General features: G+C 70.4%; 59 protein-coding genes and 1 pseudogene (2 of these 60 only partly in view). 33 read left to right on the top strand and 27 right to left on the bottom strand.

The window, feature by feature from the left end:
• From HNQ70_RS16395 to HNQ70_RS16385, 3 genes are all read right to left on the bottom strand, one after another.
• Positions 1-1015, bottom strand: partial view of an NAD(P)/FAD-dependent oxidoreductase gene (locus HNQ70_RS16395; RefSeq protein WP_183969678.1) — the 5' portion only. It extends 221 nt beyond the left edge of the window; the window shows 1015 of its 1236 coding nt (coding positions 1-1015); its start codon is at positions 1013-1015; its stop codon lies beyond the left edge, outside the window.
• A 209-nt stretch (positions 1016-1224) separates the two neighbouring features.
• Positions 1225-2010 (bottom strand): phosphatase PAP2 family protein, encoded by a 786-nt coding sequence (locus tag HNQ70_RS16390; protein WP_246435013.1) that lies wholly within the window; start codon positions 2008-2010, stop codon positions 1225-1227.
• Positions 2011-2018: 8 nt separating this feature from the next.
• The gene (locus HNQ70_RS16385) at positions 2019-3755 is read right to left on the bottom strand and encodes a phosphoethanolamine transferase (protein ID WP_246435012.1); all 1737 of its coding nucleotides are present in this window, start codon (positions 3753-3755) and stop codon (positions 2019-2021) included.
• Between the two features lie 85 nt (positions 3756-3840).
• Here HNQ70_RS16385 and HNQ70_RS16380 point away from each other — a divergent pair, with 85 nt between their 5' ends.
• The 3 genes from HNQ70_RS16380 (at position 3841) to HNQ70_RS16370 (ending at position 7444) form a co-directional block, all read left to right on the top strand.
• Positions 3841-4497, top strand: a complete 657-nt coding sequence (locus HNQ70_RS16380; protein ID WP_183969674.1) for a response regulator transcription factor — start codon at positions 3841-3843, stop codon at positions 4495-4497.
• Complete coding sequence (locus HNQ70_RS16375) at positions 4494-5825, top strand: sensor histidine kinase (protein WP_246435011.1); 1332 nt, start codon at positions 4494-4496, stop codon at positions 5823-5825. Before HNQ70_RS16380 ends, HNQ70_RS16375 begins: the two co-directional genes overlap by 4 nt.
• 176 nt (positions 5826-6001) lie before the next feature.
• Positions 6002-7444 carry an aldehyde dehydrogenase family protein gene (locus HNQ70_RS16370; protein ID WP_183969962.1) on the top strand — a complete coding sequence of 481 codons (1443 nt, stop codon included), beginning with the start codon at positions 6002-6004 and terminating at the stop codon, positions 7442-7444.
• A 138-nt stretch (positions 7445-7582) separates the two neighbouring features.
• Here the strand turns inward: HNQ70_RS16370 and HNQ70_RS16365 are convergent, their stop codons facing one another.
• From HNQ70_RS16365 to HNQ70_RS16355, 3 genes are all read right to left on the bottom strand, one after another.
• Positions 7583-8692 (bottom strand): transglutaminase-like domain-containing protein, encoded by a 1110-nt coding sequence (locus HNQ70_RS16365; RefSeq protein ID WP_183969672.1) that lies wholly within the window; start codon positions 8690-8692, stop codon positions 7583-7585.
• 98 nt (positions 8693-8790) lie between these two features.
• Positions 8791-9336 carry a TlpA family protein disulfide reductase gene (locus HNQ70_RS16360; RefSeq protein WP_183969670.1) on the bottom strand — a complete coding sequence of 182 codons (546 nt, stop codon included), beginning with the start codon at positions 9334-9336 and terminating at the stop codon, positions 8791-8793.
• A 128-nt stretch (positions 9337-9464) separates the two neighbouring features.
• Positions 9465-9875 carry a hypothetical protein gene (locus HNQ70_RS16355; RefSeq protein WP_183969668.1) on the bottom strand — a complete coding sequence of 137 codons (411 nt, stop codon included), beginning with the start codon at positions 9873-9875 and terminating at the stop codon, positions 9465-9467.
• Between the two features lie 193 nt (positions 9876-10068).
• Between HNQ70_RS16355 and HNQ70_RS16350 the strand changes: the two genes are divergently transcribed.
• The gene (locus HNQ70_RS16350) at positions 10069-11004 is read left to right on the top strand and encodes a LysR family transcriptional regulator (protein WP_183969666.1); all 936 of its coding nucleotides are present in this window, start codon (positions 10069-10071) and stop codon (positions 11002-11004) included.
• On the opposite strand, the gene HNQ70_RS20695 is transcribed toward HNQ70_RS16350, so the two are convergent.
• The 5 genes from HNQ70_RS20695 to HNQ70_RS16325 form a co-directional block, all read right to left on the bottom strand.
• On the bottom strand, positions 10907-11110 hold the full coding sequence (locus HNQ70_RS20695; RefSeq protein ID WP_484573263.1) for a PEP-CTERM sorting domain-containing protein: 204 nt from the start codon (positions 11108-11110) through the stop codon (positions 10907-10909). The two genes, HNQ70_RS16350 and HNQ70_RS20695, sit on opposite strands and share 98 nt — an antisense overlap.
• A gap of 102 nt (positions 11111-11212) precedes the next feature.
• Entirely contained in the window at positions 11213-13441 is a 2229-nt protein-coding gene (locus HNQ70_RS16340) for a DUF6600 domain-containing protein (protein ID WP_183969662.1), read from the bottom strand.
• Between the two features lie 125 nt (positions 13442-13566).
• The gene (locus HNQ70_RS16335) at positions 13567-14931 is read right to left on the bottom strand and encodes an MATE family efflux transporter (protein WP_343060809.1); all 1365 of its coding nucleotides are present in this window, start codon (positions 14929-14931) and stop codon (positions 13567-13569) included.
• A 4-nt stretch (positions 14932-14935) separates the two neighbouring features.
• Positions 14936-15805, bottom strand: coding sequence for an acyl-CoA thioesterase (locus HNQ70_RS16330; protein WP_246435009.1), 870 nt, complete (start codon positions 15803-15805; stop codon positions 14936-14938).
• Positions 15802-16518 carry a TetR/AcrR family transcriptional regulator gene (locus HNQ70_RS16325; protein WP_183969660.1) on the bottom strand — a complete coding sequence of 239 codons (717 nt, stop codon included), beginning with the start codon at positions 16516-16518 and terminating at the stop codon, positions 15802-15804. The genes HNQ70_RS16330 and HNQ70_RS16325 overlap by 4 nt, the downstream gene beginning before the upstream one ends.
• 149 nt (positions 16519-16667) lie before the next feature.
• On the opposite strand from HNQ70_RS16325, the gene HNQ70_RS16320 reads away from it, so the two are divergent.
• From HNQ70_RS16320 to HNQ70_RS16305, 4 genes are all read left to right on the top strand, one after another.
• Positions 16668-17396 carry an SDR family NAD(P)-dependent oxidoreductase gene (locus tag HNQ70_RS16320; RefSeq protein ID WP_183969658.1) on the top strand — a complete coding sequence of 243 codons (729 nt, stop codon included), beginning with the start codon at positions 16668-16670 and terminating at the stop codon, positions 17394-17396.
• Positions 17397-17463: 67 nt separating this feature from the next.
• Positions 17464-18081: a 2-hydroxychromene-2-carboxylate isomerase gene (locus tag HNQ70_RS16315; protein WP_183969656.1), complete on the top strand. Its 618-nt coding sequence runs from the start codon at positions 17464-17466 to the stop codon at positions 18079-18081.
• Positions 18082-18130: 49 nt separating this feature from the next.
• Positions 18131-18973 carry a VOC family protein gene (locus tag HNQ70_RS16310; protein WP_183969654.1) on the top strand — a complete coding sequence of 281 codons (843 nt, stop codon included), beginning with the start codon at positions 18131-18133 and terminating at the stop codon, positions 18971-18973.
• A 53-nt stretch (positions 18974-19026) separates the two neighbouring features.
• Complete coding sequence (locus HNQ70_RS16305) at positions 19027-19320, top strand: type II toxin-antitoxin system HicA family toxin (RefSeq protein WP_183969652.1); 294 nt, start codon at positions 19027-19029, stop codon at positions 19318-19320.
• 67 nt (positions 19321-19387) lie between these two features.
• Here HNQ70_RS16305 and HNQ70_RS16300 read toward each other — a convergent pair whose 3' ends face one another.
• On the bottom strand, positions 19388-20263 hold the full coding sequence (locus HNQ70_RS16300; protein WP_183969650.1) for a hypothetical protein: 876 nt from the start codon (positions 20261-20263) through the stop codon (positions 19388-19390).
• Positions 20264-20519: 256 nt separating this feature from the next.
• Between HNQ70_RS16300 and HNQ70_RS16295 the strand changes: the two genes are divergently transcribed.
• Positions 20520-20933, top strand: coding sequence for a DoxX family protein (locus HNQ70_RS16295; RefSeq protein ID WP_183969648.1), 414 nt, complete (start codon positions 20520-20522; stop codon positions 20931-20933).
• 73 nt (positions 20934-21006) lie between these two features.
• Positions 21007-21978 (top strand): glutathione S-transferase family protein, encoded by a 972-nt coding sequence (locus tag HNQ70_RS16290; RefSeq protein WP_183969646.1) that lies wholly within the window; start codon positions 21007-21009, stop codon positions 21976-21978.
• 42 nt (positions 21979-22020) lie between these two features.
• On the opposite strand, the gene HNQ70_RS16285 is transcribed toward HNQ70_RS16290, so the two are convergent.
• Positions 22021-22335 carry a BON domain-containing protein gene (locus HNQ70_RS16285; RefSeq protein ID WP_183969644.1) on the bottom strand — a complete coding sequence of 105 codons (315 nt, stop codon included), beginning with the start codon at positions 22333-22335 and terminating at the stop codon, positions 22021-22023.
• Between the two features lie 309 nt (positions 22336-22644).
• Between HNQ70_RS16285 and HNQ70_RS16280 the strand changes: the two genes are divergently transcribed.
• Positions 22645-22791 (top strand): lmo0937 family membrane protein, encoded by a 147-nt coding sequence (locus tag HNQ70_RS16280; RefSeq protein ID WP_183969642.1) that lies wholly within the window; start codon positions 22645-22647, stop codon positions 22789-22791.
• A 25-nt stretch (positions 22792-22816) separates the two neighbouring features.
• Here HNQ70_RS16280 and HNQ70_RS16275 read toward each other — a convergent pair whose 3' ends face one another.
• Genes HNQ70_RS16275 through HNQ70_RS16260 form a run of 4 tightly spaced genes read right to left on the bottom strand, consistent with a single transcriptional unit; the run spans position 22817 to position 25060 of the window.
• Entirely contained in the window at positions 22817-23581 is a 765-nt protein-coding gene (locus tag HNQ70_RS16275; RefSeq protein ID WP_183969640.1) for a glutathione S-transferase family protein, read from the bottom strand.
• Positions 23582-23626: 45 nt separating this feature from the next.
• Positions 23627-23995 (bottom strand): PIN domain-containing protein, encoded by a 369-nt coding sequence (locus HNQ70_RS16270; protein WP_183969638.1) that lies wholly within the window; start codon positions 23993-23995, stop codon positions 23627-23629.
• The gene (locus HNQ70_RS16265; protein ID WP_183969636.1) at positions 23992-24198 is read right to left on the bottom strand and encodes a type II toxin-antitoxin system VapB family antitoxin; all 207 of its coding nucleotides are present in this window, start codon (positions 24196-24198) and stop codon (positions 23992-23994) included. Before HNQ70_RS16265 ends, HNQ70_RS16270 begins: the two co-directional genes overlap by 4 nt.
• A 40-nt stretch (positions 24199-24238) precedes the next feature.
• The gene (locus HNQ70_RS16260; RefSeq protein WP_183969634.1) at positions 24239-25060 is read right to left on the bottom strand and encodes an enoyl-CoA hydratase/isomerase family protein; all 822 of its coding nucleotides are present in this window, start codon (positions 25058-25060) and stop codon (positions 24239-24241) included.
• A gap of 100 nt (positions 25061-25160) precedes the next feature.
• On the opposite strand from HNQ70_RS16260, the gene HNQ70_RS16255 reads away from it, so the two are divergent.
• On the top strand, positions 25161-26087 hold the full coding sequence (locus HNQ70_RS16255) for a glutathione S-transferase family protein (protein WP_183969632.1): 927 nt from the start codon (positions 25161-25163) through the stop codon (positions 26085-26087).
• Between the two features lie 68 nt (positions 26088-26155).
• Positions 26156-27283 (top strand): MFS transporter, encoded by a 1128-nt coding sequence (locus tag HNQ70_RS16250; RefSeq protein ID WP_183969956.1) that lies wholly within the window; start codon positions 26156-26158, stop codon positions 27281-27283.
• Between the two features lie 7 nt (positions 27284-27290).
• Here HNQ70_RS16250 and HNQ70_RS16245 read toward each other — a convergent pair whose 3' ends face one another.
• A complete protein-coding gene (locus tag HNQ70_RS16245; RefSeq protein ID WP_183969630.1) occupies positions 27291-28454 on the bottom strand; it encodes an NADH:flavin oxidoreductase/NADH oxidase in 1164 nt (387 codons plus the stop codon).
• Between the two features lie 285 nt (positions 28455-28739).
• On the opposite strand from HNQ70_RS16245, the gene HNQ70_RS16240 reads away from it, so the two are divergent.
• From HNQ70_RS16240 to HNQ70_RS16230, 3 genes are all read left to right on the top strand, one after another.
• Positions 28740-29939 (top strand): acyl-CoA dehydrogenase family protein, encoded by a 1200-nt coding sequence (locus tag HNQ70_RS16240; protein WP_221302863.1) that lies wholly within the window; start codon positions 28740-28742, stop codon positions 29937-29939.
• A gap of 177 nt (positions 29940-30116) precedes the next feature.
• A complete protein-coding gene (locus HNQ70_RS16235) occupies positions 30117-30365 on the top strand; it encodes a type II toxin-antitoxin system TacA family antitoxin (protein WP_183969626.1) in 249 nt (82 codons plus the stop codon).
• Positions 30362-30676, top strand: a complete 315-nt coding sequence (locus tag HNQ70_RS16230) for a type II toxin-antitoxin system VapC family toxin (protein WP_183969624.1) — start codon at positions 30362-30364, stop codon at positions 30674-30676. Before HNQ70_RS16235 ends, HNQ70_RS16230 begins: the two co-directional genes overlap by 4 nt.
• 24 nt (positions 30677-30700) lie before the next feature.
• Here the strand turns inward: HNQ70_RS16230 and HNQ70_RS16225 are convergent, their stop codons facing one another.
• On the bottom strand, positions 30701-31309 hold the full coding sequence (locus HNQ70_RS16225) for a DUF2239 family protein (RefSeq protein ID WP_425504382.1): 609 nt from the start codon (positions 31307-31309) through the stop codon (positions 30701-30703).
• A 94-nt stretch (positions 31310-31403) separates the two neighbouring features.
• Between HNQ70_RS16225 and HNQ70_RS16220 the strand changes: the two genes are divergently transcribed.
• The 4 genes from HNQ70_RS16220 (at position 31404) to HNQ70_RS16205 (ending at position 33853) form a co-directional block, all read left to right on the top strand.
• Positions 31404-31760: a GIY-YIG nuclease family protein gene (locus tag HNQ70_RS16220; RefSeq protein ID WP_183969620.1), complete on the top strand. Its 357-nt coding sequence runs from the start codon at positions 31404-31406 to the stop codon at positions 31758-31760.
• A 118-nt stretch (positions 31761-31878) separates the two neighbouring features.
• Entirely contained in the window at positions 31879-32274 is a 396-nt protein-coding gene (gene mntA / locus HNQ70_RS16215) for a type VII toxin-antitoxin system MntA family adenylyltransferase antitoxin (protein WP_183969618.1), read from the top strand.
• The gene (hepT, locus tag HNQ70_RS16210; protein WP_183969616.1) at positions 32264-32695 is read left to right on the top strand and encodes a type VII toxin-antitoxin system HepT family RNase toxin; all 432 of its coding nucleotides are present in this window, start codon (positions 32264-32266) and stop codon (positions 32693-32695) included. Before mntA ends, hepT begins: the two co-directional genes overlap by 11 nt.
• An 84-nt stretch (positions 32696-32779) precedes the next feature.
• Positions 32780-33853 (top strand): amidohydrolase family protein, encoded by a 1074-nt coding sequence (locus HNQ70_RS16205; RefSeq protein ID WP_183969614.1) that lies wholly within the window; start codon positions 32780-32782, stop codon positions 33851-33853.
• On the opposite strand, the gene HNQ70_RS16200 is transcribed toward HNQ70_RS16205, so the two are convergent.
• Entirely contained in the window at positions 33804-34790 is a 987-nt protein-coding gene (locus HNQ70_RS16200) for a LysR family transcriptional regulator (protein ID WP_183969612.1), read from the bottom strand. The genes HNQ70_RS16205 and HNQ70_RS16200 overlap by 50 nt on opposite strands.
• A gap of 95 nt (positions 34791-34885) precedes the next feature.
• On the opposite strand from HNQ70_RS16200, the gene HNQ70_RS16195 reads away from it, so the two are divergent.
• Genes HNQ70_RS16195 through HNQ70_RS20445 form a run of 6 tightly spaced genes read left to right on the top strand, consistent with a single transcriptional unit; the run spans position 34886 to position 40016 of the window.
• Positions 34886-36493: an NADH-quinone oxidoreductase subunit L gene (locus tag HNQ70_RS16195; RefSeq protein ID WP_183969610.1), complete on the top strand. Its 1608-nt coding sequence runs from the start codon at positions 34886-34888 to the stop codon at positions 36491-36493.
• 21 nt (positions 36494-36514) lie between these two features.
• On the top strand, positions 36515-39064 hold the full coding sequence (locus HNQ70_RS16190; protein ID WP_183969954.1) for a YbcC family protein: 2550 nt from the start codon (positions 36515-36517) through the stop codon (positions 39062-39064).
• Complete coding sequence (locus tag HNQ70_RS16185; protein WP_246435008.1) at positions 39061-39315, top strand: type II toxin-antitoxin system ParD family antitoxin; 255 nt, start codon at positions 39061-39063, stop codon at positions 39313-39315. The genes HNQ70_RS16190 and HNQ70_RS16185 overlap by 4 nt, the downstream gene beginning before the upstream one ends.
• Complete coding sequence (locus HNQ70_RS16180) at positions 39312-39629, top strand: type II toxin-antitoxin system RelE/ParE family toxin (protein ID WP_183969607.1); 318 nt, start codon at positions 39312-39314, stop codon at positions 39627-39629. The genes HNQ70_RS16185 and HNQ70_RS16180 overlap by 4 nt, the downstream gene beginning before the upstream one ends.
• Positions 39568-39882 (top strand): hypothetical protein, encoded by a 315-nt coding sequence (locus HNQ70_RS16175; protein WP_183970003.1) that lies wholly within the window; start codon positions 39568-39570, stop codon positions 39880-39882. Before HNQ70_RS16180 ends, HNQ70_RS16175 begins: the two co-directional genes overlap by 62 nt.
• Entirely contained in the window at positions 39882-40016 is a 135-nt protein-coding gene (locus tag HNQ70_RS20445; protein WP_281381680.1) for a hypothetical protein, read from the top strand. The genes HNQ70_RS16175 and HNQ70_RS20445 overlap by 1 nt, the downstream gene beginning before the upstream one ends.
• A 66-nt stretch (positions 40017-40082) precedes the next feature.
• Here the strand turns inward: HNQ70_RS20445 and HNQ70_RS16170 are convergent, their stop codons facing one another.
• Positions 40083-40916, bottom strand: a complete 834-nt coding sequence (locus tag HNQ70_RS16170; protein ID WP_221302846.1) for a thioesterase family protein — start codon at positions 40914-40916, stop codon at positions 40083-40085.
• Positions 40913-41533 carry a TetR/AcrR family transcriptional regulator gene (locus HNQ70_RS16165; protein WP_183969605.1) on the bottom strand — a complete coding sequence of 207 codons (621 nt, stop codon included), beginning with the start codon at positions 41531-41533 and terminating at the stop codon, positions 40913-40915. Before HNQ70_RS16165 ends, HNQ70_RS16170 begins: the two co-directional genes overlap by 4 nt.
• Before the next feature lie 208 nt (positions 41534-41741).
• Between HNQ70_RS16165 and HNQ70_RS16160 the strand changes: the two are divergent.
• Positions 41742-42023: pseudogene (locus tag HNQ70_RS16160) on the top strand (SDR family NAD(P)-dependent oxidoreductase); the annotation flags it as partial.
• Between the two features lie 56 nt (positions 42024-42079).
• On the top strand, positions 42080-43081 hold the full coding sequence (locus HNQ70_RS16155) for an NADP-dependent oxidoreductase (protein WP_183969602.1): 1002 nt from the start codon (positions 42080-42082) through the stop codon (positions 43079-43081).
• Between the two features lie 114 nt (positions 43082-43195).
• Here HNQ70_RS16155 and HNQ70_RS16150 read toward each other — a convergent pair whose 3' ends face one another.
• On the bottom strand, positions 43196-43624 hold the full coding sequence (locus HNQ70_RS16150) for a hypothetical protein (protein ID WP_183969600.1): 429 nt from the start codon (positions 43622-43624) through the stop codon (positions 43196-43198).
• Positions 43625-43737: 113 nt separating this feature from the next.
• Between HNQ70_RS16150 and HNQ70_RS16145 the strand changes: the two genes are divergently transcribed.
• Positions 43738-44925 (top strand): CaiB/BaiF CoA transferase family protein, encoded by a 1188-nt coding sequence (locus HNQ70_RS16145; RefSeq protein ID WP_183969598.1) that lies wholly within the window; start codon positions 43738-43740, stop codon positions 44923-44925.
• A gap of 132 nt (positions 44926-45057) precedes the next feature.
• Positions 45058-45837, top strand: a complete 780-nt coding sequence (locus tag HNQ70_RS16140) for an alpha/beta fold hydrolase (RefSeq protein WP_183969595.1) — start codon at positions 45058-45060, stop codon at positions 45835-45837.
• A gap of 38 nt (positions 45838-45875) precedes the next feature.
• Here HNQ70_RS16140 and HNQ70_RS20545 read toward each other — a convergent pair whose 3' ends face one another.
• Positions 45876-46664 (bottom strand): AraC family transcriptional regulator, encoded by a 789-nt coding sequence (locus HNQ70_RS20545; RefSeq protein WP_343060818.1) that lies wholly within the window; start codon positions 46662-46664, stop codon positions 45876-45878.
• A gap of 159 nt (positions 46665-46823) precedes the next feature.
• Between HNQ70_RS20545 and HNQ70_RS16130 the strand changes: the two genes are divergently transcribed.
• Entirely contained in the window at positions 46824-47303 is a 480-nt protein-coding gene (locus HNQ70_RS16130; RefSeq protein WP_183969591.1) for a cupin domain-containing protein, read from the top strand.
• Between the two features lie 102 nt (positions 47304-47405).
• Positions 47406-47717: a cupin domain-containing protein gene (locus HNQ70_RS16125; RefSeq protein ID WP_183969589.1), complete on the top strand. Its 312-nt coding sequence runs from the start codon at positions 47406-47408 to the stop codon at positions 47715-47717.
• Between the two features lie 38 nt (positions 47718-47755).
• Here the strand turns inward: HNQ70_RS16125 and glmS are convergent, their stop codons facing one another.
• A complete protein-coding gene (glmS, locus tag HNQ70_RS16120) occupies positions 47756-49609 on the bottom strand; it encodes a glutamine--fructose-6-phosphate transaminase (isomerizing) (RefSeq protein WP_183969587.1) in 1854 nt (617 codons plus the stop codon).
• A gap of 37 nt (positions 49610-49646) precedes the next feature.
• Positions 49647-51005: a bifunctional UDP-N-acetylglucosamine diphosphorylase/glucosamine-1-phosphate N-acetyltransferase GlmU gene (gene glmU, locus HNQ70_RS16115; RefSeq protein ID WP_183969585.1), complete on the bottom strand. Its 1359-nt coding sequence runs from the start codon at positions 51003-51005 to the stop codon at positions 49647-49649.
• A 59-nt stretch (positions 51006-51064) separates the two neighbouring features.
• Between glmU and HNQ70_RS16110 the strand changes: the two genes are divergently transcribed.
• Positions 51065-51982 carry a DUF6279 family lipoprotein gene (locus tag HNQ70_RS16110; RefSeq protein WP_183969583.1) on the top strand — a complete coding sequence of 306 codons (918 nt, stop codon included), beginning with the start codon at positions 51065-51067 and terminating at the stop codon, positions 51980-51982.
• 22 nt (positions 51983-52004) lie between these two features.
• Here HNQ70_RS16110 and HNQ70_RS16105 read toward each other — a convergent pair whose 3' ends face one another.
• Positions 52005-52559: the 3' end of a high affinity choline transporter 1 gene (locus HNQ70_RS16105; RefSeq protein WP_183969581.1), read on the bottom strand. 873 nt of this gene lie beyond the right edge of the window; the window shows 555 of its 1428 coding nt (coding positions 874-1428); its start codon lies off the right edge, out of view — the gene reads right to left on this strand; it ends in the stop codon at positions 52005-52007.

Genomic DNA, 52559 nt, shown 5'->3' with positions numbered 1-52559 from the left:
CGAAGGCCAGGCCGGCGATCTGCAGCCGGCAGTCGTACTGGTCCGACCAGAACCAGGGCGCCTCGGGGCGCGGCTCCGGCTTGCCGCACAGGTGCGCGGCGGCCTGCCTGGCCTGTTCGAGCGCGTTGGGCACGCTCTCGAGCCGCAGTGAGCGGCCGTAGCGCGGCACCGGACGGCGCGTACAGTCGCCGATCGCGTGGATGCCCTCGTGCGAGGTGTGCGCGCACTCGTCGACCAGGATGCCGTCCTGACAGGCGATGCCGGCCGCGGCGGCGAGCGAGTCCTCGGCCTGCGCGCCGACGCCGACGAGGATCACATCGCAGTCGAAACGCCGACCGTCGCGCAGCCGCACCGCGCCGGCCCGGCCGTCGCGCGCGTCGATCGCGTCCAGCTCGGCGCCCAGTTCGATGCGCACGCCGTGGCCGCGATGCAGACGCTCGAAGTGCTCCGAAAGCTCGACGCTGGCGACCCTGGCGAGCAGCCGGGCTTCGCGCTCGAACACGGCCACCTCCGCGCCCAGCGCCCGCGCCGAGGCGGCGACCTCGAGCCCGATGTAGCCGCCGCCGATCACCGCGAGCCGGGCGCCGGGGGCGAGCGCCGCACGGATCAGCTCGGCGTCGGCCGCGGTGCGCAGCATGAGCACGCCGGGCAGGCCGACGCCCGGGACATCGAGCCGGCGCAGGCGGGAGCCGGTGGCGAGGATCAGCCGGTCGTAGGGAATGATGGCGCCGCCGTCCAGCGCCGCCTGCCGCGCCGCCGGGTCGATCGAGCGTACGCGCGCGCCCAGCCGCAGCACGATGCGCTTGTCCTCGTAGAAGGCGGCGGGGCGCAGCAGGAGCGCGTCCGCTGCCATCTCTCCCTTGAGCCAGGCCTTCGACAGCGGCGGGCGCTGGTAGGGCGGCAGGGCCTCGGCGCCGGCCAGCGTGATCGGGCCTTCATGGCCGTGCTGGCGCAGCAGGGCCGCGGCGGTGCCGCCGGCGTGGCCTGCACCGACGATCAGGATGGCGTCATCCATGGAATCTCCAGGTAGGCGCACAGCGCGCGCGCCAGTTCGAGTGCGAGCCGCGGATCGTCGAGTCGGATCGGTCCGGGGTCGTTGAGCACTGGCGACGAAGGCCTGGCCGGCGGACCTGAATGGCGTCCAGCTCGAAAACTCTACTGGGCGGCTCGACGCCCGGTCAAGCCGACCGGCGCCGGGGGATTACCCGCAGGCGCCGATGCGGGTCAGCGTCCGGAGGGTGGCGCCAGCGCGCCGCGAAGGCCGCCCAGCGGCGCCGAAGCCGCCGCGTCAGTCGGGGCCAGCGCGCCCGCCGGGGCCAGCGCGCCCGCCGGGGCCAGCGCGCCCGTACCGGTCGACGATCGGGACGTGCGCGGCGCTCCGAGCTGGGCGGCCACGGCGATGCTCCAGCACAGCCAGGCGGACCACAGCGAGTGGCTTGCGAAGTGGGCGCCGCGCGCCATCTGGGCCCAGGAGAATGCAGCGCCCAGCAGGAGGACGCCGGCCAGCAGCGCGCGGCCCAGCCTCGGGCGGTGATCCCGCCAGAGGAAGAAGGTGCCGAAGAAGGCGAACGCCGCCACCGCGTGGCCGGAAGGAAAGCAGTGGCCGGGCCCGCCATCGGTCAGCGTCGGAAGCCAGTGCGGCACATAGGGAACGTGCCCGCCGAACTCGGCGACATCCCACGGGCAGCTGGTGGTGCTGAAGCGCTTGGCCAGGGGCACCGCGATCATGGCGAGGGAGACCACTGCCAGCCAGTAGATCCGCTCGCTGCGGGCCGGGCCGCGCAGGACCGGCCGCCAGGCATCCAGCGCCAGCGCAGCCAGCAGCAGTCCCGACAGCCAGCGTCCGCCGTCGTGCAGCAGCGAGCGCACCAGCACGTGTTCGCGCAGCGGGAAGCCTCCAGCACCGCCGAGCAGCCTTGCCAGCGGCAGATCCAGCCCGGAGATCTCCCAGGCGACCAGCGCGAGCAGTGCGGCGAAGCTGATCGCCAGGTCGGTGCGCCGAAGGCTCATCGCCACGCTCAGGGCTTCGGGGAGGCCGCCCTGGCCAGCGGCGCGCCGCCCCCGCGGCAGCCCTCCACCAGGTCCAGCGTCGGCTCGCGCAGCGAGGTCCGTACGTCCAGCAGTCCCAGCACCGTGTGGAAGAGATGGTCGTGGCTCAGCGGCCGGGCAGCTGCGCTCCGCAGCGCCGGCTGGAGGCAGCCGGGCTCGAGGCCCGCGCCGCGTTCGAAGCCGCCGCTGGCCCAGAACACCATCGGCACGCGGGTCTGCACGTCGGGTGCGATCGGATACGGCGCGCCGTGCAGGTACAGGCCGTGCTCGCCCAGTGATTCGCCGTGGTCGGAGACGTACAGCATCGCCGAGTCCACTTTGTCCGCGCTGGCCTGCAGCCGGGCGATCGCCGTCGACAGCACATGGTCGGTGTAGAGCAGAGCGTTGTCGTAGGCGTTGACGATCTCCTCTCGAGAGCAGCTGGCCAGGTCGTCGCTGCGGCACTCGGGAAGGAAGCGGGCGAACTCCGGCGGGTGCCGGCGGAAGTAGGAGGGGCCGTGGTTGCCGAGCATGTGCAGCACCCAGACCTGGGTGCCCTTCGCAGCGCGCAGCCGCGTGTCCAGGTCATGCACCAGCCCTTCGTCCGGGCAGCGATCACCCTCGCAGGCGAAGCCAGAGGTCTCGACGCGATCGTTCGGCAGGCCCTCGCAGTTGCCCTTGCAGCCGCTCTGGTTGTCGCGCCAGTGCACCGACGCGCCCGCACGGGCCAGCACGTGCAGCAGCGACTCCTGGCCGCGGATGCGGTCCTCGTCGTAGTCGCGCCGCCCAATCGGCGCGAACATGCAGGGCAGCGACACCTCGGTGTTGGTGCCGCAGGCGACCACCTCCGGGAAGTTCACCACTGGCAGGCGCGCCAGTTCAGGCGTGGTCTGGCGGGCGTGGCCGGACAGGCCCCAGTTGGCGGCGCGCGCGGTTTCGCCGACGACCAGCACCAGCACCAGCGGCTTGTCGCGCCCGCGCCAGGACGCGCCCTGGGCGGCGTCCAGGCCGATCGGTTCGCGCGGCCGCGCGGCGCCGCGCGCCTCCGAGCCGGCCACGCTGGCCAGCGACCAGGCGAGGTTGGCCGGCGTGATCCGGTAGCGCAGCGCCCTGTCGTTGCGCATCCTGGAAGCAAGCGGCTGGAACTCCGCGAGCGTCGCACCCGCCAGCAGCAGCACGGCCAGCGCCAGCAGGCCCGCGCGGTGCGCGGCCGAGCGCAGCGCACCGCGCCGGACCAGCCGCACCCGGGACAGCAGCAGCAGGGGCAGGCCGGCATACAGCGCGAGATGCAGCAGCAACCCCGCGGAGATGAGCTCACGCGCTTCGGCGGGATCGGTGAACAGCACGTTGCGCAGCATCGTGGGATCGATCACCACGCCGAAGGTGCTCATGAAGTGGGTTGCCGCCGCCGCGGCGACCGTGAGGATCGCGATCAAGGGCTTGGCGGTGTGGCGGCTCGACAGCAGACCGAGCAGCAGCACATGCGCGCAGAGCGCGATGACGAAGAAGGCCGCGACCAGCCCCGCACCCGCAGACCCGCCGGGCGGCGTCTGGCCCGAGAGCGCGGCGCCGAGGAAGCTGCGATTGGCCGATAGGGTCCAGAACAGCGCCGCCCCGACGATCAGCTGCTCGGCGGTGACGGGGATCTCGAAGCGCTGCGCTGCATCCCCGGAATCCCTGCGCTGGCCCCTGGCGTTTTCCGGGGTGCCGACCATGTGTTCGTTCATGGATGCGATTGCATCCCACCAGCCTGAAGCCAGCCTGAAGCGCAACGGTGGTAGGTTTGCGTGCCGATGCATCGGGGGCGAACGGATGCGATTGCTGTTGCTGGAAGACGATCCCCTGCTGGGGGAGGGGCTGCGCGACTACCTGCGCGCCGAGGGTCATGTGGTCGACTGGTGCAGGTCGCTCGCCGAAGCCGGCAGGCTCGGGCCGGAGCCGGTGGACGTCCTGCTGCTGGACTGGCAGCTGCCCGACGGCTCCGGGCTCGACTGGCTGCGCCTGCGCCGCGGGCGCGGCGACCTCACGCCCGCGCTGATGATGACCGCCCGCGACCTGCTCGAGCATCGCGTCGAGGGCCTCGACGCGGGCGCGGACGACTACCTGGTCAAGCCCTTCGCGCCCGAGGAGCTCGCCGCGCGGTTGCGGGCGATGGGGCGGCGCGTGGCCGGGGGGGCGACCCGGGGGCTTCGTTTCGGCGAGGTCGAGGTCGACCTGGCGGCGAAGGCGGCGCGTCGCAGCGGCCAGCGGGTGGAGCTCACCGCCAGGGAGTGGGCAGTGCTCGAGGCGCTCGCCCTGCGCGCCGGGCGGATCGTGTCGCGCAGCGACCTCGAGCGGCTGGTGCTGGGCCTCGAAGCCGACGTGGCGAGCAACGCGCTGGAGGTCCACGTCTCTGCCCTCAGGCGCAAGCTCGGTCATGCGCTGGTCGAGACGGTGCGCGGCCTGGGCTACCGGATGGAGAAGGAATGAAGCCGGAGATGTCCGCGACAGGGCGCGGCGGCCGGCCGCCATCGATCCGGTCCAGGCTGGCCACCTCGCTGCTGGTCTGGGCGCTGCTGTGGGGCGCGGCTGTGGGCCTCGCGGTCTGGCACTCGGCGACCCAGGAGGTGGACGAGCTGCTCGACGACACGCTGGTGTCCTCGGCGGCGCTGCTGTCGCAGTTGCTGGAGCTGCCCGGTTCGGCGGGGGCGGTGCCGGCGAGCCGGGGCGCTGATGGGGGGCACTTCGCCTGGCAGGTCACGTCCGCCGACGGCGTCCTGCTGCTGCGCTCGTCCCGCGCGCCCGGCTCCGCGTGGCATCCGCGCCCGGTGGCCGGCTTCAGGGACCTGGAAGACTGGCGCGTCTACGGCCTGGCGATGGGCGGCGACGGGCGGATGCTCTATGCGGCGCAGACTCGCGACGAGAGGATCGAGGCGCGGACCGAGGTCGCGATGGGCGCAGCGCTGGCGGCCTTGGCCGTGGGGCTGCTCGGCTACGTCTGGCTGCGCTTCCGGGTGCGGGCGGAGCTGCGGCCGCTGGAACGGCTGTCCGAACGGCTGGCGCAATGGGATGCCGAGCGGCCGGACGCGCAGAACGCGCTCGGGCCAGCCGAGCGCCGCGAGCTGGAGCCGGTGCACCGCGCCGTCGAGGAGCTGACCCAGCGCCTGCAGTCGCGCATTGCGAGCGAGCGCGCCTTCGCGGCGCACGCGGCGCATGCGCTGCGCACGCCGCTGGCGGGCATCGACGCGCAGCTGGCGGTGGCGCAGCGCGAATGCCCGGACGAATTGCGCGAGCGGCTCGGCCGGGTGCGCGGCGCCGCGGCCAGGCTGCAGTCGGTAGTCGGTGCGCTGCTCGGGCTGTTCCGCGCCGCAGGCGCCTCGCAGCCCGAGGATGTCGATCTTGCCGACCTGATGGCCAGGCTGCCGGCCGCCGGGCTGAAGGTGGACGTGGCGCCCGGCGCGCGCGTCGTCGCGGACCCCGACCTGCTCGCGGCGGCGCTCGCCAACCTGGTCGACAACGCGCAGCGTCACGGCGCGCGGCGCGTGCGCATCGAGGCACCGGACCCGCACCGCCTGCGCCTCGCCGACGACGGGCCGGGCGTCGACGAGGCGCACCGGCTGCGCCTGCAGGCCGCACTGGATGCGCAGGGCTACGAGGACGCGGTGGGGCTCGGTCTGACCCTGGCCGACCGGGTGGCGCGTTCACATGGCGGGCGGGTCGAACTGCTGCCCTCGGGGCACGGCTTCGTGGTGGAAATGGCGCTCGGTCCCGCGGCGCCCGAAGGTTTCGCGGCGGGCGAACCGGAGCGGCCGGCATGAGCCCTGCCGCGTCATCCCATCGAGTCGACTCGCCCCGATTCCTGGACTTTGCCCGGGCTGCTGTTGGCGGCGCAGGCAAGCCCGGCGGGCCGAGGGACGCTACACTCAGAGGTTAAGTACGAAACGGGCCCGGCGGGGGTCGCCGGTTCACGAATCAACCCATGGAGACAAGCACGATGCGCGACTACCTGAAGTTCTACATCAACGGCGCGTGGGTCGACCCGGTCGACTCCTCCCGCACGCTCGACGTGATCAACCCGGCCACCGAGGCGAGCGCCGGCCGCATCTCCATGGGCAGCGCCGCCGACGTCGATCGCGCCGTCAAGGCCGCGCGCGCCGCCTTCCCGTCGTACTCCACGACCAGCGTGGCTGACCGCGTTGCGCTGCTCGAGGCGATCATCGCCGAGTACAAGAACCGCATCCCCGACATGGCTGCCGCCATCACCGAGGAGATGGGTGCACCCGCCACGCTGGCGCAGCGCGCCCAGGCGGCGATGGGGATCGCCCACCTGCAGGCGGCGCTGACCGTGCTCAAGGACTATCACTTCCAGGAGCAGCGCGGCAGCACGATGATCGTCAAGGAGCCGATCGGCGTGTGCGGCCTGATCACTCCCTGGAACTGGCCGGTCAACCAGATTGCCTGCAAGGTCGCGCCCGCGCTGGCCACCGGCTGCACGATGGTGCTCAAGCCCTCCGAGATCGCGCCCTTCTCCGCGGTGATCTGGACCGAGATCCTGCATGCCGCCGGCGTGCCGGCCGGCGTGTTCAACCTGGTCAACGGCGAAGGCCCGACGGTGGGCGCGGCCATCTCCAGCCACCCCGAAGTCGACATGGTTTCGTTCACCGGCAGCACCCGCGCCGGCATCGAGGTGGCGCGCAACGCCGCCCCGACCGTCAAGCGCGTGCATCAGGAACTCGGCGGCAAGTCGCCCAACGTCATCCTGCCCGATGCCGATCTGCAGAAGGCGGTCACCGCAGGCGTGCGCGGCGTGATGAACAACTCCGGCCAGTCCTGCAATGCGCCCACGCGCATGCTGGTCCCCAACAGCCGCATGGACGAGGTGCTGGCAATTGCGCGCGCAGCCGGCGAAGCCACCACGGTGGGTGACCCCGCCAGCGGCGCCACCATCGGCCCGGTGGTCTCCGACGCCCAGTGGAAGAAGATCCAGTCGCTGATCGAGAAGGGCATCGAGGAAGGCGCCGACCTGGTCGTCGGCGGCCCCGGCCGGCCCGAGGGCCTGGAGCGCGGCTACTACGTCAAGCCCACGGTGTTCGGCCGCGTGAACAACACGATGACCATCGCCCGCGAAGAGATCTTCGGGCCGGTGCTGGCCATCCTCGGCTACGACACCGTTGAGGAGGCGATCCGGATCGCCAACGACACGCCGTACGGCCTGGCCGCCTATGTGTCGGGCACCGACGTCGAGCAGGTTCGCCAGGTGGCTTCCCGCCTGCGCGCCGGCCAGGTGAACCTCAACAGCTCGGCCCCCGACATGATGGCGCCGTTCGGCGGCTTCAAGCAGTCGGGCAACGGCCGCGAGTGGGGCGACCATGCCTTCGCCGAGTTCCTCGAGGTGAAGGCGGTGCTGGGCTTCGCGCCGGCGACCAAGGCCGCCTGAGCAGCCCGATGAGCGCGAGGGCCGGGGCTGCCGCGGGGCGGCCCCGGCCCTCTGCGTTTGCGGGGCCGGCGCAGCCGGCCGGCTGCGCAGTCGCGCGCAGGTCCGTGCGCGCCCGTGCGCGCCCCGCCACTGCGGCGTTCAGGCCTCGCGCGCGGTGATCTGGTACTTGAACTCGTCGGGCGCGTAGGAGTCGTAGCGCCCGTTGTCGTCCTCGCCTATCGGGTACATGAAGAAGCCCAGCTTCGGCCCCTTGCTGCCCGGCAGCGCGAGGTCGTGGGCCGTGTTGTAGCCCAGCCAGTTGCCTTCCCAGCCGCCGAACAGCGCCTTGTTCACCGGCGCAACCACCGGGTGCGCGGTGGTCTTGATCCACTCGGGCGTCTCCAGGCGCATCACTTTGGCGACGTCGGCCGGGTCCATCGCCGCCCAGCCGTGGCCGCCCAGGTAGACCTCGGCCCGGCAGTGCTGCGCGCCCTTCAGGCTTGCCGGGTTGCCCGACAGCTCCTTGTAGCCGAACTCCGAGCGTGCGAGGCGGATGCCGTAGACGTCGCGCGCGGGCACGCCGACCGAGCGGCACAGCCCGACGAACAGCGCGTTGAGGTCAGCGCACTTGCCGCCCAGGTTGCCGGTTTCGAGCATGGTCTTGATGTCGCCCTCGCCGCAGCCGCGCACCTTGGGCTCGCGGTAGGTGTTGGCGACCACCCAGTCGTAGATGCGGCGCGTCTTCTCGATGTCGCTGCGCGCGCCGCGCGTGGCCTGCAACGCGGTCTTGCGCACGATTCCGTCGGTGGGCAACAGCGCCGTGGGCTGCGTCCAGAAGGCCAGCGAAGCGGCGTCCTCCAGCACCGCATGCCTGCGGGACCAGTCGGTGGCCCGGTTCTGCGCGCGGAAGCGGCTGGTCAGCTCCACGTAGGGCCGCGACTCGCTTGCCGGAAACTCCACCTGCAGCATCTTCGCGCCATAGGCCTGGTCGCTGGTGAAGCGGGCCTGGCCGTTGGTGGTGAAGCCGCTCTCCAGCGACTGCTGCCAGTCGCTGTCGATCGAGGGCACCGGCAGCCAAAGCCGGGTGGCGCCCTTCGGGACGGGCACGTCCACGCGGGTGGTGATCTCGAAGGTCCGCCACTTGCCGGGGCGGGGATCGAAGCTGCGCTGCTGGCTGGCCTGGCCCTGCGCGGTGGCGAGCGAGGGCAGGGCGAGGGCCGCACCGAGCGCGGCGGACTGCTGGAACAACGTGCGACGGGATAGGGTCATCCGAGTATCTCCGGGAATGGGCACGCACAAATGAAAGCGCGCGCATGGAGCGCGCGCATGAAGAGGCTGGAGGCGTGCTGTCCGCCGGTGGCGCCAGGCTACGACGACGCTAACACCGTGGAAATGAGCCTCGCGGCCTCTGGACCGGTCCAGTCGACTTCGCCGCGCACGCGATGGCGCGGCTTGCCGTCGACGCCGGTCAGTATAGAGGTCGGGAACACCCGCACTTCCCAGGCGCGTGCGATCGCGCCTTCCGGATCCAGCAGCACCGGCAGCGTGACGCCCGCTCCCTGGACGAAGCGCGCCGCGCGCGATGCGGGCTCCTTGAAGTTGATCGCCAGCACCGCCAGCCGCTCCTGGCCGTGGAAGTCGGCGAGCGTCTGCAGCGAGGGCATCTCGGCGCGGCAGGGCTCGCACCAGCTCGCCCAGAAGTTCAGCAGCACCGCGCGTCCGCGCAGGTCGGCCAGGCGCCAGGTCTTGCCGTCGAGATCGGTGGCCTCGAGCGGTGGCGCAGCGCGGCCCGCGGGCCAGCGCGCGACTTCGTGCGCGGCAAGCGCAGGCAGGGCTGCGCCTGCGGCGAGCGCGCCGAGCGCCGACAGGGCCCGGCGGCGGAGGATCGAAGGGGGAGGAGCTTGCCCGGACATCGGGCCGATGATAAACGAGGCTACGCGCGACCCGACGGTCGCGGTCCATACGGCGACGCAGCACCCCGCCTGGGCGAGGTGCTGCGCGCCCGCGGGCCGCGGCGTTGCGCGGCCCGCGCCGGGGGCGATCAGAGGCTCTTGTTGGCGGAAGCCGAGGCCGACTGGGCCTGGCCCTGCGAAGAGACGGCCTGGATCGACGGGTAGGCTTCGGCGACGGTGCGGCCGAACTGGTCGCTCGGATGGACGTCGCGCGTGGCGGCTTCGGCCCGGACGTCCTGGCGTGCCTTGGTGTCGGCGAACTGGGCGGCGGGCTGGCCGGCCGGGCCGGCTTCGGCCACGGTGCGGCCGAACTGGTCGCTCAGCTGGACAGTGCCGGCGGCGCGCAGTTCCGCACGGACCTGATCGCGGGACTTGGCCTGTTCACCGGCATGGACCTTGACGATCTGGTCGACGCTCGCGGCGCCGGGATGCTCGGCGGCGGCATGGCCCGAGACGAGGGCGGCGGCGAGGGCGAAGGCGGAGGCGTAGGCAGCTTTCATGATCGTTTTCCTTTAGGTTTGTCTTGCTCGGCAGCGGGACCGAAGATCGGTCCGGAAGCTGTTCGACTAGTCCGTTGCAGCTGGCGTTCGTCGATGGAGCGAACTTTATGATTTCGACCGATAAAGAAAAACTACCTGATACGACCTGATATATTGCTGATAACGCAACAATCAAACTGTCAGGAACTCCCCAATGGACCGCTTGCAGTCGATGCGCGTTTTTCAGCGCGTGGTGGACGAGGGCAGCTTCGCCGGCGCCGCCCGTGCGCTGGACTTCTCGCCTGCGGTCGTCACGCGCCTGGTGGCCGACCTGGAGGAGCACCTGGGCACTCGCCTGCTGCAGCGCTCGACGCGCCGGCTGTCGCTGACCGAGGCCGGCGAAGTCTACCTCGCCCGGGTGCGCAACATTCTGCAGGATATCGACGAGGCCGAGGCACTGACCAGTTCGCACACCCACGAGCTGGCCGGGGTGCTGCGGCTGCAGATGCCACCGGTGCTGGCGGTGCACGTCGTGGCGCCGCTGATTCCCGGCTTTCGCCTGCTCCATCCCAGCATCCGCGTGGACCTGGAGGTGCAGTCGCACCCCGAACCCTCGATCGAGGAGTTCGACATCACTCTGCTGGGGGCGGAGACCATTCCGGACGAGAACATGATCGTGCGCCGGATCATCGATTCCGAAGCCTACCTGGTCGCGTCGCCTGCCTACCTGGCGCGCAGGGACACCCCGTTCTTCCCGAACGACCTCGTCCTGCACGACTGCCTGCGGCTCAAGGTGGCCGGATCGCGGCCGCGCACCTGGCGGATGTGGTGCCCCACCGCGCCGGACCGGCCGGTGGACCTGGGGATCGAGCCGGTGCTGTGGGCCAATCACACCGACACCCTGCTGCGCGCAGCGCTCGACGGTGCCGGCATTACCTCGGTGGCGGTCGACCTGGCCGCGCCCTATCTCACCAGCGGCGAGCTGGTGCGCGTGCTGTCGCCGTGGATCACCGGGCGGCTGACGATGTACGCCGCGCTGCCCAGCCGCAAGTTCATGCCGCAGCGCACCCGCGTGTTCCTCGACTACCTGGTGGAGCAGACCCGCCTGAAGGCGCAGCGCGCGATGGATGCGTGCGTGGGCTGCCTTTGAATCCGGTGGGAGGGCAGGCCTTCCGTATGCCGCGCGACCCGCGCCTGGCCGCGGCCACCGCGCCCAGGCCCATCAGCATCAGCGCGGTGCTGCCGGGCTCGGGCACCGAGACCTCGCCCTGGGTGTCGCTGGCCACGATGCGGAAGTTGTCGAGCGCCGCGTAGCCGCCGGGCGGTTCATCCGCCCGGCGTGGCGTGACCGCCCGGCCCTACTGCTGGTCGCCTCGATCCCGTCGCTCGAAGCCCTGGCGCGGCCCCTGGGGCGCCGCCTGGGGAGGCGCGGCCCGTTGCGGCGCGGTCTGCGGGAAGCTTCGCTCCGACGGCATCTGCGGCGCGCGCAGCTCCGGCGGCGCGATTGGCCGCGAAGGCATCATCGGCTGGACCGGTACCGGCATCGCCGGCGGCCGCATCGCGGGCGGGCCGAACCGGTGCTGGCCTTGCGCGGGCGGGTCGAATCGGGGCTGGCCTTGCGCGGGTGGGCCGAATTGGGGCTGTGGTTGCGAAGGAGCCTCGAAGCGGGGCTGCGGCGCCGGCGCGTCGAACCGTCGCTGCTGCGGGGGCGCCTCGAACCTCGGCTGCTGCGGAGGTGCCTCGAACCTTGGTTGCGGGGCGGGTGCCTCGAAGCGTGGCTGCGGCGTCGGCGCTTCGGAGTGGTCCGGCGGGGTCCGCCGGACCGGCGCGTCGTTCGGCTCGCGAGGCAGCGGACGTGCCGGGGTCTCGTAGCGCTGCGGCATCGACGGCCCTGTCGGCGGGTCGTCGCGCTGTGGCATCGACGGCCTTGCCGGTGGGTCGTCACGCTGCGGCATCGACGGCCTTGCCCGAGGGTCGTCACGCTGCGGCGCCGACGGCCTTGCCGGTTGGCGGTCACGATCCGGCACCGATGGCCGGGCCGGCACCGCCTGGCCGCCCTCCACGGATGGCCGCGGCGGCGGCTCGGGGCGCGCCCGCGCGTCCTCGCGATCTTCGCGGGGGAGGGGGCGCCCTTGCGATTCGGGCCTGCCGCCCTTGACCGGCTCCGCCGGCTGCGGGGCCCGGTCGCCGCGCTCCGGCGGCGGATTGCGCACGATCACCGGCCGATCGCGGCCTGCCGGCGGCGCGCGGCCCGCATCGCGGTCCGGACGGACGTCGGGCCGGGCCGGGGCGATCGCGGGCGCCTGGGTCACCTGGGCCCGACCGAGATCCTCGCCGCGTACTCGCACCATCGACTGCGGCACAGGTTGGGAGCGGGCGAAGCCGCTCTCGGGCATTGCAACCACGGCGCCAGGCACCTTGCGGTTCACGTAGACGTGCCCCTTGCGCCCGCGGCCGTCGAAGACGTCGTGCACCGCGCGGGTGTCGACGTAGGTGTTCGACACGTTGATCGTGGTGAAGTAGTTGCGGCTCACCTGGTAGGCCGGCTGGTAGACCTCGCGCGGGCCCAGCGGGAACCAGCCCACGCCCCGGCCGCCGCCGAAACCGGTCGACGGCCGGAAGTTCGATCCGCCGACGAACACCACCAGCGCCGGCGCGTACACCGCGCGCACGCGCCGCGGCCCGGGCACCCAGCACCAGCGTCCGCCCAGATGCGCCCAGCGCCCGTAGTGCGTCACCGCGAACCCCCAGGGCGCGTCGTCGATCCAGGTCCAGCCCCAGGGGGCGACCCAGGACCAGCGGCCGTAGACGTAGGGCGACCAGCCCGCGACCACCGTGGTGGGCATCCACACCGCGCCGTAGGCGGGGTCGGTTCGCCAGCTGCCCCAGCCGTCCAGGTCTTCGTAGCCGATCACGCCTGGAGACACCCACGCCGCCGCGGCCGCGCGCTCGGCGCGCTGGTCGCGCTCGCGCGCCCAGAGATCGAGCCCGTCCAGCGCCGGCATCGCATCTTCGGCGAGCACGCGCAGACTGGTGCCGTCGAACCGGTAGGCGCGGCCTGCGTAGATGGTGTACGCATTGTTCTCGCCGTCCACGCGCGCCTGGCCGTCGCGAACGATCACCAGCGTGGTGTCGTCGACAGGGTCGACGTCCACCCGGTAGTCGCCGGGGGCGGTCACGGTGAACGCGAGGTTCGGCGTGGCCACTTCGTAGGCCTGTCCCGGCTCCAGCTGCCGCACGCGCAGCCGCAGAGTGCCCTGCGAGAGACGGAACTGCGCGATCCGGTCGTCGAAGTCGAGCATGCTCACGTCGGAGCGCTCGCCGATCCGCACCACCGCCCCGCCGAGTTGTAGCTCGGCCGACGCGCGCTGCTCGGTCCACAGACGGTCGCCGACGGACAGCGGACGGTTCAGCGGAGCCGCGTACCACTGCGGGTCGTCGGCCGGCGACAGGCTCACCGCGCCATCGACGAAGGCGATGCGGGCGGCGCGAAGCGGTGGGTCGGCGCGGGCGGCGCCCGCCGCGGCCAGGGCGAGCAGGGCCAGCAGCAGCGGAAGGAAGCGGCGCAGCAGTGAGGAAGGGGGCATGTCGACTCCATCGGCGGCGGGTCGTCAGGGCGGCGCGCCGGTTTCCTCCTAGAACGGACGGAGGGCCGCTGGGATGACGGCGCACGCGGCCGCGGCGACGATTTCCGGGTCCGCCCCGGGCCGGGTCAGCCCGCCCGCCCCCATCTGGTGAGCTTCACCGCGGCCGCGGTGGCAAGCCCATAGACCGCCATCGACGCCGCCACCAGCCCGAAGAAATGCGCGGAGGTGCCGGGCAGCTGCACCAGCCAGCTGCCCGCGGCGAACACCACCACCAGGCGCGCGGTACCCGCGAGCACGGGGCCGAGCATCTTCCCCGAGCCCTGCGAGGCGAAGTACAGGGTGAGACCCAGCCCGAACAGCGGGAAGGCCGGCCCGGCGATGCGCAGGTACTGCCGCGCATGCTCGAGCACCGCCTCGTCCGAGGTGAAGAGCCCCGCCCAGAGGTCGGGGAAGAGCGCGACGGTGATGCCGATCAGCGCCAGGTTGAAGGCCGAGGCGGCGCCGGCGGTCCAGGCGACCCGCCGGGCACGGACGACGTTGCCTGCGCCCATCGCCATCCCGACCATCGGCAGCGAGGCGACGCCGATGCCGAAGGAGATGGGAATCAGCAGGAACTCCAGCCGCTGGCCGATCGAGTAGCCGGCCAGGGCGTCCACGCCGAGCCGCGCGACGAAGCCGGTGAAGATCACCACCGTGAGCACCGACTGCAGCGGCGACAGCATCGACACCGCCCCCACCTTCAGGATGTCGGCGAACATCGGGCGCTGCAGCGACGCGCCGCGCAGCCGCAGCGTGAGGCGGGAGTTGCCGCTGGCCAGATACCACGCAAAGAAGCCAACGCTGGCCGCGTGGGCGACGATGGTGGCGATGGCCACGCCTGCCATGCCGAAGGACGGCACCGGCCCGGCGCCCAGCGCCAGCAGCCCGCCGAGCAGGATCTGCAGCACCGACGCGCCGAAGATGCCAAGCGAAGGGATCCGCATGTTGCCGGTGCCGCGCAGCACCGAGGCCAGCGTGTTGCTCAGCCAGATCAGCAGCGCGCCCAGAAACAGCACGCTGGAGTAGGCGATCGCCTGGTCGAGCACTTCGCCGCGCCCGCCCAGCAGCCGGTAGATGGACGGGCCGAAGCCGAGCATCGCGGCCGTGAACACCAGCCCGAGCAGCCCGCCGATCGCGATCGCGTGCAGCGCGAGCGCGTTGGCGCGCGGCAGGTCGGAGGCGCCCAGCGCGCGGCTCACCGCCGACGACACTCCGCCGCCCATGGCGCCGGCCGACAGCTGCTGCGAGAGCATCAGGAAGGGGAAGACCAGCGCCATCGCCGCCAGCGGCGTGGTGCCGAGCCGGCCGATGTAGATGGTCTCGGCGATGCCGACTGCCACCTGCATCGCCATCGCGAGCACGCTGGGCACCGCGAGGCCGAGCAGCGTCGACAGGATCGGGCCGTTGCGGATCCTGAGGATCTCCGGCGATGGGGGTGCGGCGGCGCTCACGGCGTCATTCCTTGTAGTAGACGACCTGGTGGCTGGTGGCCAGCAGTGCGCCGTCCGCGCTCCAGATCTCGGCGGACTGGTCGTGATAGCCGCGGCCGAAGTGCGTGGCGCGCGCGCAGCCGAGCACCGACCGTTCGCCCTGCGCTGCCAGCAGCGGCGCGTCGGCGTGGAAATAGGTGGTGATCGACACCGTGCCCGCGGGCACCGGGTAGGGGCGCCGGACCATGATCCGCGGGAAGAAGGAGTCGCAGATCGCGGCCAGCGAGACGAAGTCCAGAGGCCGGGGCGGCTCGTCGCGGATCCACAGCTCGCTGTGCGAGTCGAGATCTTCCGCGGGCCGCGAAGTGTCGAAGATCACGCCGCGCACGAAGCGCATGTCGTAGTTGTTCGTCCAGGCCGGGGCGCCCTGGCGCTGGCCGCGTTCGAGCGCCTGTGCCGGCGGTACTTCGGGGAAGCCGGTTTCGGTGGAGGACCAGGTCTCGCGGCGGATCGCGAAGACCGCGCTTGCCGTGGTCGCCACTTCTTCGCCCTGGGACAGCGTGATCGACCAGTGCTGCGTGGACCGGTTGGTGCGCACCGGCTGCGCGTCGATGCGGAAGGGGCCCTCGGCGATGGGGCCGGCGTAGTTGACGGTGAGCGCCACCGGGTCGCCGAGTCGCGAGGGGTGCCCGAGCGCGGCGTTGAGCAGGGTGGCGGCAGTGATTCCGCCGAAGGGCCCGACCATGTTCGCGTAGGCGGGGTGCGTGTGGCCGGTGAGCGATCCGTCCGCGTTGCGGGTGAGCGCGACTGCCTGGTCGAGGGGGTGGTCCGGGATGTGCTGCATCTGGGTGTCCGTGGAGAAAATGGTCTGCGGGGCTTGGGCAGGCAGGTTCATGGCGCCGGCGCTCCGTCGTCCTGGCGCGCGGCCAGGCCGTCGCGCACCGCGCGCAGGATCTGGTCGGAGCGCTTCGGGTCGGTGACGATCCGCGACAGCAGCAGTCCCCCGACCATCGCGCTGGCGGCGAGCAGCGCGCGTTCGTCGACGTCGGTGCCCATCGTGCGGGCCACGTTCTCGACGAAGCGCTCGACGTGCGCGGTCATCACCTCGCGCGAGGCTTCATCCGCGCGGGCGACGTCGGAGGCGAGCGCGGCGATCGCGCAGCCGGACTTGCGGGAGTCGCGGTGCGTGCGGCTCAGGTAGCTGCGCAACAGCGTGGCGTAGCCGCCGGGCCGGGCGGACTCGCTCCCGGCGTTCGCGGCGGTCCCGGCAGTCCCGGCGGTCCCGGCCGTGCCGGCGGTCGCGGCCGTGCCGGCGGTCGCGGCCGTGCCGGTCTTCGCCGCGGTCTCGGCCTTCGCGGCCTTGGCGGCGGCCTCTCGGCGCGCGGCCTTCGAGGCGGCCTCGCCCTCCCGGAGCGCGCGCTCCAGCGCGTGTGCGAGCAGCTCGGAGCGGGACGCGAAGTGGCCGTAGAAGCCGCCGTGCGTGAGGTTGACGCTGCGCATCAGAGGTCCGACGCTGACCGACTCCAGCCCGGTGTCACGGATCTTCTCGGCGGCCTTCATCAGGATGCGCTCGCGGCTCTGCGCCTTGTCGGCCTGGGAATGCCCCATCCGGAACCTCCTGTGTTGCGTGCATTGGAATCAGTAGTATACTCATCATCCAGGTGCATGACGAGCGTCATGTTCAAAAATCGATCCCACCGCCCGCTCCGGACCGATGGCGTCCGCCGCACGGGCAACGAACCGCAAGGAGCACTGCCGTGAGCGACAAGAAGGCAATCCTGGTCATCGGCGCGGGCGACGCCACCGGCGGCGCCATTGCGCGCCGCTTCGCCCGGGAGGGCTACGTGGCCTGCGTCACGCGGCGCAGCGCCGACAAGCTCGAGCCGCTGGTGGCGCAGATCCGCGCAGAAGGCGGCGAGGCGCACGGCTTCGGCAGCGACGCGCGCAAGGAAGAGGAAATGGTGTCGCTGGTCGAGCGCATCGAGCGCGAGATCGCGCCGATCGAGGTGGCGGTGTTCAACATCGGCGCCAACGTGCGCTTCGGCATCACCGACACCACTGCGCGCGTCTACTACAAGGTCTGGGAGATGGCCTGCTTCTCGGGCTTCCTGATGGGCCGCGAGGCGGCCCGGGTGATGCTGCCGCGCGGCCGCGGCACCATCATCTTCACCGGTGCCACCGCCAGCCTGCGCGGACGCGAGGGCTTCGCCGCGTTCGCCGGCGCCAAGCACGCGCTGCGCGCGCTGGCGCAGAGCATGGCCCGGGAGCTCTGGCCCAAGGGCATCCACGTGGCGCATCCCGTCATCGACGGCGCGATCGACACCGAGTGGATCCGCGAGAACTTCCCGCAGCGCTATGCGCTCAAGGAGAGCGGTGGCATCGTCAACCCTGAGCACATCGCCGATCTGTACTGGCAGATCCACAAGCAGCCGCGTGACGCCTGGACGCACGAGACCGAGCTGCGCCCGTGGATGGAGCCCTGGTGAGGCGCGTCCCGTCGCGTCAGAGTTCCACATCCCTGCGTATCAATCCACCACTTCCGCGAGGTCACCGATGAAGCCCGTGAAGGTCGAGTTCCTGTTCGATTTCGGCAGCCCCAACGCCTACCTGTGCCACCAGGTCATCCCCGCCATCGAGGCGCGCACCGGAGTGAAGTTCGAGTACGTGCCCACCCTGCTGGGCGGCCTGTTCAAGCTGGCCAACAACCGTTCGCCGGGCGAGGCCTACGCGGCCATTCCCAACAAGCTCGCCTATGAGCGCCTGGAGATGCGCCGCTTCATCGACAAGAACCGGCTGGACCGTTTCCGCTTCAATCCGTTCTTCCCGGTGAACACGCTGAAGATCATGCGCGGCGCCTGCGCTGCGCAGAAGCTTGGCTGCTTCGAGCGCTACGTCGACGCGGTCTACGCGGCGATGTGGGAGCACGAGAAGAACATGGCCGAGGACGACGTCATCGTCGCCACGCTGGCCGCTGCCGGTCTGGACGGCCCGGCGCTGATGGCCACCGCGCAGGAGCCCGACGTCAAGCAGCTGCTGCTGGCGAACACCGAATCCGCGCACGTGCGCGGCGCCTTCGGCTCACCGACCTTCTTCGTCAACGGCGAGATGTGGTTCGGCAAGGAGCGGCTGGGCGATGTCGAGGAGGAGATCGGCCGGGCTATCGCGGGCTGAGCTGCTGGGGCAAGATGGGCCGGTCATCACGCCACCAGGAGCGAGCACCATGATCACCGGCATGCCCCGCATCGCCATCGCCACCGCAGATTTCCAGGGGATCGTCGACACCTTCCGCAACCGGCTCGGCATCCCGGTCATCGACGCCTCGGATGACACGCTGCCGAGCCTGGGCGCGCGGATCGCGATGTGCGTGCCCGAGGGGGGCAGCAACATCGAGCTGATGAGCCCCGAGGTGCCGGAGGCGCCGCTGTGCCAGAGCCTGCAGCGCTTCCTGGACCGGCGCGGACAGGGGCTGTTCGCGCTGATGCTCGAGGCGCCGGATCCCGATGCGGAGGCCGAGGTGCTCAGCGGGCGCGGGCTGAACGTGCTGCCGCTGATGGCAGGCGCGGGCGGGCGCGACGTCCATCCCAACTCCACGCACGGCGTGCTGATCCGCGTCTATCCGGTGAATTCCTTCGACCGCAAGGCGCCGCCGGGCACGCCCGCCGCACCGCTGTCCGGCGTGCAGCGCGTGATCATTGCGGTGAAGGACCTGCAGGCCGCCGCACAGGTCTATGGCGAGCGCCTGGGCTTGCCCGCGGATACACCCGCGCTCGATGCGATTCGCGGCGTCGAGCGGGTGCTGGTGCATCCGCCCAGCGGGGGCACCATAGAGCTGATTGCCGTACGAGACCGCACGCGTCCCTTCGCCGCGGCAGTGGCCGCGCACCTGGATGCCAATCCCGAGGGCATGTACGCGCTGGTGCTGCATGCGCCGGATCCGCGCGCGATGCTCGAAGGGCTGGTGGCGCAGGGCGTCGACGCGCGCATCGCGGCGGATGCCGCGGACGTGGTGGAGATCGGACGGGGCTCGATGTTCGGGGCGCTGCTGCGCATCGAGCGGGGCTGAAGGCCTGCACGCCCGGCCACTTCGCCGGGCGTGGACATGTCGGAGGAGCGGACGTGAGCCACAAGCACGAGCAACTGCTGAAGACGGTGTTCCACGATCCCATCAGCGGCAACATCCACTGGCGCGAGGTGGAGTCGCTGCTCGGGCATCTGGGGGCGGAACTGGAGCCGCTGTCCGGCGCGCGAATCCGCGTGCGGCTCAACGGCGCCGAGGGCATCCTGCATCGGCCGCATCACTCCAACGTGCTGGACGCGCATGGCGTCAAGCAGCTGCGCGAGTTCCTCGGGCATGCGGGTGCGACGCCGTCGATGTATGCGGCTGGGCGGGAGGCGGGCCGGAAGGACTGATCGGCGCGTTGCGGCCGGGCGCAAATGCCGCCCTGCGCGTGCCAGCCGAGGCAGGGCCGCTGCAGGTTCAGCTGCCGCGCCGGCTTGCAGCGTCGTCGGAGCGGGGCAGCAGCGCCTTGGCGGCCTCGATCCGCAGCGCGAGTTCCACTGTGTGGTCGCGCATGACCTGGAGCAGGAATTCACGTGCTTCCGCCGCGCCGGCATGGCCGGCAGTCCGGACAGTCAGGGCTTGGGTTTCGGCGGCTGCCGCGTGTCCGACGCGCGCGCCGGACGGCGGTTCCTGGGTCGCTCTCGCTGCTGGTGCTGCTGGTGCTGGTGCTGGTGCTGGTGCTGGTGCTGGCGCCAGCCTCGCGCGCGCCTCGTCGAATTCGCTCCGGCCGATGCTCTTGAGCCGGCACAGCAGCTCCGCCTGCCCGTCGGCGCTGGGCGGAATGTCCAGCCAGGGCGTCTCGGTGAAGATCGCCGCGAGGTCCGGGGCCACGAAGGCCGACCAGCGACCCTCTTCGGCCTGCTCGGCCGGCACCAGCGCGGCATGCGCCGAGGGGGCCGGCGCGGCATGCGCTGACGCGGCGGGCGTCGCCGAAGCCTCGGTGGGCAGGAGGCGAACTCGTGCCGGCGGCAGATCCGACAGGTAGCGCAGCCGCAGGCTTTCCAGGAAGGCATGCGCGTCGCCCGCCGGGATGGAATCGGCGAGCGAGAACCAGAGCTGCAGGCCATCGGTGCCCGAGACCGCGACGGCGGGCGCCGGTAGCCCCAGGTCGGCCTGGGCGCCGCGCCAGACCCTGGCCAGCGGCTCCCAATCCGGCGGGCGGGCCAGTTCGAGGACCAGCGCGCGGGTCTTGCCGTCCGCGTCGATCAGCTCCGCCGACTCGGGTTCGGCGCGGCGATCCGCTGCCGGGTGGACAAGGTAGAGGCGATGCAGTTCGGTCTGGAGCCGGTTCATGGGGGAGCGGGTCGGGTCGTCGGGCAGGGTCGAGTCTACTGCCCGCGCGGCGGATGCGAGGCGCGCGCGGCGGGAATCTCGACCTCGCGCCAACTGTTCCGAATATGAGCCAATGTTGTCCATGAAAGCGTCTAGTATCTCTACAGCGGAACAACTACAGTGCGCTCATGCGCTGCAGAACGCGGCGTCGAAACCGCGGTCTCCGAGTCCCGTCCGGCGCCCCGCAAACCCTCATCCAGCTCAACAAGGCTCAAAAATGTTCGACAAGCTCCAGAACCCCCTCGCGCTGGCCGGCCGCCTGCTGATGGCCGTGCTGTTCCTGCCCGCCGGCATTGCAAAGCTGACCGGCTTCGCCGGCACGGTCGGCTACATCTCGTCGGTGGGCCTGCCGATGGCGCAGGTCGGCGCAGCACTGGCCCTGGTCGTCGAGATCGTCGGCGCCATCGCGTTGATCGCCGGCTTCGGCACCCGCGCTGCGGCAATCGTGCTGGCGGTGTTCACGCTGCTCGCCTCCTTCTTCTTCCACGCCTACTGGGCGGTGCCGGCCGAGCACCAGATGATCCAGCAGCTGCTGTTCTTCAAGAACGTCGCGGTCGTCGGCGGCCTGCTGAGCATTGCCGCCTGGGGTGCCGGCGCCTGGAGCGTCGACGCACGTCGCGGCAGGGCCTGAGGAAAGAGCCGGCGCGGGCCGTCCCTCGAGCGGGCGGGCTCCGCGCCGTCGGCGCACGAAAGAGGAGATCGAAATGGGATTGCTCGTCGACGGCCACTGGGTCGACCAGTGGTACGACACCAAGGCATCGGGCGGAAACTTCGTGCGCAGCACCGCGCAGTTCCGCAACTGGATCACCCCCGACGGTGCACCCGGCCCGAGCGGCGATGGCGGCTTCGAGGCCGAGGCCGGCCGCTACCACCTCTATGTGTCGCTCGCCTGTCCATGGGCGCACCGCACGCTGATCCTGCGGGCGCTGAAGGGGCTCGAGAAAATGATCGGCGTGTCGGTGGTCAACCCGCTGATGGCCGAGAACGGCTGGACCTTCGACCCCGCGCCGGGCGTGATCGGCGATCCGGTCGGCGCCGCCGACTACCTGTACCAGATCTACCTGCGCGCCCGGCCCGACTACAGCGGCCGCGTGACGGTGCCGGTGCTCTGGGACCTGAAGCGGGGCACCATCGTCAGCAACGAGTCGTCCGACATCATCCGGATTCTGAATTCGGCCTTCGACGGCATCGGCGCCAGGGCCGGCGACTACGCGCCGACCGATCTGCTGCCCGAGATCGACGAGATGAACGCACGCATTTACGACAGCGTGAACAACGGTGTCTACAAGGCGGGTTTCGCCACCGACCAGCAGGTCTACGAGCGCGAGGTGGCGGCGCTGTTCGAGGCGCTCGACGAACTCGAGGCGCGGCTGGCCCGCCAGCGCTACCTTCTGGGCGAGCGCATCACCGAGTCAGACTGGCGGCTGTTCACCACGCTGGTCCGATTCGATGCGGTCTACCACGGCCACTTCAAGTGCAACCTGCGCCGGCTGGCCGACTACCCGAACCTTTGGGCTCACACGCGCGAGTTGTACCAGTGGCCCGGCGTCGCAGACACGGTGAACTTCCAGCACATCAAGCAGCACTACTACCGCAGCCACCCGTCGATCAACCCGAACCGCATCGTTCCGGCCGGGCCGGTGCTGGGGCTCGACGAGCCGCATCGGCGGGGGTGAGCGGAACGAGCTCCCAGGCGCGCACGCCGGGGAGCTCGTGGCTCACTTGAGCCGCATGTCGTTCTTCACGGACGTCACGCCCGACACGCCGCGCGCCACCGCGACCGCCTTGTTGATGTCGGCCTGGGAGTTGACGAAGCCGCTGAGCTGGACCACGCCCTTGAAGGTCTCGACATTGATCTCGGCGGACTTGAGCGTCGGCTCGTTGAAGATGGCAGCCTTGACCTTGCCGGTGATCAGGCTGTCGTCCACGTATTCGGCGGCGCCTTCCTGCTTGGAAGTGGACGCGCAACCGACGGTCGATGCCAGCGTGACAGCGATGAAGATTGCGGAAAGATACTTGCGGCTTTGATTCATGTTCAAGACTCCAGAGGTAAGGGGACCTGCAGGCGCGACCGGGAGCGACTGATGAACGCGAAGCGATCTCCCGGGGGAGCGCATGCGGTACATCGCGGCCGCCACGCTCCGGTCTGCAGCGCATATCCAATGTCGTCGAGACGCTGCTTACGGTCTGTACGGTGCCGAACATAGCGGTGCGCCGCGGTCGGCGCCGCGAGAGATTTTCTTTGCTACGTTGGCGCATCCGGGCAGAATGGTTCGCATACGGGGCGACCGCCCCTATGCCGGATCAACGCAGCGCCATGTCATGGCGAAAGGGAAAGAACCATGCTCCAGACCATTGCAATCATCCTCGTCGTACTCTGGCTCCTCGGCTTCGTGACTTCTTACACCATGGGCGGATTCATTCACATCCTCCTGGTGATCGCAGTGATCATCATTCTGGTGCGCGTGATTCAGGGCCGGCGACTCTGACTTTTCAAGCCGCGACGTAGGTGCGTTAGGAGAACTCCGCAACCCTCTGCTTCACCACCTTCAACGCACTCACGTTCGCGTCCTTCAGCGCCTCCATCGTGGGCGCCTCCACGCTGATGTCGCCCAGCGCCGCAAGCGCCACGTGGGCGTCGTCATGCCCGTCGACCTGCTTCATCCTCGCGAGCCAGCTGCGCACCTTCGGGAAGGGCTCGAAGTCGAACAAGTTGGTGAACTCGGGCTGCAACTGGCCGATCTCGACGTAGGCGGCGAAGTCCGCCAGCGTGAGCCGGTCGCCGGCGAGGTAGGGCGACTGGGCCAGCCAGCCCGTGTCGATCGCGCGCAGCGCTCGCGTGAGCGCGCCGCGCGCGGCCTGCTGCATTTCCTCGGGAATGTTCAGGTCCTTGCGCACCTTGGGCGCCACCAGCCCGATGGACGCCTCGCGCACGTTGCGGTGGTGGTAATGCAGGTACCAGTCCACCCGGGCGCGCTCCCTGGGGTCCGTGGGATAGACGTCGTCCCAGCCGTTCCTGTTGCTCAGATAGCACAGGATGGCGTGCGCCTCGCCGAGCACGAAGCCGGTGTCGGGCTCCTCGAGCATGGGAATGGTGCCGCCGGGGTTCCTGGCGAGATAGGCCGGGCTGCGGCTGCCGCCCTCGCTCTTAGAGCCGGGGCTGACGGGCACCACCCTGAAGGGCATCCGTTTGTAGAGCAGCAGCCACATGACTGCGCGAACGGGCTGGGAGAAGGGGATGCCGTGGAGGAGGAGGGGGGGTTGGGGTTCCGGGTTCATCTGTCTGCCTGTGGATGAAATGCATACCTGATGACGCGCGTGCGTTCAGGCCTGGTGGGCGCAGCCGAACTGCGCGGCAAGCGCCTCGAGCGCCTTGTCGAAGGTCCAGAGTCGAGTCCCGGGTCGCAGCAGCACCGACGCGAGTAGTGCCGCATCGACCAGTCCGATCCCCTGGTCGTGCAAGCCGCGCCGTTCAATGAAGGTTTCGAGCTCTTCCAGGGTGGCCACGGGCAGCATCTCCATCTGCGCCAGCCATGCCAGCGTTTGCCCCCTGCGCGGTGGCGTCCCGAGCGCAAGCTCGAGCCGCACCCAGGGGTGCATCACGATCAGCCCCTCTTGCAGCAAGACTTGCAGCGCAGTGGTCCTGCCACGGAAGTGCCCTATCCAGACCGATGTGTCGGCCAACAACTTCACGCGTCGCTCTTTGCCAGGCGCCGGCGGGGAACGTCCGGCATGTCGGGGGCCTGCCCGGCCAGCGCCGCCAGGCGGCGTGCTGCCTGCTGGCGGATGAACGCCAGCAATGCTTCCCTGAAGAGGGCGCTCCTTGGCATTCCCGGTTCGGAAAGGGCCAGTGCCTGCTCGACGAGGTCGTCGTCGACGGTGACCGTGGTTCGCATTGGGTCGACTCCTTGATGCAGATTCGAGCACCATTCTGCATCAGTAATGAGGACGACGAAACCGCATCGAACCTGCGGAGTCAAGGTTCGCGCAATGGTCAGCCCTTCCAGGCCGGGGCCGGCGCCGTGCGAACGCACTGACGCCTTCCCTCCCGTCCTCGGTCAGCGCGATGCCGCAGAAGGTGTCCACCGCGCCGCCGACCCCCTGGCGGTAGCCTGCGTCGATCGCGTTCAGGAAGGCCGCGCGGCCCAGCCGCATCGCAGTGGGTGACTTGGCGACCAGGGTCTGCGCGAGCGCGCGTGCCTCGTCGAGCACGCGGTCGTCATCGACGAGGCGGCTGACGAGGCCGAGCCCGGCGGCCTCGGTCGCGTCGAAGCTGCGGCCGGTGAACAGCAGGTCGAATGCGCGGTGCCGGCCGACGATGCGGTGCAGGTGGGTGAAGTGGATCGCCGGCAGCAGGCCGACGTCGATCTCCGGGTAGCCGAAGCTGGCCGAGCGGCCCGCGACGATCAGGTCGCAGGAGATCGCCAGCGTCATGCCGCCGCCGCGGGCCGCGCCGGCGACTGCCGAGATGCTCGGCTTGCCGAGCCGGAACTGGGCTTCGGTCAGGCCGGTGTAGAGCTTCTCGACCAGCGAGCGAAGCTTGGCGGGCGAGGCGCCGTCGAGCGCCTTCAGGTCGAGCCCGGCGCAGAACCGGCGCGGCACCGCGCCGCGCAGGATCACCGCGCGGACCGCGTCGTCCGCCGTGGCGCGCGCGAGCGCCGACAGCAGCCCGCCGATCATCGGCTCGGTGATGGCGTTGGCGGGCGGATTGTCGAGGACGATCTCGGCGACTGAGTCTCGGACCAGATAGTCGATCATGGCGGCGGGACGTGGCGGGGGTTCCGGCAATCTACTCCACCGGCGCGTCGGTGCCGATGGCCTGAAGCACAATCCGGATCAGCGCCCTGGGAACCCTGCGATGACCGAACTGATCCTGCACCACTACGACTTCTCTCCCTTCGCCGAGAAGATCCGCCTCGCGTTCGGGCTGAAGGGCCTGGCCTGGCGGTCGGTGACGCAGCCGTCCTACCTGCCCAAGCCTGAGCTGTTGCCGCTCACGGGCGGCTATCGCCACATCCCGGTGATGCAGGCGGGCGCCGATGTCTGGTGCGACACCCGCTGCATCGCGCGCGAGCTGGATCGGCGCCAGCCGGCGCCGGCGCTGATGCCGCCGGAGCTGTTCGCGCTTTCGACCGCGGTCGAGTCCTGGGCGGAGCGCGACCTGTTCTGGCCGGCAGTGCGGTTCGCCAGCGGCACCAATGCCGACACCATGGATGCGCAACTGCACGTGGACCGTGCCGCGATGCGCGGCAAGGCAGCGCCGTCGCACGACAGGCTGCGACGCGTGGCCCGCCGCAGCCTTGCGCAGCTGCGCCCGCAGCTGGCGATCGTCGAACGGATGCTGGACCATGGCAGGCCGTTCCTGCTGGCCGACGCGCCCTGCCAGGCGGACCTCGCCGTGTATCACGGCCTGTGGTTCCTGTCGGCGCTGGAGATCGACTGCTCCGGCGAACTCGCCCCGTTGCCGCGCACGCTGGCCTGGATGCAGCGCGTGGCGGCGCTCGGCTACGGGCGCATCGAGCCGATGTCGACAAAGGAGGCCTTGTCGATCGCGGCGCGTTCCAGTCCGGCGCCGGTCGGGCCCTCGATCGATGACGACGCGCTGCCGCCGCTCGGCAGCATGGTGTCGATCCGTCCGGAGGGCTATGTCACCGGCGCCGTGGTGGGCGTGCTGGCCGTGGTGGACCGCTTCGACCTGGGCGTGCGGCGCACGGACGCGGAGCTTGGCGAGCTGATGGTGCACTTCCCGCGGGTGGGGTACGAGGTGGTCGAGGCAGGGGCGTGAAGCTTCCTCGCGGCCTGGCGGCAAGGCCGCCGCTGCCTCGAGCCATCTGGGTACTCGGCTTCGTCAGCATGCTGATGGACATCTCCTCGGAGATGATCCACAGCCTGCTGCCGCTCTTCCTGGTGGGCTCGCTGGGCCTGAGCGTGCTGACGGTCGGGCTCATCGAAGGGGTGGCCGAGGCCACGGCGCTGATCGTCAAGGTCTTCTCCGGTGCGCTGAGCGACTACCTGCGCCGGCGCAAGCTGCTGGCCGTGCTGGGCTATGCCCTGGGGGCGCTGTCCAAGCCGGCCTTCGCGCTGGCGCAGGGGGCGGGGGTGGTGGTGGCTGCGCGCTTCGTCGATCGAATCGGCAAGGGCATCCGCGGCGCGCCGCGCGACGCGCTGGTGGCCGACCTGGTGGCGCCCGGGCAGCGCGGCGCGGCCTATGGCCTGCGCCAGTCGCTGGACACGGTCGGCGCCTTCGCCGGGCCTCTGCTGGCCACCGCGCTGATGGTGCTGTTCCTCGGCGACTTCCGCGCGGTGTTCTGGGTGGCGGTGGTGCCTGGCGTGCTGGCAGTGATGCTGCTGCTGGTCGGCGTGCGCGAGCCGGAGCCCCGCGAGGGCCGGGCGCCGGTGAATCCGATCCGGCGCGAGGCGCTCGGGCGGCTCGGCGCGGCCTACTGGGCGGTGGTGGCCCTCGGCGCGGTGTTCACGCTGGCGCGCTTCAGCGAGGCCTTCCTGGTGCTGCGTGCCGAACAGCTGGGCGTTGCGGTGAGCTTCGTGCCGCTGGTGATGGTGGCGATGAATCTCGTGTACGCGTTGTGCGCCTATCCGTTCGGCCGGCTGGCGGATTCGGTCAGCCACACCTGGCTGCTGGGCTGGGGCCTGCTGGTGCTGGTGGCGGCCGATCTGGTGCTTGCGTTCGCGCCCGGGTGGCCGACGATGCTGCTGGGCGTGGCCCTCTGGGGCCTGCACATGGGGATGACGCAGGGCCTGCTCGCGGCGATGGTGGCCCACACCGCGCCCGAGGACCTGCGCGGCACCGCCTTCGGCTTCTTCAATCTGGTGAGCGGACTGGCCATGCTGCTGGCGAGCGTGATCGCCGGCCTGCTTTGGGACCGGCTGGGTTCGCAGGCTACCTTCCTGGCCGGCGGCGGGTTCGCGGTGGCAGCGCTGGCGGCGCTTGCCGTGGGACGGGCCCGCCGCCGACCGGCCTGAGCGTCGCCTACAGCGGGGCATCCCCCATCGTCGACGCCTGCAGCTCCGGTACGGTGGTCGCCCGGCGTTCCAGCCAGAACCCGCCGCGAGACTTCATCACCCGGTAGCCCTGGTCGTCGCCGAGCTTGATCGCGGCATCGATCGGCCAGTTCGGGTTGTGGATCAGCTCGCGCGCCAGCGCCACCAGGTCGCAGGCGCCTTCCTGCAGGATGCGCTCGGCATGGTGCGCATGAACGATCAGTCCCACCGCCGAGGTGGGCACGCCGGTCTCGCGGCGGACCGCGGCGGCCAGGTCCACCTGGTAGCCGTAGCTGGCGCGCTGGCCGGCGGGCAGCGGCGAGCCCGCGATGCCGCCTGCCGAGCAGTCGATCAGGTCGACGCCCAGCGCGTGCATGCGCCGGACCAGCGTGAAGCTGTCCTCCAGCGTCCAGCCGCCCGGGGCGCCGTCGATGCACGACATCCGCACGAACAGCGGCTTGCCCGCAGGCCACGCGCTGCGGATGCCCTCCACCGTCTCCAGCACGAAGCGCATGCGGTTCTCCAGGCTGCCGCCCCAGGCGTCGCCGCGCTGGTTGGCGAGCGGCGACAGGAAGCTGTGCAGCAGGTAGCCGTGGGCCGCGTGCAGGTCGAGCACCTGGTAGCCGGCGGCATCGGCGCGGCGGGTGGCGGCCACGAACGCGTCGATCACCGCGCGGATGTCGGCCACGGTCATCTCGCGCGGCGGCGCGGCGCCTTCGCCGGCCAGCGGGATGGCGCTGGGGGCGATCACGTCCCAGGCGTCCCAGTCGGGGATGTCGTCGCTGCGCTGAAGCGCGCCGCGGCCGGCGTCGGGCGGAAGCTGGCGCGCCTTGCGGCCGGCGTGCATCAGCTGGATGCCGGGCACCGCGCCGCAGGATTCCATCATCTCCACCAGCCGGCGCATGTGCGGCACCGCCTCGTCGTCCCAGATGCCGAGGTCGCCGACGGTGCCGCAGCCGCGGCGCTCCACCGTCGTGCCCTCCTGGAACACCAGGCCGCAGCCGCCGTCGGCCATGCGCCCGAGGTTCATCAGGTGCCAGTCGGTGGGGCGCCAGTTGCGGCCGGCGTACTGCCACATCGGCGCGGCCATGATGCGGTTGCGGAACTCGACGTCGCGAAGACGCCAGGGCGAGAAGAGCAGGGTGCTGGTCATTTGGGCTCCAGTTGGCAGGTCATGCGCAGGCGGGGTGCATGGACCGGATCATGAACCGCGGCGGACGGCCGGCGTTCCGAGATCAGGTGCGCGCCGCGGGGCCGCCGGGGAACCGGGACTACAGTACGTGGGCGCGCTCCGCGGCATGGGCATCCCGGCCCCGGAACGACCGATCCACCCCCCCCCCAAGATCACGCAGGACGACAGTCAATGCACGAGATTCCCTACACCCCTCGCCAGACGAGCTATGACCTGAACCCGAGCGACGAGCTCAACGACCTGCGGATGTCCGACAAGACGCAGCCTCTCTTCGAGCACGTCAAGAAGTTCATCGCCGAGACGGTCGAGCCGATGACGGTCGAGTACATGCGCCTCGGCGAGAAGAAGACCGATCCCTGGACCTTCGCTCCCGGCCAGCTCGAGGTGCTGCAGAAGGCCAAGGACAAGGCCAAGTCCGAGGGCCTGTGGAACTTCTTCCTGCCGGATGCGCACACCGGCGAAGGCCTGAGCAACCTGGACTACGCGTACATCGCCGCCGAGCTGGGCAAGAGCCCGCTGGCCTCCGAGTCGATGAACTGCAACGCGCCCGACACCGGCAACATGGAAGTGCTGGAGCGCGTGGGCACCGAGGCCCAGAAGAAGCAGTGGCTCGAGCCCCTGCTCAACGGCGAGATCCGTTCGGCCTACGTGATGACCGAGCCGGGCGTGATGTCGTCGGACGCGAAGAACATCGCCTGCACGGCGAAGCTCGAGGGCGACGAGTGGGTCATCAACGGCGAGAAGTACTACATCTCCGGCCTGGGCGACCCGCGCTGCAAGATCATGATCGTCATGGTCAAGACCAACCCGGATGCTCCGCCGAGCAAGCAGCAGTCGCAGATCCTGGTGCCCGTGGGCACGCCGGGCGTCGAGGTCCTCGGCCCGATGCACGTCTTCGGCCATGACCATGCGCCGCGCGGCCACATGCACATGCGTTTCAACAACGTGCGCGTGCCCAAGGAGAACATCCTGCTGGGCGAGGGTCGCGGCTTCGAGATCTCCCAGGTCCGCCTCGGACCGGGCCGCATCCACCACTGCATGCGCACCATCGGCAAGGCCGAGAAGGCGCTGGACTACATGGTGAAGCGCGGCCTCACCCGCGAGGCCTTCGGCAAGAAGCTCGCCCACCTCGGCGGCAACCTGCAGATCATCGCGCAGGCGCGCTGCGAGATCGAGGCCATGCGCCTGATGGTGCTCAAGGCCGCCAAGGCCATGGACGTGCTCGGCAACAAGGAAGCGCGCGTGTGGGTCAGCATGGTCAAGGCGATGGTGCCCGAGCGCACCTGCCGCATCATCGACCAGTCGATCCAGATGCACGGCGCCACCGGCATCTCGCAGTGGACGCCGCTGGCCGAGATGTACACCGACGTGCGCCACCTGCGCTTCGCCGACGGCCCGGACGAGGTGCACTGGATGGTGGTGGGGCGGCACGAGCTGACGCTCTGATCGCCTAGGCGATCCGGCCCCTGGAGGCCGCCCGTGCCGGGTTGATGGCGCGGGCGGCCTTCTTCGTTTGGGGCTTGCGGCCGGCATCGGGGCGGCCCTGCACGCACGGGATTCGGCATTCACTGGATCCGGATGAAGATCGGGTGTACGGTTTGATGCCGTACATATGATGTGCTCATGACCGTCCACACCGACCGATTGGACCTCCGTCTCGACACCGACGACAAGAACCGCATTCGCCGCGCGGCCGCGCTGCGCGGGATGCCGGTGGCCGCGTTCGTGCGCGAAGCCGCGTTGCGCGAAGCCGAGACGGTGATCTCCCATCCGCCCAAGGCCCGTCGCGGCAGCCTGGCTGCCCGCCTGCGCGGGCGGGCTACGGCGCGGATGAGCACCGACGAGATCATGCGGCACACGCGCGGCGAATGAACCGCGTGCTGGTGGATGCCAACGTCCTTCTGGACGTGCTGACCGACGACCCGGAGTGGTTTGCATGGTCGGCGGCGCAACTCGACGCCTGTGCGGCCCATGCCGAGTTGTGCATCAACCCGATCATCTATTCCGAAGTCTCCGTGGGCTTCGAGCGCATCGAGGAACTCGACGATGCGCTGTCTCCTGACGCCTTCATTCGCCTATCATTGCCCTGTGAGGCCGGATTCCTCGCCGGAAAGGCCTTCCTGCAATACCGTCGCGCCAAGGGCGGCCGCACCTCGCGCCCGCCCGGACTGCCATCCGCCTGAATCCGAGAGACGTCTCCTGGCCGATCAGCCTGCCGACTCGTCCCCGGCGGGCTGCAGCAGGCGCGCGACGTGCTTGCGGACGTCGGGTGGCCAGCTGGCGGTGAGCGCGGCGAGCCGTTCCAGGTCGCCCGCGAACAGCGCGCGTGTCGCCTCTTCGAAGCCGGGGAAGTCCCCTGCAATGGCCGACATGAACGCATAGGTGCGGTCGCGTGCGTGGCGGGACGCATCCTGGCCTGCGGACGAGCGCATGGCCTGGAGCACGAGCTTGCGCAAGGCCACCGAAGCGCCCCCCGGCTGCGCCGCGAGCCATGCCCAGTGCTCCGGCAGCAGCGTGACCTCGCGCGAGACGACACCAAGGCGCGGCCGGCCGCGAGTCCTCGTGACGCCTGGATCCTTGGTCGAGTCCGCAGGCACAGCCGCTGTCTGTGCGTAGCGTGCCGCGACCGCGTCTTCGGTGCCGCGCAGGTCCAGATCCACCAGCCGCCCCGTCTCGCTGCTGAAGACGAGGATGGACGCGTCCGGGTCGAGCGCGACGGCGCGGAACACCGCCGTGGCCGCCTGCTGCAGGTCGCCCAAGGCAAGCAGCTGATGGCCGACGAAGGCGGCGTGGGTGGGGTGGGTGACGGACACGATGAATCCTTGCGCGGCGGTGTTGAATTATATCCGGGCGTTATTCGTGTTATATTTTTACCCGGGCAAAATATGCCGCCATCTTAAGGAGCCCTCCATGCCTGCCACTGCCGTTCCTCCGTCGACCCGTCGCGAGCTAGCCCGGCGTGCACGCGACGCGTTTCCGCCCATGGGGGTGTTCGTCGTCCGCAACCTGGCCAGCGGGCGCGCCCGCGTGAAGTCCAGCCGCAACGTGCCGGGCGCCATCAACCGCCTGCGCTTCGAGCTGGGCCTCGGAACGCACCCGGACAAGACGCTGCAGGCCGAGTGGAATGCCGTCGGTGCCGATGGCATCTCGATGGACGTGCTGGAGCTGGTGCGCGAGCGCCAGGACGCCGCGTTCGACTACGCCGGCGAACTGCGGTTCCTGGAGGACTTGTACCGGCTGGAGCTGGAGCAGGGAGGCGCCCGATGAACGCCGCCCGGTCACCGGTCGGGGACCAGGCATGCCGAGAGCAGGACCTCGTCGGCCTAGCCGCAAGGTTCGCAGCGCGGGTGCCCGTGTGCCCCAAGCTTGCGGTAGGCTGGCGTGCATGAATCCCGATTCCATCGTCCAGGCGCTGCGCGCACGACTGCCGAATCTCCTTGCGGTTTATGCCTTCGGCAGCCGGGTCCTCGGGGCCGCTCGCGACGACAGCGATCTCGACCTCGCGGTTCTGGTCGCTGGCTACGCCGACGCCTGGGTGCTGTTCGAGCTGGCGGGAGAGCTGGCGGACCAGGTGGGCTGCCCGGTCGACCTGCTCGATCTGCGCGCCGCATCCACCGTGATGCAGCACCAGGTCCTCACCACCGGTGTGCGCTGGTGGGCGAAGGATTCGCAGGCGGCGCTGTTCGAGGCAGCGATGCTGAGCGAGAAGACGGCGCTGGATGCGGCGCGCGCGGGGCTGATCGCCGACATCAGGAACGAGGGGCGAGTGCATGGTCGATGACGTCCTGCTCAACAAGGCCGCCACTATCGAGCGATGCGTGGCCCGCGCGCGGGAGGAGTACGCTGCCAATCCGCAGGGCTTCGGCACCGACGTCACCCGCCAGGATGCCGCCATCCTGAACGTCCAGCGGGCCTGCGAGGCAGCGCTCGACATGGGCCACCACCTGATCCGGCGTGAGCGGCTCGGCGTGCCGCAAAGCGCACGAGACGTGTTCGCGCTGCTCCAGCGAGGTGGCTGGATCGACGAGGAACTGGCCGACGCGATGAAGCGCATGGTGGGCTTCCGCAACATCGCGGTCCATGAGTACCAGGCCCTTCAGCTGCCGATCCTGGTGCGTGTCATCGAGCAGCATCTCGACGAGTTCCTGGATTACAGCCAGCGACTGCTGCTCAGGGACGCGCAGGGCGCGCAGGGGAGCTGAGCCGCGCCTCCTGGAACGGCGGCGGTCGACGGGCCGGGGCCGGTCGTGCATCCTCGTGATGCCCCAACCAGCATCGGAGACCCCATGACCGCACCGCGCCCCGCCGAAGAGATCCTCGAACCCGACCTGCCGATCGTCGATCCGCACCACCACCTGTGGGACCGCGGGCCGGCCCTGCCGCCGCCGCCCGCGGATCCTTACTCGGAGCACGGCTTCACGCGCGTGCTGCGCCTGGGGCCGCGCTACCTGCTCGACGAGCTGCTGGCCGACACCGGCAGCGGCCACAATGTGGTGGCGACGGTGTTCGTGGAGTGCCGCTCGATGTGGCGCGAGGACGGCCCGCCCGAGCTGCGGCCGGTGGGCGAGACCGAGTTCGTCAACGGCGTGGCCGCGATGAGCGCGAGCGGCCTCTATGGCCCGATGCGCGCCTGTGCCGGCATCGTCGGGCAGACGGATCTCCGCCAGTCGCCGGAGACCGTCGATGCGGTTCTGAAGGCGCACATCGCCGCCGGCGGCGGCCGCTTCCGCGGCATCCGGCAGGGCGGCGCCTGGAACGCGGATCCGGCGGTGCTGGGTCCGTTGCACGGCCGAGTGCCCGAAGGCATGTTCGGCACACCCGAATTCCGCGCCGGTTTCGCGCGCATGGCGCCCAATGGCCTGTCCTTCGAGGCCTGGGTGCTAGAGCCGCAGCTGCCCGACGTCATTGCGCTGGCGCGCGCCTTTCCGGAAACCAGCATCGTGCTGGACCACGTGGGCACGCCGCTGGGCGTGGCGGGCTACGCGGGCCGGCGCGAGGAGCGCTTCGACGCCTGGCGGCAGAACATCCGCGCGCTGGCCGGGTGCCCGAACGTCAGCGTGAAGCTCGGCGGGCTGGCGATGGTCTTCTGCAACTTCCCATCCTTCCTGTCGGACCCGCCGGCCTCCTCCGAGCAGCTGGCCCGCGAATGGCGCCCGTACATCGACGAGTGCATCGACGCCTTCGGCGTGCAGCGCTGCATGTTCGAGAGCAACTTCCCGGTGGACCTGGGGTCTTGCAGCTACGCCACGCTCTGGAATGCGTTCAAGCGCATCGCCGCAGGCTGCAGCGCGGACGAGAAGCGCGCCCTGTTCAGCGGGACCGCGGACCGGGTGTATCGGCTGGGGCTGGGCCTGGGCTGACCACGGCATCGCTCTCGCCCGGGCCGGGGGAGGGCGGCGCCTCCGGCATCTCGGGCGAGCGCGCGATCAGGCGCTCGAGCAGCTCGGTGCGGTGGCGGTGCGGGGTGGTGATCGCGTAGAAGCGCTCCTGCAGCTGCGGCGCGTGGCCCACGATCACCAGGCTGCCGGCGCGCAGCTCGTCCTGCACCACCACGCCCGGCAGAACGGTGAGCCAGCCGCTGTCGCGCGCGATCAGGCGCAGCATGGCCATGTCGTCGACCTCGGCCCGCACCCGGGGGCTGACGCCGGCCGAGGCGCACAGCGCGTCGAACTGCGTCCGCAGCGCATGGCGGGGGCCGGGGAGCGCCACCTCGACGCCGTCGAGCCCTTCGGGAATCCGCAGCCCGTGCGCCTGCCAGCGCTGCGCCGGCCCGACCACCGAGATCGACTGGCTGCCCAGGAAGCGGCAGTGCAGCGGGCGCGACGGATCGGTCGGCACTGTTTCGTTGGCCAGCACCACGTCGAGCTGGTGCTGGACCAGGCGCTCGATCAGCCCTTCCAGCAGCCCGGACTCCAGCGTCAGCACCACGGACGGGTCGGCGAGCAGCGGCAGCAGCCAGTTTTCCTGGTAGTTGCGCGACAGCGTGGACACGCTGCCCACCCGCAGGCGCGTGATGCCCTGCGACTGCCCCTGAAGCCGCCCCAGCATCTCCTGCCCCAGCCCGAAGATGTTCTCCGCGTAGGCGAGCACCAGCTGGCCGGTGTCGGTGAGCTGCAGGCGCCGCCCCTGCCGGGTGAACAGGTCTTCGCCCAGGCGCTGCTCCAACTGACGGATCTGGGCCGACAGCGCGGACTGCGACACGTGCAGCTCGCTGGCCGCCTGGGTGAGGTGACCCAGGCGGGCCACCCGCCAGAAGTAGAACAGGTGATGGAAGTTGAGCTGTTCCAGGCTTGTCATTCTGTTTTGGCGATCAAAATGTTCAGATCAATGTAATTTACAGAACATTGGGCGGCAAGGATGATCCGGGCATCTCGAATCCGATCGGACCCGACATGGATCTCCTCGACAGTCTTCTCCCTGCCAGCGCGCTGGCGCCGATGGTCCTCATGCTGCTGGCGGCGCTGCTGCCCGCATTCCCCCGCCTGGCCACTGCCGCGCTCTGGCGCGCGTTCGCCGGGCTCTCCGCTTCGGCCCTCGCCGCCACCGTGTTCGCGGCCATCGCCGGCGCGGGCGCCGTGGGCCTTCAGCCGTGGCTGGCCGGCACGACGCTCGGCCTGGTGCTGGCGGTGCTGGTGCAGCTGCTGGGCACGGTGATCGGCGGGTTCTCCGCGCGCTACCTGCAGGGCGAGGCCGGGCAGCGGCGTTACCTGGCTGCACTGGCCGGTGTGCTGGCGGCGGTGCACCTGCTGCTGCTGGCCGGGCACTGGGTGGTGCTGATCGCGGCCTGGGCGCTGGTGGGGCTGGTGCTGCAGCGCCTGCTGTGCTTCTACCCGGACCGGCCCTTCGCCCGGCTGGCGGTCCACAAGAAGCGCCTGGCAGACCGGCTGGCCGATGCGCTGCTGCTCGCCGCCGCTGCGTTGGCCTGGAGCACCGTGGGCAGCGGCTCCTTCGCCGACCTGTGGGCGCACCTCGAGCGCAGCGGTCCGTCGCTGGCGCTGCAGCTGAGCGCGGTCCTGCTGGTGCTGGCGGCGGTGCTGCGCACCGCGCTGCTGCCGGTCCATGGCTGGCTGATCCAGGTGATGGAGGCGCCCACGCCGGTGTCCGCGCTGCTGCACGCGGGCGTGGTGAACCTGGGCGGTTTCGTTCTGATCCGCTTCGCGCCGCTGCTGGAGCAGGCGATGCCGGCGCGCACGCTGCTGGTCGCCTTCGGCCTGGTCACGGCGGTGCTCGCCGGCCTGGTGATGCTGACCCGCATCAGCATCAAGGTCCGGCTGGCCTGGTCCACGGTCGCGCAGATGGGCTTCATGCTGCTGGAGGTCGGACTGGGCCTCTACACGCTGGCCGCGCTGCACCTGATCGGCCATTCCCTCTATAAGGCGCACACCTTCCTGTCGGCCTCCGGCGTGGTGCGGCAGACTCGTCTGGAGGCGCTGCTGGGCAGCGCCGCGGTGCGGCCCGGCAGCCTCTGGCTCGCGCCCGCGCTGGCGGTGTCGCTGGTGATGGCGCTGCAGGCGCTGGCGGGCGGCGCGGCCTGGCCGTGGTGGTGGAGCGCGGTGCTTGGCCTCGCCTGGGCGCCGCTGCTCTGGCTGCCGGGGCGCGCCTCTGGCCTGCCGGCGCGCGACCGCGACTTGCCGGCGCAGGACCTCGGCCTGCAGGCGGTCGGCCGGTCGCTGCTGGCCGGGCTGGCGATGGTCGCGGGGCTCACCGGGCTGGCGCTGCTCGCCCATACGCTGCCGCTGGGCCTGCGTGACGCCCCCGCGCATCCGCTCGGGCTGGCCGCCCTGCTGGGCATGGCCGCGTTGTACCTGACCCTGGTGGCCATCCAGCTTCGCCCGCAGGCGCTGGAAACCTGGCGGCGCTGGAGCTACGCGGGCTTCTACGTCGACGAGCTCTACACCCGGCTGGCCCTGCGGCTCTGGCCCACGCGCTGGAGCCCCGAGCCCGCCCACGCGATGAAGCTGCGGCCGTCCCTGCGGGCAGCTGCCGAACCCAGGCCCTGAGGAGTGAACGTGGAAACCACGATGGAGACGACGGCGGTCGAAGCCGCTTGCGCGCAGGCCTGCAGGGCGATTGCGCCGTCCTGGCCGCTGGACCGCGCGATCGCGGTGAACCCGCACTGGTCGCGGATCGAGATGCCGGTGCGGCGGGTTGCGGCGCGGATGGCCGTCCTGGGCGGCATCCAGGTATTTCCGCCGCGGGCGCGGCAGCGGCAGGCCTGGCAGGAGGGGCGCATCGGCGAGGAGGATCTCGCGGGGGCGCTGGAACAGGTGGCCGAGGCCAGGGTGGCCGGACTCACCCGCGCGCTCTGCCTGGACGCACTGGACAGCCCGCCGCCGCTGGCGCAGCTGCCCCTGCTGATCGACGTGCTGGACGACGCGCCGCAGCGCGAGGCCCGGCTCTCCTGGCGGCAGGCCATCACCCACCAGGTGAGCCAGGCCTGCGCGGCCTACTTTGACGAGCACCAGGCCGACTGGCGGCCCGGGCACGCACAGGGGCTCTATGCCTTCTGGCGCCAGACGCTGCAGCACGATCACGGCATCGGCGTGCTGATGGGCTTGCCCGCGCTGGGCCGTGCGCTCGATGCGCTGCCGGCCACGCGCCAGGAGGCCGAGCACTGGGTGCTGCAGCGGCTGGGGCTGCCGTCCGAGGTCTGGGCGGACTACCTGGAAGCGGTGCTGCTGACCGTCAACGGCTGGGCGTCCTGGTGCGCCTACCTGGGCTGGCAGGCCGGCCTGCAGCGACGTCAGGACGAGCACCTGCGTGAGCTGCTGGCGGTCCGGCTGGCCTGGGGGGCGATCCTGCTGGAGAGCCGGGACGACGCGGCCGCGCATCGCGCCTTCGGCGCGGTGCAGCGGGCATGGAGCCAGGCGCCGACGCTGCTGGCGCAGGCCGAGGAGGCCCTGCTGGTGGACGAGGTCTGGCAGACGGCGCTGGAGATCGGGTACCAGCGGGGGCTGGCGGGCAAGCTGGCGGGGGCGGTGGCGCACGCAGCGCCCGACCTCGAAGTGCAGGCCGCCTTCTGCATCGACGTGCGCAGCGAGCCGATGCGCCGCGCGCTGGAGTCCGCCTGGCCGGCGGTGCAGACCATCGGCTTCGCGGGCTTCTTCGGCGTGCCGCTGGCCTACACGCCGCTGGGCACGTCCGCCACCCGGCCGCAGCTGCCCGGCCTGCTGGCGCCGGCGCTGGAGATCACCGACCAGGTCCTGCACGCCGGGCCGACGCAAGACGGCCGCGAGGCGGGACTGCAGTCAGCCGTGGCCCAGGCCAGGCAGGCGCGGCTGGGCGTCTCGTCCCAGTGGTCCGCCGCCACCCGCTGGCCGGGCGCCGCCTTCTCCTTCGTCGAGGCCGCCGGCCTGGGCTACCTGGGCAAGCTCGGGCGCTGGCTGGCTCCGGCCAGCGACGATCGCCCGCGCGACGACCAGCACGGCCTGCCCGCGCGCTACCGCGCGGTCTGCCGGCCCCTGATCGACGGCCTGTCGGTCGACGACAAGGTGTCGCTGGCCGCCCGCGTGCTGCATGCGATGGGCCTGGAGCGCCGGTTCGCGCCGCTGGTGGTGCTGGTGGGGCATGGCAGCCAGTCGCGCAACAACGCCCATGCCGCGGCGCTGGACTGCGGCGCCTGCTGCGGCCAGACCGGCGAGGTCAACGCCCGCAGCCTGGCGCTGCTGCTCAACGAATCGCCGGTGCGCGCCGGGCTGCACGCCAAGGGGATCCTCGTCCCCGAGGACACCCGCTTCGTGGCCGCGCTGCACAACACCACCACCGACGAGATCGAAGGCTTCGACCTGGACCTGCTGCCCGCGGCCGCACGGGCGCGGTGGACGCGCCTGGAGAAGGCCTTCGACCAGGCAGGTGACCAGGTGCGCCGCGAGCGGGCGCCCACGCTTGGACTCGATCCGCGCGCCGACGCGCCCCGCCTGCGGGACACCCTGCGCCGCCGCGCCAGCGACGGCGCCCAGACCCGTCCCGAATGGGGGCTGGCCGGCAACGCCGCCTTCCTGATCGCCCCGCGCGCGCGCAGCCGCGGCCTGGACCTCGAGGGCCGCTGCTTCCTGCACGACTACGACGCCGGCCAGGATCCGGATGGCAGCGTGCTCGAGCTGCTGATGACCGCGCCGATGCTGGTCACGCACTGGATCAACTGGCAGTACCACGCATCCACCTGCGACCCCGCCCGCCTGGGCAGCGGCAACAAGCTGCTGCACAACGTGGTCGGCGGCACGCTCGGCGTCTTCGAGGGCAACGGCGGCGACCTGCGGATCGGCCTGTCGCAGCAGTCGCTGCACGACGGCGAGCGCTGGGTGCACGAGCCGCTGCGGCTGACCGTGGTCATCGAGGCGCCCAGGCAGGCGATCGAGCGGGTGGTGCACGGGCACGAGGCGGTCCGCCGCCTGGTCGAGAACGGGTGGCTGCACCTTTGGTGCCTGGAGGGGGAGGAGATGCAGCGGTATGCGGGTGGTGTCTGGCGAGAGGCATTCGATACCCGGGCGAGCCAGGTCGGTTCGCCTTCGCCTGGATCGACCCCAACAGGGTTGTCAACTATTGCCAATGCGCTGACAATGCCCGCATGAGCTCGACACCCACGATGAACGTCGCCCTCACGGAGGCCATGCGTGCCTATGTGGCCGAACGCGTCGCCTCCGGCGAGTACGGCAACACCAGCGAATACGTGCGCGATCTGATCCGCAAGGACCAGCGTGAGCAGCGGGTTCGGAGACTGCGTGCGCTGGTGGAGGAAGGCCTGGCCAGCGGACCCGCCGTGGCCGATTCCAAGGTCGACCGGGACGAGCTGCTGTCGATTGCGCGCGGCGACACCGCGTGAAGCCGGTCCGGCTTCGCCCCCGCGCTCGGCAGGACCGTCGCGACGAAGTCCGTTACTACCGGGATGAGGCCGGGCCCCGGGTTGCAGCCGGACTGGTCAAGGCGCTGCAACGAGCGCTGGATACGCTGGAGGAGAACCCGCGAATCGGATCGCCCGCGCTGGGGCGTGAACTCGGCATCGATGGCATGCGGACCTGGCCGGTCGATGCTTTCCCCTTGACGTTCTGGTATTTCGAGCGCGAGGCGTACGTCGATGTCGTTCGTCTGGTGGGGCAGCGTCAGGATGCCTTGCGCATCGATCCGGACATCGCCTGACGCCGCTTCGCGTTCTCCAGCCGTCGTTTCGCTCAGCCCCGAACGCAATCGCCGTCTTGATCCGCCCAGGCGGCGCCTGCCCAGCGATCAGCGCCGAGAGATCGGCCTCGGCGCCGTCCGCCGGCACCGCCTGCGCCCAGGGCGTGGCGATCGAGGCTGCGAGATCGACGGCCTCGACGAACTCCGCTTCCGTGCAGCCGAAGCAGCCGGCCATGCGCTCGCCGAACAATCGAAGAACAAGGTCTTCGACTGATGCTCGAGCTGCGTCCCAACTTCCAGCAGCGCGGCGGTTGCACTCATGCGGCGAGCATCCGGCTCGACACTGAACTCGTCAAGAAGCCGAAGGACTTCGTCGAGGCCACAACGCACGATTCATCGCACTGCTGAACCGGCGCTGGCCGCAGTGGCAGACGTCGAATGCGTGGCGCGCCTGGCGGCCGCGTCTGTAAGCCGTCACCGCCTCCCAAAGATCGCAACGTTCTGGCGGGCCGAGAGCACTGGTTGCCCGTCCGGGCTCCAGATCACGGTGGTCTGCGCAGAATAGCCGTGCTGAATCGTCTCCGCGATCCCTTGAAGGAGCCACCAGCCGGTCTCGCTGCGGGGCGCTGGCTCGAACATGTCGATCGCCCAGGTCATCGTGCTGATCGGAGCACTTTCGCCCAAGGATGCGAACGCAACCGGGGGCAATGCGTCCGCCAGCGCCACCAGCCGGACCAGGTCGTCACTGGCGGACGCATCACGATGACGCAGCCATACGAGCATCTCGGGCAACGCGTGGGAGCTCATCGGCGCCCCGCCGCCGGCCAGCCGTCCCTCGAAGTGGTCCATGAAATTCGGGCGCTCGGGCCACGTGTAGAAGGAGGGACAATCGGCCAGCGGCGGCGTGGCCGGCATCGAATACTTCTCGTAGGCGCCGTTCGACGCGCGCTCCGCGCCGAAACACAGGGTGGACCGGACCGCAAGCCCGCTGTCGCCCTCCAGGTCCGCGCTGGCGAAAACGGCCGACTTGCCCTGACGCAGGACCCGCGGCGTGAGCCGAAGCGCGCCGGTCGCCGGACCGATGAAGGCGAATTGCGCAGACCGCAATGGCGGCAGATCCGGGATGGCGCGCCGGGTCGCCTCGAGACAGACTGCTGCTGACAGCCCACCATACGCCGTTCGGCCCTGCAGCCAGTCGTCGGGCAGGGTGATCGAGTATCCGTCGTCTACGGCCTGCATGCCGGCCATCATCAGAGAGAACCCGGTCAATGTGGGCGTGCCCGGGCTGTTCGCATCGGTAGTGCTCATGCGGGTCTCCGCGAAGGTTGACTCGTTCCTTGTGGATGGTCAGAGCTGTCCGGCCGCAGCGACTCGAGGGTGGCAGCCCGGCTGACTGCAAGTATCTCGTCGGCCAACGGGGAATCGTCCGGGCAAGCCCGCGACATGACGAGGGCGCCCAAGGCGTGCGCCAATGCGTCGAGGATCCTGGCACGCGTCTGCGCAGCATCCGCAGCGCTGGACACGCCGCTTTGCTGGCTGAGCGTCTTGACCAGGCTCTCGATGCCTTGCTCAAAGGCGGCGCGAACCCTCTCCGGTTGCCGCGCAGCGTCCCCGGAGAGCGCAGCCATCGTGCAGCCGGTTGCCCGACCGTCCCGATGCTCGCGTGAGAGGTAGCGCCTGACGAACTCGGAGGCGTCCACGCCTTCGATCAGCGCCGCGGTCTGCGCAATACCGCAAACCGTCGATTCCGCCATCAGGTCGGCCTTGGAGCCGAACTGCCTGTAGAAGCCGCCGTGGGTGAAGCCCGCGGCCGCCATCAGATCGGCGACGCCCACCCCATCGAAGCCGTGCTCGCGAAAAATCTGGGAGGCGGTCGCGACGACGTGTGCTCGATTGGCCCGCGCCTGTCCCTTGGTGACTTTCATCTGTGATCGAGGTGGGGTTGATCGTCCTGTTCCAGCGGAGAATATACATTGATGTCGAGCATCATCAAAGTGTTGACTTCAAGGATGACGATCATCATCATTGAAGTTCCGGAGCACTTCAAGGCAGTCACTGATGACCGAGAACGCCTCTCCCAGGGCGCCCGGCGCGCAGGCATCCGTCGAGCCCGTCGCACCTTGTGCTGTCCTCATCACAGGCGCGTCATCCGACATTGGAGCGGTGTACGTCGATCGCTTCGCCCGGCGCGGTCATGACCTGGTGCTGGTGGCTCCGGACAAGCAGCGGCTCGACGCCAGCGCTTCCGGACTGCGAGAGGCCTACGGGGTCGCGGTCGACGTACTGCAGGCCGACCTCACTAGACCGGACGACCTGGCGATCGCGGAGGCTCGCCTGCGTGACGACGCGCGCATCGACACGCTGGTCAACAACGCCGGAATGGCGTTGTCGGTAGGACTCGTCCAGCAGAGCGCGCGGGCGTGGGCGTCACTACGCTGCCGGAGGTCACGGGCGTCGACGAGCTCATGGACATGAAAGCACTGACCTTCAAACGCTACGGCAAGTCGCCCGAGATCGGTCTCGCCGACGTTCCACGCCCCACGCTGAAGCCCGACGAACTGCTGGTTCAGGTCCACGCTGCGGGCGTGAATCCGATCGACAACATGATCCCGACCGGCATCTTCAAGGCCGTCGTGAAGCTCCAGCTTCCCGCTACACTGGGCAGCGATCTGGCCGGCGTCGTGACCGAGGTCGGCAGCCGGGTGACCCGCTTCAAGCCGGGCGATGCGGTGTTCGCCAGCATCTTCGACCTGGGCAGGGGCTCGATCGCCGAGTTCGCGGCGGTGCCCGAGAGTGCTGCCGCATTGAAGCCTGCCAACCTGGACTTCGTGCAGGCAGCGTCGATCCCGTTGGTTGGGCTCACTTCGTGGCAGGCGCTGAAGGAGCGCGCCAATCTCGACGCCGATCAGAAAGCATTCATTCCCGCAGGTTCCGGCGGCATCGGCACGTTCGCGATCCAGCTGGCGAAGCACCTTGGCGCCAAGGTGGGAACGACCACCAGCACGGGCAATGTCGAGCTGGTGCGCAGCCTCGGCGCTGACGAGGTGGTCGACTACAGGAAGCAGGCGTTCGAAGAAGTGCTGAGCGGCTACGACGTGGTGCTGGGAACCGTCAGGGGAGACGCGATCGAGAAGTCCGTCGGCATCCTCAAGCCGCGGGGCAGGATCGTCTCGCTGGTCGGGCCACTGGACGTCGCGTTCGCTCGCAGTCGCCGGCTCAACCGCGTGCTCACGTTCGTGTTCGCGCTGATGAGCCGCAAGATCATGCGCCTGGCCAAGAAGCGGGACGTCGACTACTCGTTCCTCTTTGCCCGTCCCGATGGCGATCAGCTCGCCCAGATCGGCAAGCTCCTCGAGACGCAGCGCATCCGGCTGGTGATCGACAAGGTGTTTCCCTTCGAGCAGGCCAGGGAGGCGCTGGAATACCTCGCTCAGGGGCGCTCCAGGGGCAAGGTCGTCGTGAAGATGTGCTGACGCAACCTCATTGGTTGCGCTTCGCTTTCGCGCGGCGCGATCGCCTGAAACCCGTCCCCCTGCCGATCAGAAGTACTCGACCCGTCCCTCGTCCAGGTCGTAATGGGCGGCCCGCTACCCCTTCGGGCACAGCACCTCGAGACGCACCTCGTACTGCCCCACTTCCTTGCGCGGTGAGCCCTCGTAGCGCTTCATCACGGCATCGATCGCAAGTCCCGCGTCGGAGAAGGACACGTCCTTGGCGCCGGTGAACCTGTACTTCTGGCCGCCGACGAGCACTTCGAACACGGCCCGTTTGCTGTCGGAGGAAACGGAAACCGCGACCCCATCGCCATTGCGATCGCTCACGCCGCCATGCATCGAAGGGTCGGACTGGACCTTGAGCCAGTGGTTGTTCCCGATCTTCTCCCGCTCGCACACCACCGCCACGTCCAGCGATCGACCGTCGACGACCCCCTTCACCCGGCCGTTGGCGGTGTCAGCCCAGCTGTAAAGGGATGTGATCAGCAGACCGCATCCGAGGATGCTGCGCATGACTGTCATGAAGGCTTCTCCATTCTCGACATTTCGTAGGCCAGCCACGTAGTGTTTTCCGGGAGCGGTCGGCCGCGCAACCCGGTGATAGCATCGACGGCACCTTTCCCACCGACGCCGCCATGACCCGACAAGCCCTGCTCGAAGGCATCCGCATCGCCGACCTGACCTCGGTGTTCTTCGGACCGTACTGCACCGCCACGCTGGCCGATCTCGGCGCGGACGTGGTCAAGCTCGAGCCGGCCGAGGGCGACACGTCGCGGCTGGTGGGAAACCCGCCGGTCACGCCGGGGATGGGGCCGGTGTACCTGCGACTGAACCGTGGCAAGCGCTCGGTCGACTGGGACCTGAAGACCGATGCGGGCCGCGAGGCGATGCGCCGGCTGCTCGCGGTCAGCGATGTGTTCATCCACAACATCCGCAGCGACGCGATCGAGCGGGCGGGCCTTTCGTACGAAGAGGTGCGCGCGATCCGTCCGGACATCGTCTACGTCCACTGCACCGGGTTCGACGAGACCGGGCCCTTCGCCGGACTGCAGGCCTACGACGACATCATCCAGGCCTCCACCGGCATGGCGCAGTTGCTGCCAATGGTCGACGGCAACGAACGGCCGCGCTTCCTGCCGGCGGCGATCGCCGACAAGGTCTCGGGCCTGCATGCCGTCTACGCGGTGCTCGCGGCCATCATCCACCGGATGCGCACCGGCGAGGGCCAGCGCGTCGAAGTGCCGATGTTCGAATCGATGGCCAGCTTCAACACGGTGGAGCATCTGTGCGACAACAGCTGGCGTCCGCCCACGGCCAGCCCCGGCTACTACCAGCGGCAGCTCGACCCGACGCGCCAGCCGATGCGCACGAAGGACGGCTGGATCGCGTTCGCGCCCTACCTCGACGAACGCTGGGTGCGCTTCTTCAAGGCGGCCGGCCATGGCCACGTGCTCGATGAGCCGCGCTTCAAGGACAAGCCGACGCGCCGCGCGAACATGTCGCAGATGTTCGAAGTGATGGCGGCGATCGCGCCCGAGCGCACCACCGACGAGTGGCTGGCGCTGTGCAAGGAGGCGCACGTGCCCGCGATGCGGGTCAACCGCATCGACGAACTGGTGGACAACCCGCAGCTGCGCGCCAGCGGCCTGGTGCGCGAGCGCGAGCATCCGACCGAAGGCCGGTATGTGGAGGTGGGACAGCCGGTGCGGTTTTCCGCGGTGCCCGCGCGCGAGGTGCGGCATGCGGCCCGGCAGGGCGAGCACTCCGAGGAGGTTGCGCGGGAGCTCGGCATGGAGGAGGTGCCGCGGGGGACGGCGGGTTGAGGGGCGGGTAGGCGCGCGGCGCCGGGCTCGACTGGCGCCCCAGGTCAACGCCGAGGCGCCGGCGGTCATCGCGCCGGGCCGGTGGCTGCGGCACAGTGTCCGCATTGATCCACTCCTGTGCGGGTTGGACCCATGACCACCCGGAACCAGATCCAGATCGGTGCCTCGCTTGTCGCCGGCGTGCAGGCGGCCGCGTCGGCCACCCCGCCGGCCGCCACGCGCTTCCTGGCGGTGAGCCAGGGCCGCATCGCCTACGACGACACTGGTGGCTCCGGGCCGTTGGTCGTCGCCATCCCGGGCATGGGCGACCTGCGCTCGGAGTACCGCGCGCTTCGCCCGCTGCTGCAGCAGGCGGGCTACCGGGTGGTCACGATCGACGTGCGCGGTCACGGCGAGACCTCGGCGCGATGGAGCGGCTACTCGGCGCACGCCGTCGGTCGCGACGCGCTGGCCCTGATCGAACACCTCGATGCCGGTCCGGCGGTGATCCTGGGAAACTCGTTCGCCGCCGGCTCGGTGCTGTGGGCTGCGCACGACGCGCCGGCGCGGGTGCGCGGCGTCGTGCTCCTTGGCCCGATCGTGCGCGACGGTCCGCCGTCGCGGTTCGCCAGGATCGCCGTTGCCGTGGGCTTTGGCGGCCCCTGGCGCCTGGCCTTCTGGATGGCCTACTGGAACAGCCTCTTCCCGTCGCACAAGCCGGCCGACCATGCGCAGGCCAGGGCGGCGCTGGTGGTGATGGGCACGCGCGACCCGGACTTTCCCGATGCTGCGGCCGAGGCGCGCTGGCTGGGCCAGGCGCTCGGCAGCCCGCCGCTGATCGTCGAGGGCGCCGGCCACTACCCGCACCTGGAGATGCCCGAGCGCGTGGCGCCGGCGCTGCTGGAGTTCCTCGCGGGCCTCGGCGCCCCCTGATTCCCGGGTGCTGCGCGATGCGTGCGTTTCTCGGGGTGTCAATGCCGCGCGCGGCGCGCGGCGGCCGGCGTGGTGCCGGTCCAGCGCTTGAAGGCGCGGTGGAAGGGGCTGGGCTCGGCGAAGCCCAGCAGGTAGGCCACCTCGCCGAGGGCCAGACGCTCGTCGGCGATGTAGCGCATCGCCAGTTCGCGCCGCACCTCGTCGACAAGATCGGCGAAGCGCGTGCCTTCGTCGTCGAGCCGGCGCTGCAGGCTGCGTTCGCTCAGGTGCAGGCGCCCGGCGATCGCGCTCAGGGTCACCGGTCCGTTGGCCAACCCCTCGGCGATCCGGCGTCGCACCTGCGCGGTGACGCTCTCCTGGACCGGCGCATGGGCGGCGAGCAGCTGCTCGGCGTGGGCCGTGACGATGCGCGACAGGGCCGGGTCCGCTGCGGGCACCGGTCGGTCCAGCACCCGGGCAGCCAGCACCAGGCAGGACACCGGTGCGTCGAAGCGGGGCGTCACGCCGAAGACCGAGCGGTAGGCTTCGGCATCGCCCGCCGCCGCGTGCGCAAACTCCACCGCCCAGCCCGACACCGGCTGGCCTCCGATCTGCGAAGCGACCACCAACAGCGAGGCCAGCGTGAACTCGGCGGCCTGCCGGCAGGGCCGCGCCCCGACGCCGTCGAAGCGGTGCTCGATGCGCACGGCGTCGCCGTCGGGCACGACCTCGAAGCTCGCCAGGTCGTGCACCAGCCGGTTGTAGCGGGCCAGCCGCTGCAGCGCGGTGCGCAGGTCGGGCGCGGTGCCCACCGCGTAGTCGAGCACGTCGAAGGCTCCCGGGCGGATCGCCGCCGCGCGCCGCCGCCACCTGGACGATCAGCGCACCGATGCGGGCAGAGACCTGCGGGATCCGGAGGCGAACGGGCATCGCGGGCGGGTGTGTCGAACCGGGAACGTTCGCGTCATCATCGCATGGCGCCAACTGTCCGGAAGGAGTCCGAACCCATGATCACCGACGATCGACCCGTGGCGGTCACGGCCGCCGAGGTGCCGCCCCGGAGCACGCCTTCGAACTACCCCGAGCCCTTCGCGTCGCGCATGGCCGGGCGCACCAAGCGCGCGCTGGGCGCGGTGTTCGGCCTCGCCAACTTCGGCGTCAACCTGACCGAGCTGCCGCCTGGCGCTGTTTCGGCGCTGCGCCACGCCCACACGCGGCAGGACGAGTTCGTCTACGTCCTGCAGGGCCATCCCGTGCTGCGCACCGATGCCGGCGACACGCCGCTGGTGCCCGGCATGTGCGCGGGCTTTCGGGCCGGCAGCGGCGACGCGCACCAGCTGGTCAATCCCACCGACCAGCCCGTGGTCTACCTGGAGATCGGCGACCGCAGCGAGGGTGACGCCGTGAGCTACCCCGACGACGACCTGCGGGCCACGCTGGATGAAGGCCGCTGGGTCTTCGTCCACAAGGACGGGCGTCCCTACTGAAGCCTCCCCGTTCGAACCACCACCCACCACCTCGACCACGATGAATCTGAGCCAGGTGACTCTTCCGCAGGAATCCGCCGTGGAAGCTGAAGGACTGATGTCATGAAGATCTTTCGCAGCCGGGAGTTCCGTGCCGACCGGGCGTGGGGTGCGCTCGACATCGCCTGCATGAACGGCATCACCACGCGCCTGCATTGGACCGACCAGCCCTACCACTGGCACGTCAACGACGGCGAGGAGGTCTTCGCGGTGCTCGACGGACGGGTCGAGATGCACTACCGCGAAGGCGGCGAGAGGCGACGGGTGATGCTCGAAGCAGGCGACGTATTCTTCGCCGGCATCGGATGCGAGCACGTGGCGCACCCGCAGGGTGAGGCCCGCATCCTGGTGATCGAGCGGGAGGGCTCGGTGTGACGGCGCCCGCAGGCCGCGAAGGCACAGGGCCGCCGCGCCTACTCCACCGTCACGCTCTTCGCCAGATTCCTAGGCTTGTCCACATCCGTCCCCCTCGCCAGCGCCGCGTGATAAGCCAGCAGCTGCAGCGGAATCACATGAAGGATCGGCGACAGCAGCCCCGCGTGATCATCCAGGTTGATGATGTTGATCCCGTCAGCCGGTTCGATCTCCACGTCGCGGTCGGCAAACACGAAGAGCTCGCCGCCGCGCACGCGGACTTCCTGCAGGTTGCTCTTGAGCTTCTCGATCAGCGCGTCGTTGGGGGCCACCACCACCACCGGCATCTGCGAGTCCACCAGCGCCAGCGGGCCGTGCTTGAGCTCGCCGGCGGCGTAGGCCTCGGCGTGGATGTAGGTGATCTCCTTGAGCTTGAGCGCGCCTTCCATCGCGATGGGGAAGTGCACGCCGCGGCCCAGGAACAGCGCGTGCTCCTTGGGGGCGAAGCGGTTGGCCCAGTGCCGCACCGCCATCTCGCACTCCAGCACGCGCTGGATTGCGGCGGGCAGGTGGCGCAGCTGGGCCAGCAGCTCGGACTCGCGCTCGGTGCTCAGCAGCCCGCGCTGCTTGGCCAGCACCAGCGTGAGCACGAAGAGCACGGCCAGCTGGGTGGTGAAGGCCTTGGTTGAGGCCACGCCGATCTCGGGGCCGGCGCGGGTCAGGAAGCGCAGCTTGCTCTGGCGGATGAGCGCGCTCTCGGGCACGTTGCAGATGGTGAGCGTGTCGGTGAGCCCTTCGCGCTGGGCGTGCTGCAGGGCGGCCAGGGTGTCGGCGGTTTCGCCGGACTGCGAGATGGTGATCACCAGAGTGCCGGGCAGCGACACCGAGTCGCGGTAGCGGTACTCGCTGGCGATCTCCACCGCCACCGGCATCTTGGCCACGCTCTCCAGCCAGTACTTGGCCACCAGGCCGGAGTGGTAGCTGGTGCCGCAGGCGAGGATCAGGATGCGTTCGGTGCGTGCGAACACCTCTTCGGCCTCGGCGCCGAACAGGCCGGCCGACAGCGCTGAGGCGCCGGTGACCATCTCGAGCGTGTTGGCGATGGCGCCGGGCTGCTCGAAGATCTCCTTCTGCATGTAGTGGTCGTACTGACCCAGCTCGATGGAGTCCGCGGACAGCCTGCTCTCGACGATGGGGCGCTGCGCCGGCTCGCCCGCGGCATCGACGATGTCGTAGCCGTCCAGGCGGATCTCGACGACGTCGCCTTCCTCCAGGTAGGTCACGTACTTGGTCACCTGCAGCAGCGCGGAGGTGTCGGAGGCGAGGAAGTTCTCGCCGCGGCCGGTGCCGGCGTTGCCCACGCCCAGCAGCAGCGGCGAGCCCTTGCGCGAGCCCACCACGGTGTTGGGCTCGCGGCTGCTCACCACCGCGATGGCGTAGGCGCCGTGCAGCTCCCGCACCGCCTGCTGCACTGCCTGGAACAGGGGCAGGCCTTCGGTGACGTAGGCGTGCACCAGGTGGGCGATGACCTCGGTGTCGGTCTGCGACAGGAACTTGTAGCCCTGGGCGCAGAGCCGGGCGCGCAGCGCCTCGTGGTTCTCGATGATGCCGTTGTGAACGACCGAGATCTCGACGTCCGGGCTGATGGAGGCGTGCGGATGGGCGTTGCCCTCGGTGACGCCGCCGTGCGTGGCCCAGCGGGTGTGCGCGATGCCGGTGGGCGCGTCGGCGCCCACGGCGCGGGCGCGCGCCTCGAGGTCGGCCACACGGCCCACCGAGCGGACCCGCTCGATGGCGCCGTTGACCAGGGCGAGGCCGGCGGAGTCGTAGCCGCGGTATTCGAGCTTGCGCAGTCCTTCGATGAGGATGGGCACCACGTTGCGCTGTGCCACCGCGCCGACGATTCCACACATTTCCGGTTCTCCAGTCGGGAGCCTTCGCTCCCGCGCTTCACTTCGGGTTCTTGACGGGGCGGCGCCAGCGCTCGACGGTGGCCTGGCGCGCGCGCGAGAGGGTGAGCTTGCCTTCGGGGGCGTCGCCCACCAGGGTGGTGCCGGCACCGATCGTGGCGCCGCGGCCCACGCGCACCGGGGCCACCAGCTGGGTGTCGCTGCCGATGAAGGCGTCGTCCTCGATGACGGTCTGGTGCTTGTTGACGCCGTCGTAGTTGCAGGTGATGGTGCCGGCGCCGATGTTCACTCGCTCGCCCACCACTGCGTCGCCCACGTAGGCGAGATGGTTGGCCTTGGAGGCCGCCGCCATCCTGGTGTTCTTCATCTCCACGAAGTTGCCCACATGGGTGTGCGCGCCCAGCTCGGTGCCGGGGCGCAGCCGCGCGTAGGGGCCGATGCGGGCCTCCGTGCCCACCGTGGCGCCGTCGATGTGGGTGAAAGGCAGGATCTCGGCGCCCGCCGCGATGCTGGCGTTGCGGATGACGCAGTTGGCGCCGATGCGCACGCGGTCGCCCAGCTTCACTTCGCCCCCGAACACGCAGTTGACGTCGATGGACACGTCGCGCCCGCAGGCCAGCGTGCCGCGCACGTCCAGGCGCGCGGGGTCGGCGAGCATCACGCCCTCTTCCATCAGGCGCTCGGCGTTGTTGCGCTGGTGGATGCGCTCGAGCTCGGCCAGCTGCGCCTTGCTGTTGACGCCCAGCGTCTCCCACACGTGCGCGGGCTGCACGCCGACCACCGGCATGCCCTCGGCCACCGCCTGCGCGACGATGTCGGTGAGGTAGTACTCCTTCTGCGCGTTGTCGTTGGACAGCGCGGCCAGCCAGCGCTTGAGCGCGGCCGTGGGCGCCACCAGGATGCCGGTGTTCACCTCGCGGATGGCGCGCTCGGCGTCGCCGGCATCCTTGTGCTCGACGATGCGGCGGATCTCGCCCTGCTCGCGGACGATGCGTCCGTAGCCGGTCGGGTCGGGCAGGTCGACGGTGAGGATGGCCAGGCGGTCGCCGCCGGCGGCCTGGGTCAGCCTTGCGAGGGTGTCCTCGGAGGTCAGCGGGACGTCGCCGTAGAGCACCAGGGTGGGCGCGGTGTCCAGCAGGTCGGGGGCGGCCTGCATCACGGCATGGCCGGTGCCCAGTTGCGGCTCCTGTAGCGCCCAGCGCAGGTCGTCGGCGGCGAGCGCCTGCGGCACCGCCTCGCCGCCGTGGCCGTAGACGACGACGATCCGCGCCGGCGACAGTTTGCGGGCACAATCCAGCACATGGCCGAGCAGCGGCTTGCCGGCGAGCGGGTGCAGCACCTTGGGAAGATCCGAACGCATGCGCTTCCCCATCCCGGCCGCGAGCACGACTATGTTCATTTGTGCTTTGTTATCAATGACTTGGGCCTGATGCCCGAGAATCTGTCGAAAATCTTAACATGCAGGTCTTGCGCTTCTGGGCTCCGCTCGTCGCCACTGCGCTCGTCGCCACCGGCTGTTCCATGGCCCGGCTGGGCTATGACGCCCTGCCCACCTGGGTGCACTGGCAGGTGGAGCGCTACCTTGACCTGGACGAGGCGCAGCGCGACATCGTCGGGCGCAACGTCGACCAGCTCCATCACTGGCATCGCCGATCGCAGCTGCCCGAGTATGGAGCGTTCCTGCGCAAGGTGGATGACAGATTGCGCACTCCGGTCGAATCCTCGGAGCTGGGGCTGTGGCGCGACCGCGTCGGCGCCGCCTGGGAGGAATTGGCCGAGCGGCTGGCGCCGGGGGTGGCCGAGCTGGGGCTGACGCTGCGCGAGGAGCAGCTCAAGCGGCTGCGCGAGCGCTTCGCCGATGCCAACGAGAAGCTGCGCGAGCAGTGGCTGCCCAAGGAAGGGCAGACCCGCGAGGAGGCGCGCGCCGAGCGGCTGCTGAAGCGGGCCGAGTTCTTCCTGGGGCGGCTGAGCGCGGCGCAGAAGCGGGAGATCGGCGCGCTGGCCGCGGCGCTGCCGCCCACCGAGGAGGCCTGGCTGGCCGAGCGCGAGGCGCGCCAGCGCGGCCTGCTGCGGCTGCTGGAGCAGCTGCGCCGCGAGCAGCCGACCAGGGCGCAGGCCCGTGCGATGAGCCGCGAATACCTGCTGGGCATGTGGAAGAGCCACGAGATCCGGCGCGGCCAGCGCATCGAGCGCAGCGTCGGCGCGGGCGACGAGTTCGCGGTGCGGGTGCTGGCGATGGCCACGCCGAAGCAGCGGGCCCATCTGTCGAAGCTGCTGACGGGCTTCGCGGAGGATTTCGACGCGCTGTCGGCGCGGGCGGGGGCGCAGGCGCACGCGGGGGCGGCTGGCGAGACCGTGCGCGCGGCCGCGAGGTAGCGCGCGCCCGTAGCGCCGCCGATCAGGCGGTATCCCGTGCCGTGACCAGCTGCGGCAGCAGCGACCCCGCCACCATCCCCACGATCGCTGCGACCAGCCCCGCCAGCTGCGGCGGCACCAGCGCCGACGCGTGGTTCAGCTCCCCGGCGCCCCATACCACCAGCCCCATGAAGACCGACAGCAGCGCCCCTTGCGCGGTGGCGCGCTTCCAGAACAGGCCGGCGGCCAGCGGTACCAGCGCGCCCACCAGCGTCACCTCGAAGGCGTTCTGCACCATCTCGGACAGCGTGCTGCGCGAGTTGAGCGCGAACAGCAGTGCCGCCGAGGTGAACAGCACCAGCACCGCGCGCAGCAGCGCGAGGAAGCGGCGGTCGGACATCTCAGGCATGAAGGGGCGCAGCACGTTCTCGGTGAACAGCGCGGTGGGCGCGAGCAGCGCGCCCGAGGCGCTGGACAGGATGGCCGACAGCAGCGCGCCGAAGAACATCACCTGCGCCCAGAGGGGTGTCCTGGCGAGGATGAGATCGGGCAGGATGCGCTGCACTTCGCGCGAATCTCCGGAGCCGAACAGGTCGAG

Source organism: Quisquiliibacterium transsilvanicum (assembly GCF_014202215.1).
In the GTDB taxonomy this organism is placed as follows: domain Bacteria; phylum Pseudomonadota; class Gammaproteobacteria; order Burkholderiales; family Burkholderiaceae_E; genus Quisquiliibacterium; species Quisquiliibacterium transsilvanicum.
This window is presented reverse-complemented; position numbering and strand designations above follow the sequence as displayed.

Coding starts and splice junctions, on each gene's coding strand:
- HNQ70_RS16390 (WP_246435013.1), bottom strand. CDS start 2,010: ATGAGCCTTCGGCGCACCGACCTGGCGATCAGCTTCGCCGCACTGCTC.
- HNQ70_RS16385 (WP_246435012.1), bottom strand. CDS start 3,755: ATGAACGAACACATGGTCGGCACCCCGGAAAACGCCAGGGGCCAGCGC.
- HNQ70_RS16380 (WP_183969674.1), top strand. CDS start 3,841: ATGCGATTGCTGTTGCTGGAAGACGATCCCCTGCTGGGGGAGGGGCTG.
- HNQ70_RS16375 (WP_246435011.1), top strand. CDS start 4,494: ATGAAGCCGGAGATGTCCGCGACAGGGCGCGGCGGCCGGCCGCCATCG.
- HNQ70_RS16370 (WP_183969962.1), top strand. CDS start 6,002: ATGCGCGACTACCTGAAGTTCTACATCAACGGCGCGTGGGTCGACCCG.
- HNQ70_RS16365 (WP_183969672.1), bottom strand. CDS start 8,692: ATGACCCTATCCCGTCGCACGTTGTTCCAGCAGTCCGCCGCGCTCGGT.
- HNQ70_RS16360 (WP_183969670.1), bottom strand. CDS start 9,336: ATGTCCGGGCAAGCTCCTCCCCCTTCGATCCTCCGCCGCCGGGCCCTG.
- HNQ70_RS16355 (WP_183969668.1), bottom strand. CDS start 9,875: ATGAAAGCTGCCTACGCCTCCGCCTTCGCCCTCGCCGCCGCCCTCGTC.
- HNQ70_RS16350 (WP_183969666.1), top strand. CDS start 10,069: ATGGACCGCTTGCAGTCGATGCGCGTTTTTCAGCGCGTGGTGGACGAG.
- HNQ70_RS16340 (WP_183969662.1), bottom strand. CDS start 13,441: ATGCCCCCTTCCTCACTGCTGCGCCGCTTCCTTCCGCTGCTGCTGGCC.
- HNQ70_RS16330 (WP_246435009.1), bottom strand. CDS start 15,805: ATGAACCTGCCTGCCCAAGCCCCGCAGACCATTTTCTCCACGGACACC.
- HNQ70_RS16325 (WP_183969660.1), bottom strand. CDS start 16,518: ATGGGGCATTCCCAGGCCGACAAGGCGCAGAGCCGCGAGCGCATCCTG.
- HNQ70_RS16315 (WP_183969656.1), top strand. CDS start 17,464: ATGAAGCCCGTGAAGGTCGAGTTCCTGTTCGATTTCGGCAGCCCCAAC.
- HNQ70_RS16310 (WP_183969654.1), top strand. CDS start 18,131: ATGATCACCGGCATGCCCCGCATCGCCATCGCCACCGCAGATTTCCAG.
- HNQ70_RS16300 (WP_183969650.1), bottom strand. CDS start 20,263: ATGAACCGGCTCCAGACCGAACTGCATCGCCTCTACCTTGTCCACCCG.
- HNQ70_RS16295 (WP_183969648.1), top strand. CDS start 20,520: ATGTTCGACAAGCTCCAGAACCCCCTCGCGCTGGCCGGCCGCCTGCTG.
- HNQ70_RS16290 (WP_183969646.1), top strand. CDS start 21,007: ATGGGATTGCTCGTCGACGGCCACTGGGTCGACCAGTGGTACGACACC.
- HNQ70_RS16285 (WP_183969644.1), bottom strand. CDS start 22,335: ATGAATCAAAGCCGCAAGTATCTTTCCGCAATCTTCATCGCTGTCACG.
- HNQ70_RS16280 (WP_183969642.1), top strand. CDS start 22,645: ATGCTCCAGACCATTGCAATCATCCTCGTCGTACTCTGGCTCCTCGGC.
- HNQ70_RS16275 (WP_183969640.1), bottom strand. CDS start 23,581: ATGAACCCGGAACCCCAACCCCCCCTCCTCCTCCACGGCATCCCCTTC.
- HNQ70_RS16265 (WP_183969636.1), bottom strand. CDS start 24,198: ATGCGAACCACGGTCACCGTCGACGACGACCTCGTCGAGCAGGCACTG.
- HNQ70_RS16260 (WP_183969634.1), bottom strand. CDS start 25,060: ATGATCGACTATCTGGTCCGAGACTCAGTCGCCGAGATCGTCCTCGAC.
- HNQ70_RS16255 (WP_183969632.1), top strand. CDS start 25,161: ATGACCGAACTGATCCTGCACCACTACGACTTCTCTCCCTTCGCCGAG.
- HNQ70_RS16250 (WP_183969956.1), top strand. CDS start 26,156: ATGCTGATGGACATCTCCTCGGAGATGATCCACAGCCTGCTGCCGCTC.
- HNQ70_RS16245 (WP_183969630.1), bottom strand. CDS start 28,454: ATGACCAGCACCCTGCTCTTCTCGCCCTGGCGTCTTCGCGACGTCGAG.
- HNQ70_RS16240 (WP_221302863.1), top strand. CDS start 28,740: ATGTCCGACAAGACGCAGCCTCTCTTCGAGCACGTCAAGAAGTTCATC.
- HNQ70_RS16235 (WP_183969626.1), top strand. CDS start 30,117: ATGACCGTCCACACCGACCGATTGGACCTCCGTCTCGACACCGACGAC.
- HNQ70_RS16230 (WP_183969624.1), top strand. CDS start 30,362: ATGAACCGCGTGCTGGTGGATGCCAACGTCCTTCTGGACGTGCTGACC.
- HNQ70_RS16220 (WP_183969620.1), top strand. CDS start 31,404: ATGCCTGCCACTGCCGTTCCTCCGTCGACCCGTCGCGAGCTAGCCCGG.
- mntA (WP_183969618.1), top strand. CDS start 31,879: ATGAATCCCGATTCCATCGTCCAGGCGCTGCGCGCACGACTGCCGAAT.
- hepT (WP_183969616.1), top strand. CDS start 32,264: ATGGTCGATGACGTCCTGCTCAACAAGGCCGCCACTATCGAGCGATGC.
- HNQ70_RS16205 (WP_183969614.1), top strand. CDS start 32,780: ATGACCGCACCGCGCCCCGCCGAAGAGATCCTCGAACCCGACCTGCCG.
- HNQ70_RS16200 (WP_183969612.1), bottom strand. CDS start 34,790: ATGACAAGCCTGGAACAGCTCAACTTCCATCACCTGTTCTACTTCTGG.
- HNQ70_RS16195 (WP_183969610.1), top strand. CDS start 34,886: ATGGATCTCCTCGACAGTCTTCTCCCTGCCAGCGCGCTGGCGCCGATG.
- HNQ70_RS16190 (WP_183969954.1), top strand. CDS start 36,515: ATGGAGACGACGGCGGTCGAAGCCGCTTGCGCGCAGGCCTGCAGGGCG.
- HNQ70_RS16185 (WP_246435008.1), top strand. CDS start 39,061: ATGAGCTCGACACCCACGATGAACGTCGCCCTCACGGAGGCCATGCGT.
- HNQ70_RS16175 (WP_183970003.1), top strand. CDS start 39,568: ATGTCGTTCGTCTGGTGGGGCAGCGTCAGGATGCCTTGCGCATCGATC.
- HNQ70_RS20445 (WP_281381680.1), top strand. CDS start 39,882: ATGCTCGAGCTGCGTCCCAACTTCCAGCAGCGCGGCGGTTGCACTCAT.
- HNQ70_RS16170 (WP_221302846.1), bottom strand. CDS start 40,916: ATGAGCACTACCGATGCGAACAGCCCGGGCACGCCCACATTGACCGGG.
- HNQ70_RS16165 (WP_183969605.1), bottom strand. CDS start 41,533: ATGAAAGTCACCAAGGGACAGGCGCGGGCCAATCGAGCACACGTCGTC.
- HNQ70_RS16155 (WP_183969602.1), top strand. CDS start 42,080: ATGAAAGCACTGACCTTCAAACGCTACGGCAAGTCGCCCGAGATCGGT.
- HNQ70_RS16150 (WP_183969600.1), bottom strand. CDS start 43,624: ATGACAGTCATGCGCAGCATCCTCGGATGCGGTCTGCTGATCACATCC.
- HNQ70_RS16145 (WP_183969598.1), top strand. CDS start 43,738: ATGACCCGACAAGCCCTGCTCGAAGGCATCCGCATCGCCGACCTGACC.
- HNQ70_RS16140 (WP_183969595.1), top strand. CDS start 45,058: ATGACCACCCGGAACCAGATCCAGATCGGTGCCTCGCTTGTCGCCGGC.
- HNQ70_RS16130 (WP_183969591.1), top strand. CDS start 46,824: ATGATCACCGACGATCGACCCGTGGCGGTCACGGCCGCCGAGGTGCCG.
- HNQ70_RS16125 (WP_183969589.1), top strand. CDS start 47,406: ATGAAGATCTTTCGCAGCCGGGAGTTCCGTGCCGACCGGGCGTGGGGT.
- glmS (WP_183969587.1), bottom strand. CDS start 49,609: ATGTGTGGAATCGTCGGCGCGGTGGCACAGCGCAACGTGGTGCCCATC.
- glmU (WP_183969585.1), bottom strand. CDS start 51,005: ATGAACATAGTCGTGCTCGCGGCCGGGATGGGGAAGCGCATGCGTTCG.
- HNQ70_RS16110 (WP_183969583.1), top strand. CDS start 51,065: ATGCAGGTCTTGCGCTTCTGGGCTCCGCTCGTCGCCACTGCGCTCGTC.